General features: G+C 61.9%; 53 protein-coding genes and 2 riboswitches (1 of these 55 running past the window's edge). Of the genes, 31 read left to right on the plus strand and 22 right to left on the minus strand.

Annotated features, from left to right (window positions below; all coding sequences use genetic code 11):
- Positions 1-493 precede the first annotated feature (493 nt).
- Positions 494-2254 carry a bifunctional isocitrate dehydrogenase kinase/phosphatase gene (aceK, locus tag F451_RS0108965; protein ID WP_020681029.1) on the minus strand — a complete coding sequence of 587 codons (1761 nt, stop codon included), beginning with the start codon at positions 2252-2254 and terminating at the stop codon, positions 494-496.
- A gap of 255 nt (positions 2255-2509) precedes the next feature.
- On the opposite strand from aceK, the gene pfkA reads away from it, so the two are divergent.
- From pfkA to F451_RS0108980, 3 genes are all read left to right on the plus strand, one after another.
- The gene (gene pfkA, locus F451_RS0108970) at positions 2510-3511 is read left to right on the plus strand and encodes a 6-phosphofructokinase (RefSeq protein WP_020681030.1); all 1002 of its coding nucleotides are present in this window, start codon (positions 2510-2512) and stop codon (positions 3509-3511) included.
- 47 nt (positions 3512-3558) lie between these two features.
- Complete coding sequence (gene zapE, locus F451_RS0108975; protein WP_020681031.1) at positions 3559-4722, plus strand: cell division protein ZapE; 1164 nt, start codon at positions 3559-3561, stop codon at positions 4720-4722.
- 112 nt (positions 4723-4834) lie between these two features.
- Positions 4835-5437, plus strand: coding sequence for a DUF502 domain-containing protein (locus F451_RS0108980; RefSeq protein WP_020681032.1), 603 nt, complete (start codon positions 4835-4837; stop codon positions 5435-5437).
- An 87-nt stretch (positions 5438-5524) separates the two neighbouring features.
- Here F451_RS0108980 and F451_RS0108985 read toward each other — a convergent pair whose 3' ends face one another.
- Complete coding sequence (locus tag F451_RS0108985) at positions 5525-5998, minus strand: Dps family protein (RefSeq protein ID WP_020681033.1); 474 nt, start codon at positions 5996-5998, stop codon at positions 5525-5527.
- A 108-nt stretch (positions 5999-6106) separates the two neighbouring features.
- A complete protein-coding gene (locus F451_RS0108990; RefSeq protein WP_020681034.1) occupies positions 6107-6751 on the minus strand; it encodes an MBL fold metallo-hydrolase in 645 nt (214 codons plus the stop codon).
- Positions 6752-6970: 219 nt separating this feature from the next.
- Here F451_RS0108990 and F451_RS0108995 point away from each other — a divergent pair, with 219 nt between their 5' ends.
- On the plus strand, positions 6971-7231 hold the full coding sequence (locus F451_RS0108995) for a DUF5062 family protein (protein WP_020681035.1): 261 nt from the start codon (positions 6971-6973) through the stop codon (positions 7229-7231).
- A gap of 54 nt (positions 7232-7285) precedes the next feature.
- On the opposite strand, the gene F451_RS0109000 is transcribed toward F451_RS0108995, so the two are convergent.
- Positions 7286-8020, minus strand: coding sequence for a helix-turn-helix domain-containing protein (locus F451_RS0109000; protein ID WP_020681036.1), 735 nt, complete (start codon positions 8018-8020; stop codon positions 7286-7288).
- Positions 8021-8156: 136 nt separating this feature from the next.
- Between F451_RS0109000 and F451_RS0109005 the strand changes: the two genes are divergently transcribed.
- From F451_RS0109005 to F451_RS0109115, 24 genes are all read left to right on the plus strand, one after another.
- The gene (locus F451_RS0109005; protein WP_020681037.1) at positions 8157-8804 is read left to right on the plus strand and encodes a PspA/IM30 family protein; all 648 of its coding nucleotides are present in this window, start codon (positions 8157-8159) and stop codon (positions 8802-8804) included.
- Positions 8801-10168: a hypothetical protein gene (locus tag F451_RS0109010; RefSeq protein ID WP_020681038.1), complete on the plus strand. Its 1368-nt coding sequence runs from the start codon at positions 8801-8803 to the stop codon at positions 10166-10168. Before F451_RS0109005 ends, F451_RS0109010 begins: the two co-directional genes overlap by 4 nt.
- Positions 10169-10684: 516 nt before the next feature.
- Positions 10685-12223 carry a phage tail sheath family protein gene (locus F451_RS0109015; protein ID WP_020681039.1) on the plus strand — a complete coding sequence of 513 codons (1539 nt, stop codon included), beginning with the start codon at positions 10685-10687 and terminating at the stop codon, positions 12221-12223.
- A gap of 32 nt (positions 12224-12255) precedes the next feature.
- Entirely contained in the window at positions 12256-12765 is a 510-nt protein-coding gene (locus F451_RS0109020) for a phage tail protein (protein WP_020681040.1), read from the plus strand.
- Positions 12762-13577: a hypothetical protein gene (locus F451_RS26680; protein WP_020681041.1), complete on the plus strand. Its 816-nt coding sequence runs from the start codon at positions 12762-12764 to the stop codon at positions 13575-13577. Before F451_RS0109020 ends, F451_RS26680 begins: the two co-directional genes overlap by 4 nt.
- The gene (locus F451_RS0109030; protein ID WP_026291628.1) at positions 13574-14500 is read left to right on the plus strand and encodes a hypothetical protein; all 927 of its coding nucleotides are present in this window, start codon (positions 13574-13576) and stop codon (positions 14498-14500) included. Before F451_RS26680 ends, F451_RS0109030 begins: the two co-directional genes overlap by 4 nt.
- Before the next feature lies 1 nt (position 14501).
- Positions 14502-15527 carry a Pvc16 family protein gene (locus tag F451_RS0109035; protein ID WP_020681043.1) on the plus strand — a complete coding sequence of 342 codons (1026 nt, stop codon included), beginning with the start codon at positions 14502-14504 and terminating at the stop codon, positions 15525-15527.
- A 94-nt stretch (positions 15528-15621) separates the two neighbouring features.
- Positions 15622-16962: an ATP-binding protein gene (locus tag F451_RS0109040; RefSeq protein WP_020681044.1), complete on the plus strand. Its 1341-nt coding sequence runs from the start codon at positions 15622-15624 to the stop codon at positions 16960-16962.
- 5 nt (positions 16963-16967) lie between these two features.
- Positions 16968-17225, plus strand: coding sequence for a hypothetical protein (locus tag F451_RS0109045; RefSeq protein ID WP_020681045.1), 258 nt, complete (start codon positions 16968-16970; stop codon positions 17223-17225).
- Positions 17222-17884, plus strand: coding sequence for a CIS tube protein (locus tag F451_RS0109050; protein ID WP_020681046.1), 663 nt, complete (start codon positions 17222-17224; stop codon positions 17882-17884). The genes F451_RS0109045 and F451_RS0109050 overlap by 4 nt, the downstream gene beginning before the upstream one ends.
- Positions 17885-17899: 15 nt before the next feature.
- The gene (locus F451_RS0109055; protein WP_020681047.1) at positions 17900-18178 is read left to right on the plus strand and encodes a hypothetical protein; all 279 of its coding nucleotides are present in this window, start codon (positions 17900-17902) and stop codon (positions 18176-18178) included.
- A gap of 1 nt (position 18179) precedes the next feature.
- Positions 18180-18344, plus strand: coding sequence for a hypothetical protein (locus F451_RS27685; RefSeq protein ID WP_020681048.1), 165 nt, complete (start codon positions 18180-18182; stop codon positions 18342-18344).
- A 1-nt stretch (position 18345) separates the two neighbouring features.
- Positions 18346-18510 (plus strand): hypothetical protein, encoded by a 165-nt coding sequence (locus F451_RS27690; RefSeq protein WP_156826427.1) that lies wholly within the window; start codon positions 18346-18348, stop codon positions 18508-18510.
- A gap of 1 nt (position 18511) precedes the next feature.
- A complete protein-coding gene (locus F451_RS0109065; protein ID WP_020681049.1) occupies positions 18512-19642 on the plus strand; it encodes a phage late control D family protein in 1131 nt (376 codons plus the stop codon).
- 11 nt (positions 19643-19653) lie between these two features.
- On the plus strand, positions 19654-20472 hold the full coding sequence (locus F451_RS0109070) for a phage baseplate assembly protein V (RefSeq protein WP_020681050.1): 819 nt from the start codon (positions 19654-19656) through the stop codon (positions 20470-20472).
- Between the two features lie 25 nt (positions 20473-20497).
- Positions 20498-20902: a GPW/gp25 family protein gene (locus F451_RS0109075; RefSeq protein WP_020681051.1), complete on the plus strand. Its 405-nt coding sequence runs from the start codon at positions 20498-20500 to the stop codon at positions 20900-20902.
- On the plus strand, positions 20895-22313 hold the full coding sequence (locus F451_RS0109080) for a baseplate J/gp47 family protein (RefSeq protein WP_020681052.1): 1419 nt from the start codon (positions 20895-20897) through the stop codon (positions 22311-22313). Before F451_RS0109075 ends, F451_RS0109080 begins: the two co-directional genes overlap by 8 nt.
- Positions 22310-25144 (plus strand): baseplate J/gp47 family protein, encoded by a 2835-nt coding sequence (locus tag F451_RS0109085; protein ID WP_020681053.1) that lies wholly within the window; start codon positions 22310-22312, stop codon positions 25142-25144. Before F451_RS0109080 ends, F451_RS0109085 begins: the two co-directional genes overlap by 4 nt.
- Positions 25137-26750 carry a hypothetical protein gene (locus F451_RS26685; RefSeq protein ID WP_051103923.1) on the plus strand — a complete coding sequence of 538 codons (1614 nt, stop codon included), beginning with the start codon at positions 25137-25139 and terminating at the stop codon, positions 26748-26750. Before F451_RS0109085 ends, F451_RS26685 begins: the two co-directional genes overlap by 8 nt.
- Positions 26751-26759: 9 nt before the next feature.
- Positions 26760-31166, plus strand: coding sequence for a DUF6519 domain-containing protein (locus tag F451_RS25175; RefSeq protein ID WP_020681054.1), 4407 nt, complete (start codon positions 26760-26762; stop codon positions 31164-31166).
- An 11-nt stretch (positions 31167-31177) separates the two neighbouring features.
- The gene (locus F451_RS0109100) at positions 31178-32524 is read left to right on the plus strand and encodes an eCIS core domain-containing protein (protein WP_020681055.1); all 1347 of its coding nucleotides are present in this window, start codon (positions 31178-31180) and stop codon (positions 32522-32524) included.
- A gap of 12 nt (positions 32525-32536) precedes the next feature.
- Positions 32537-37141 (plus strand): eCIS core domain-containing protein, encoded by a 4605-nt coding sequence (locus F451_RS0109105; protein WP_026291629.1) that lies wholly within the window; start codon positions 32537-32539, stop codon positions 37139-37141.
- A 178-nt stretch (positions 37142-37319) separates the two neighbouring features.
- Positions 37320-37499, plus strand: coding sequence for a hypothetical protein (locus F451_RS0109110; RefSeq protein ID WP_020681056.1), 180 nt, complete (start codon positions 37320-37322; stop codon positions 37497-37499).
- A 106-nt stretch (positions 37500-37605) separates the two neighbouring features.
- A complete protein-coding gene (locus tag F451_RS0109115; RefSeq protein ID WP_020681057.1) occupies positions 37606-38151 on the plus strand; it encodes a nucleoside 2-deoxyribosyltransferase in 546 nt (181 codons plus the stop codon).
- A gap of 12 nt (positions 38152-38163) precedes the next feature.
- Here F451_RS0109115 and F451_RS0109120 read toward each other — a convergent pair whose 3' ends face one another.
- On the minus strand, positions 38164-38355 hold the full coding sequence (locus F451_RS0109120; protein ID WP_020681058.1) for a CPXCG motif-containing cysteine-rich protein: 192 nt from the start codon (positions 38353-38355) through the stop codon (positions 38164-38166).
- 186 nt (positions 38356-38541) lie between these two features.
- On the opposite strand from F451_RS0109120, the gene F451_RS0109125 reads away from it, so the two are divergent.
- Positions 38542-38907: a YacL family protein gene (locus F451_RS0109125; protein WP_020681059.1), complete on the plus strand. Its 366-nt coding sequence runs from the start codon at positions 38542-38544 to the stop codon at positions 38905-38907.
- 15 nt (positions 38908-38922) lie between these two features.
- On the opposite strand, the gene F451_RS26690 is transcribed toward F451_RS0109125, so the two are convergent.
- The 3 genes from F451_RS26690 to F451_RS0109140 form a co-directional block, all read right to left on the minus strand.
- Entirely contained in the window at positions 38923-39387 is a 465-nt protein-coding gene (locus F451_RS26690) for a hypothetical protein (protein WP_020681060.1), read from the minus strand.
- A gap of 81 nt (positions 39388-39468) precedes the next feature.
- Complete coding sequence (locus tag F451_RS0109135; protein ID WP_020681061.1) at positions 39469-40953, minus strand: sensor histidine kinase; 1485 nt, start codon at positions 40951-40953, stop codon at positions 39469-39471.
- Positions 40953-41660: a response regulator transcription factor gene (locus F451_RS0109140; RefSeq protein ID WP_020681062.1), complete on the minus strand. Its 708-nt coding sequence runs from the start codon at positions 41658-41660 to the stop codon at positions 40953-40955. The genes F451_RS0109135 and F451_RS0109140 overlap by 1 nt, the downstream gene beginning before the upstream one ends.
- Positions 41661-41704: 44 nt before the next feature.
- On the opposite strand from F451_RS0109140, the gene F451_RS0109145 reads away from it, so the two are divergent.
- Positions 41705-42928, plus strand: a complete 1224-nt coding sequence (locus F451_RS0109145; RefSeq protein WP_020681063.1) for a PQQ-dependent sugar dehydrogenase — start codon at positions 41705-41707, stop codon at positions 42926-42928.
- Positions 42929-42961: 33 nt separating this feature from the next.
- On the opposite strand, the gene F451_RS0109150 is transcribed toward F451_RS0109145, so the two are convergent.
- Entirely contained in the window at positions 42962-43744 is a 783-nt protein-coding gene (locus tag F451_RS0109150) for a TSUP family transporter (protein ID WP_020681064.1), read from the minus strand.
- Positions 43745-44242: 498 nt separating this feature from the next.
- Positions 44243-44318: riboswitch (cyclic di-GMP riboswitch) on the minus strand.
- A gap of 327 nt (positions 44319-44645) precedes the next feature.
- On the opposite strand from F451_RS0109150, the gene F451_RS0109155 reads away from it, so the two are divergent.
- Positions 44646-45353, plus strand: a complete 708-nt coding sequence (locus F451_RS0109155) for a DUF3108 domain-containing protein (RefSeq protein WP_020681065.1) — start codon at positions 44646-44648, stop codon at positions 45351-45353.
- 10 nt (positions 45354-45363) lie between these two features.
- Here the strand turns inward: F451_RS0109155 and F451_RS0109160 are convergent, their stop codons facing one another.
- From F451_RS0109160 to mutM, 13 genes are all read right to left on the minus strand, one after another.
- Complete coding sequence (locus F451_RS0109160; protein WP_040879632.1) at positions 45364-45843, minus strand: DM13 domain-containing protein; 480 nt, start codon at positions 45841-45843, stop codon at positions 45364-45366.
- 161 nt (positions 45844-46004) lie between these two features.
- A complete protein-coding gene (gene thiC / locus F451_RS0109165) occupies positions 46005-47885 on the minus strand; it encodes a phosphomethylpyrimidine synthase ThiC (protein WP_020681067.1) in 1881 nt (626 codons plus the stop codon).
- A gap of 149 nt (positions 47886-48034) precedes the next feature.
- The gene (gene tenA / locus F451_RS0109170) at positions 48035-48697 is read right to left on the minus strand and encodes a thiaminase II (RefSeq protein ID WP_020681068.1); all 663 of its coding nucleotides are present in this window, start codon (positions 48695-48697) and stop codon (positions 48035-48037) included.
- Between the two features lie 3 nt (positions 48698-48700).
- Complete coding sequence (locus F451_RS25185; protein WP_020681069.1) at positions 48701-49357, minus strand: TenA family protein; 657 nt, start codon at positions 49355-49357, stop codon at positions 48701-48703.
- A 15-nt stretch (positions 49358-49372) separates the two neighbouring features.
- On the minus strand, positions 49373-50317 hold the full coding sequence (locus F451_RS0109180) for an ABC transporter substrate-binding protein (RefSeq protein WP_020681070.1): 945 nt from the start codon (positions 50315-50317) through the stop codon (positions 49373-49375).
- Positions 50317-51084: an ABC transporter permease gene (locus F451_RS0109185; protein ID WP_040879633.1), complete on the minus strand. Its 768-nt coding sequence runs from the start codon at positions 51082-51084 to the stop codon at positions 50317-50319. Before F451_RS0109185 ends, F451_RS0109180 begins: the two co-directional genes overlap by 1 nt.
- Positions 51085-51160: 76 nt before the next feature.
- Positions 51161-51898: an ABC transporter ATP-binding protein gene (locus F451_RS0109190; RefSeq protein ID WP_020681072.1), complete on the minus strand. Its 738-nt coding sequence runs from the start codon at positions 51896-51898 to the stop codon at positions 51161-51163.
- Between the two features lie 8 nt (positions 51899-51906).
- Complete coding sequence (gene thiD / locus F451_RS0109195) at positions 51907-52725, minus strand: bifunctional hydroxymethylpyrimidine kinase/phosphomethylpyrimidine kinase (protein WP_020681073.1); 819 nt, start codon at positions 52723-52725, stop codon at positions 51907-51909.
- A 64-nt stretch (positions 52726-52789) separates the two neighbouring features.
- A riboswitch (TPP riboswitch) is annotated at positions 52790-52930 on the minus strand.
- Between the two features lie 426 nt (positions 52931-53356).
- Positions 53357-54124: a 3-hydroxybutyrate dehydrogenase gene (locus F451_RS0109200; protein WP_020681074.1), complete on the minus strand. Its 768-nt coding sequence runs from the start codon at positions 54122-54124 to the stop codon at positions 53357-53359.
- Positions 54125-54220: 96 nt separating this feature from the next.
- Entirely contained in the window at positions 54221-55273 is a 1053-nt protein-coding gene (locus tag F451_RS0109205) for an MJ1255/VC2487 family glycosyltransferase (protein ID WP_020681075.1), read from the minus strand.
- 6 nt (positions 55274-55279) lie between these two features.
- Positions 55280-55813, minus strand: a complete 534-nt coding sequence (locus F451_RS0109210; RefSeq protein WP_020681076.1) for a phosphatase PAP2 family protein — start codon at positions 55811-55813, stop codon at positions 55280-55282.
- A 107-nt stretch (positions 55814-55920) separates the two neighbouring features.
- Positions 55921-56856, minus strand: a complete 936-nt coding sequence (locus tag F451_RS0109215; protein ID WP_020681077.1) for an alpha/beta hydrolase — start codon at positions 56854-56856, stop codon at positions 55921-55923.
- 19 nt (positions 56857-56875) lie between these two features.
- A protein-coding gene (gene mutM / locus F451_RS0109220; protein ID WP_020681078.1) for a bifunctional DNA-formamidopyrimidine glycosylase/DNA-(apurinic or apyrimidinic site) lyase crosses the window boundary here: on the minus strand, positions 56876-57503 show its 3' portion. The gene runs 185 nt beyond the window's last position; only the last 628 of its 813 coding nucleotides appear in the window; the start codon falls outside the window, past its right edge; it ends in the stop codon at positions 56876-56878.

Here is a 57503-nt window from a genome sequence, read left to right on the forward strand (position 1 = left end):
TTCAATCTGAGCCATGATCAAACTCTTCAGTTTAAAATCAAGATACCGAAGTATCGATAAATCTGCTCAAGCTAAAACAACTTAAATGAATTCACATGAAGGTTGCTTACCTTGATAAAGATTTTATGCCCTATCCTGACAAGCGCCCACACGAATTACCTGATCAATTTGTTAAAGAGCGTTTGGACTCAAGGACCGTTACCGCTGATCCCGTGTCTCAAGTGAGGCGCATATTCTAGCGACTCAGTGTTTTAAGTCAACCCTTTTTTTCAACTTTCGTGACCGAAGCCGCGCGGAAAACAGGGTGACTCACAAGTCGATAACACCGGCTAACTTTGCAATAAAATCAACCACTTACTTCCGGCTTGCCTTTCGCGTTACAGCTGCTGTTGCTGGGCTGTGCCTCGAAAGTGGGGCTATTTTACTCATGCAGACTGCAGTGTCAACAGCCCTGTCACATTTATTTAATTGGACCGTCACAGACGGCCAAAAGCTAACTGTAATCGCAGCCGGGGGAAGTGGATGTGCGAGGAAAGCGCTTGACCTTGCGGTAGGGGAAAACATCGACAATTTCGCCCTTGCGAACCTGGTCCTGCATGCTCTGCCAGAAGGAGGCGTCGAGCAGGTCGCCATGCAGTTCATTGAAGATACGGCGCACCTTCGCATTGCAGGCCGTGAGAATACTGAATTCCTCAGGAAAGACGTCATTAGGTCCAACGGAATACCAGGGCTCTCCGGACATTTCCTGCTCTGGGTACATCGCTTCTGGAATATGACGAAAATTGCAGTCCGTCAGGTACATGATTTCATCGTAATCGTAGAACACCACCCGCCCATGCCGGGTCACTCCAAAGTTTTTGAACAGCATGTCGCCGGCAAAGATGTTCGCGGCCGCCAGTTGCTTGATCGCCTTGCCGAACTCATTAATGGCATGAAACAAGTCAGCCTCATCGTCGCTCGCAAGGGCCCTGTCGATATAGATGTTCAGCGGTGTCATGCGGCGTTCAGCCCACAGGTGGCGGATGGTAATCAGATCACCCTCGATCTCCACGGAAGATTCGGCGACCCTTTGCAACTCATCAATCAGCTCCTGGGTAAAACGGCTGCGTGGAAACAGGAAGTTGGTGAACTCCTGAGTATCGGCCATGCGGCCTACCCGGTCGTGGCGCTTTACCAGCTGGTACTTTTGCTTGACCACCGCCCGGGTGATGTTCTTCGACGATGAGAATCGGTCCTTAATCAACTTGAACACTACTGGGAATGACGGCAGCGTAAACACCGTCATTACCATGCCCTTGATACCCGGCGCGATGACGAACTGATCGTCGGAACTTGCCAGGTGATCCAGGAAGCTGCGGTAAAACTCTGCTTTGCCCTGCTTGTAGAAGCCGATGGAGGAATACAGCTCCGCCTTCGATTTCATGGGTATCAAGCTATGCAGAAAGTCGACGAACTCGGACGGCACACTTACATCCACCATGAAATAAGAGCGGGTAAAGCTGAAAATGACCGATACGTCATTTTCTTCGAGAATCAACGTGTCGACGTAGACAGCGCCGGCACCGTTGTGCAGAACCGGCAGAATGAACGGCATGGCGCCATTCCCATGATTGATGCGCCCGACGATATAGGCCCCCTTGTTACGAAAGAAAACGCTACGCATCACCTCAACGGTCACTTCCTCCCGGGCGATATCGACGAAGGGAATGTGCTTGCGGGCATGACGCGCCAGATTGCAAATATCCCGACGCCTGTTTTCCCAGGGAATATTAAAGGCGTAATCGTCAAGCAGATCCCCAAGCAACGTGACCAGACCCCGCTTTGTTGAGTACATCCGACAAAACTGCTCACCGGACTGAATCGGCTTACCTTCATATTCGGAACGAATGAACATGTGGGCATCATCCAGCTCATGGTGCCTGAAGACCTTGAGATAGATCGAATTGTAAAAGGTCTCGGCCAGCTCAGGATCATTGCGCTGGCCTAGTTTCTGCGCATAGCAGCGCTTGGCGTCGTGCCAGAGATGGGCGTCATACACAACCTCTCCGAGCTGTTCGACAATGGCCTTGGCGGCTTCCTCGGTGTTGCCTTCATAAAGATCAATGCGCGCCGCACCTGCCCTCTGAATTGCGTGCCAGTCGGCTTTTTCAAAGCGTAGCTGGGCCACCGCGGTAATATTCTGGAAACGGGTACGGTAATCGGCGAATTCTTGCAGTACCGAAATGGCGATGCGCTCGGCAAACAAACCAGTCATGTCTTGGACGTCCTCCTTAAATTTAACCGGACATTCAAATGGGCCCGCGCGTCTTAGCGCTACGCTATCGACCTGGCGCTATCCAGTGACATCCACTTGTATTCAAGGGCTGTTACTGGCCGCTTGTACACACCGCCGGAACCACAGCCTTTACCCTGCCTTACTATCAACCCCAGTACAGGCATATACCCTCGACACCTGTATTTCTGCGCCTGGCGTCTTCTATAGTTGAAGCAAACCACCGGGGAATCACTTATGTACAGACTGCCCGACTCACCCACAGTTACATCTTTCAACACCATTGGCATCCTGACCAGCGGAGGCGATGCCCCCGGCATGAATGCAGCCATTCGGGCACTGGTGCGCGCAGCGCTTAATCAGCAGATGAAAGTCTATGGCATACAGCGGGGTTATGCTGGTTTATTGAATGCGGACATGCGCCGCCTGTCGTCGACATCGGTCAGCAATATTATCCAGCGTGGCGGCACCATACTGAAAAGTGGCCGCTGCGAAGCGTTCAAAACGGCTGACGGACGCGCACAGGCCGCTCATGTCTTGCGCGAGAACGGTATCCAGGCACTTATCTGCATCGGTGGCGATGGCTCGCTGACCGGAGCACACCTGCTAACCCAGGAAAGTGGAATTCCGGTGATCGGTTTGCCCTGCACTATTGATAACGATATTTACGGCACCGATGACAGTATTGGCTTCGATACTGCCGTAAACACGGCATTGGGCGCTATCGATCGAATCCGCGATACGGCACTGTCCCATGAGCGACTGTTTCTTGTCGAAGTCATGGGACGTGAGTCAGGCTTTATTGCTACTCAGGTCGGCATTGCCTGCGGCGCCGAAATGATCCTGATTCCGGAGTACCCCATAGAGCTGGAGTCGATCAGCTATACCCTGGCCACCAACCGCAAGGCAGGCCATGGCTCCAGCGGAATTATTGTGGTTGCCGAGGGCACCGAACCCGGCCTGACGGGTCGCCTGGCCGAGCAATTAACCCAGCACGGCGAAGAGCCGCGCGTCTGCATATTGGGCCACATCCAGCGCGGCGGCAGCCCGACAGGGCATGACCGGGTTCTGGCCTCCTGCCTGGGTGTTGCGGCAATCAGCTATCTGATGAGCGGTCTTACCGATGTCATGGTTGGTACGGTGGGGCGCGACCTGACGCCCGCACCGCTGGGAAATATAATCGGGCACCGCAGACATGATCCGCGACTCTATGAAATGGTGACGATGCTGCATAAATAGGCCACCTATGGGTTACCATCGCTTGGCGATCGGCCGCAGAGAACACCATGACACCAAGCCAGCGTTATCAAGCCCATTTTACGACCACGGATTTTGTCGCCGATGCGGCGCAACAAACCGCAGTGGCCCGACTGGATCAACTACACCGGGCACTGCTGCAAAACAGACGGTTGCGCCGCAAACCTGCGCCACAAGGCCTGTACCTCTGGGGACCGGTTGGGCGCGGCAAGACATTGCTGATGGATCTGTTTCACGCCTCCTTGCCAGCGGGGTTTGCACTGCGATTGCATTTTCACCGCTTCATGGCGCGGGTCCACCGGGAGCTGGCGCACGCATCAGGCAAGCCAGACCCACTAAAGCTGATTGCCAAACAGCTGGCCCGGGAACACCGGGTACTCTGCTTCGATGAGCTCCAGGTATCGGATATCGGTGATGCCATGCTGCTCGGGCGACTGTTCGACGAGCTGTTAGGCCAGGGTGTCGTCCTCGTCGCGACCTCCAACCTGCCGCCGTCAGACCTTTACCGTGACGGCCTGCAACGAGAGCGATTCGTGCCGGCAATTCGACTGCTGGAGCAACATACCGAAATCCATTCACTGGACGGCGGCCAGGACCACCGACGCCACGCCCCGGCCCTTGCCGACGTGGTGCTACCCGCCCCGGCAGACCAGCACCTGGCCCAGCATTTTGCTCGCATCAGCCGGCTCGCCCCGGCACAAATCAGCACGCCCGAAGCCTTCACTACCGACAAAGACCACATCCTGTTATGCAACCGCACTATCCCGGTAATCAGGCAGGGTAACGGGACCGTCTGGTTAAGCTTCGCCGCCCTGTGCCTGGGTCCACGCTCTTCACTGGATTACATTGAACTGGCACAGCGCTTTCATACCGTGCTGCTGAGCGATGTGCCGGTGTTTCGCGGTCAGATTCGCGAAGGCATCAAGGCCCGGGGCACCGAAGATGGCAGCTACACCCCCACCAGCACCGGAAACAGGACGGTACTCTGGTCCCCGATGGATGACCCGGCCAGGCGCTTTATCAGCCTGGTTGATGAACTGTATGATCGAAATGTGAAGCTATTCCTGTCGGTGCAGGCACCGCTGGAAGCTCTGTATGAGGGGGGCAAACTCGAATTTGAATTCCGCCGCACGCTGAGCAGGCTTATCGAAATGCAGTCTGGCGGCTACCTCGCACGCCCGCACCAGCCCTGACATCCCTTTAATACGGCGGCGCTAGGCCGACCCAGTAATACGCCATACATGACCGGTTCAGTCGCCCAAGCTTATAGTGTGACAACCAGAACGGACTGCAACGGAATTCCATATGACCTACGTGATGCGCCTGTTTTTCCAGGGACTGCTGCTGTTACTGCCGGCAGTACTGACCGTTTACCTCGTCTTTCTGATATTCACAGCACTGAATGAAACCCTCTTTTATGCCGTCGGGGCGCTCATCGGCCGTCTGTTCCCGGGCGTTGAGTCCGGCTGGCTGGTGACACTGACCGGCATCGGGGTGACCTTCGCCATCATCATCATGACGGGACTTCTGGCATCCAACTACCTGGGGAAATTTCTGCTCGGGCGCATCGATGCGCTACTGGATCGCATTCCAGTGTTCAAGATGCTGTATAGCTCGCTGAAAGACCTGTTTGGGGCCTTTCTGGGTGACAAGAAACGCTTCAATACGCCCGTGCTGGTCAGCGTGACTCAGGATGACACGGTACGACTGATCGGTTTTGTGACCCAGGCGTCGATGGCGGATTTCGGCCTGGAGAATGATGTCGCCGTGTATCTGCCACAATCCTATAACTTTGCCGGCAACCTGATCGTGGTTCCGAAAACGAAAATTCAGCGCCTTGACGTGCCTTCTGCCACCGTTACCGCCTTTCTGCTCAGCGGCGGCGTTTCCAGCGCCACCAAGTCTTGAGAATCTGATTAACCGGACGCTGAAACAGGCCGTCCTGGCCGGTTTCATCGTCGCCCTTGGAAATCAGCCGGAGCGGGCAATCCCGGATCAGGCCATGCTGCGCAGCATCCAGGCCGTTTTTTCGTGAATCCGCATGCGGTCCGATACCAGCGATGCGGTCGACTCATCGTCTGCGGCCTGCGCCACTTTCAGAACTTCGCGACAAGTACGCACCACCTGCTCGTGGCCCTGGGTAAGCAGCTGCAGCATTTCTACAGCGGGCGGCACACCATCGACTTCCTTGATGGAACTCAGGCTGGCATACGCCTTGTACGTGCCTGGCGCCACTGCACCGAGGGTACGAATACGTTCTGCCACATCATCCACCGCCAGTGCCAGTTCGTTGTACTGTTCCTCAAACATAAGATGCAGTTCGCGAAACTGCGGTCCGGTCACATTCCAGTGAAAGTTGTGCGTCTGCAGGTAAAGCGTGTACGAGTCCGCCAGCAGATGGCTCAGGCCGTCGGCGATAGCCTTGCGTTCAGTTTCTGCAATACCGATCTGAATGGGCTGAGTATTCATGCCTTTTCTCCTTGCTTATGCTGTTTAACTGAAACCAGCATAAGCAAGGACAATTCATAGTTAAAATTACAACTATAAATTGCTTTAATTGCCTGAAGCTATCTATGGTTAGCCGTAGCGTGTATCCGACACAAAAGGATTATTTCGCCGCTCATCCCCGAACGTCGACATGGGCCCGTGTCCCGGTATGAAGGCAACATCATCACCCAGTGGCAGCAGCTTGTTGCGAATCGAATCGATCAGTTGCTGATGGTTGCCCTGGGGAAAGTCGGTGCGCCCGATCGAGCCATGAAACAGCACATCCCCCACCAGCGCCAATGCGCTCTGCTGATGATAAAACACCACGTGACCCGGCGTATGACCAGGGCAATGCAGCACCTGCAACGACTGATTGCCCACGGTCACGACATCACCATCGTCCAGCCAGCGATCGGGCGTAAACGACTCCACCTTGGGAAAACCGAACATCTGGCTCTGCTTGTCCAGCCCTTCAATCCAAAACAGATCGCCACGGTGCGGCCCTTCGATGGGAACCCCGAGGCGGGAGGAAAGCGCATGGGTACCACCGGCATGATCGATATGCGCATGGGTCAGCAGAATTTTTTCCACCTCGACACCAAACTCATCAATACGTGCCTGAATCCGATCGAGATCCCCACCAGGATCAACCACCGCGGCCTTGTTGGTTTCTTCGCACCAAATCAGGGTGCAGTTCTGCTGAAAGGGTGTGACCGGGATAATGCTGTACTTCATGTTGAGCCTGCCTGAGGAAAAGTTGCCTCAGTATACCCAACGACAAAGCACCTTTCAGCGCCGCCCTGCACTGTCGCTTTTCAGCCGAATCGACCGTGTACAGTCAGGCAGACCAAGCGATATGATATTCGGGCACGGCGGTCAGCGTACAACAGGGACAGGGTCGCCGAGCCCCGTACGTATAATCAGAACAAACGCACCGAAAAGGCAGGATGAATCATGAGCAAACTGAAACAGGAAGCCGAACTGGTACGTGAAGCCATCCGCGTTGGCGGACTTTACATGCAAAAACGCGGCGCCGGCGAATTCGAAGCCACCGATAGCGCCAGCGAGAAAACCCGGGCACTTTACCGTCTGCTGGTGAAGGATCAGCTGATACAGCCCCTGGCCCGGGACCAGGAAAACGAGCGCAACATGAAACACAAACTGGCACTCTGGATTGAACGCCAGCTGCCGGCCGGCCATCCGCTAAAATCCTGAACACCCAGGCCTGAAACGGCGGGCCTGAAGTGACATCAGGCCCGGTCATATCGTCTACTGCCGCAGAAACGGCTGAGAAGCTGAAAACTCCCACTCCCGCAATGCCAGAAGCACTCCGGTATTGCGCCGCTCGGCCAGGGGCCGGCTGGCGTCCTGACGCTGCAGGTCGGCGATCTCCTGACTCAGCGCCTGCAGGCGTCGAGCGATCAGCAGACGCGAATGTTCGCTCAGCATACCGGTACAAAACAGCCGGGTGCCGCCAGACTTTCGAAAACTGCCGCGCAAAAACTGCTGCTGCACCTCCTGCTCGAAATAACGCTCGATGGGGCCCGCCGGAATCCAGCTAAAATGCTCGTCAATACGCAGCTTGATGCGGTTGTTCGGCAGCAGGTCGATAATATGCAGCCGATCCAGCTTGGCCAGGCAGCGAATACACTCGGCCTCGCTGATACTGTAACGTCCGGTGATATCGGCAAAGCCCAGATGGTTCTGCACGAAAACCGCCACCATGAGTAGTAGCGGATCGGCCACCAGCTCACGCTCCTGATCCTCGGTCAGCCGGGTGATATGGGAGCGCGAAGCCTCGAACAGCTGAAACAGCTCAGACAGATCCATCTGCATCAGCTGGCAGATCTGTTCAATACGCGCCAGCGAAAAGCGCTCACTGGCGAACTGCCGTTTGACATTCGCCTCACTCATGCCAAGACCCCGGGCCACATCGGCATAGGTCAGTCCGCTGGAGCGCAGCGCCCGTTTCAGGGTCGAGATAATCGCTTCAGTCTGCGCCATGGCCGCCTCCAGCTTAAAAAGTATTGTTTAAGTATACCTGCCAGTAACGAAATCAGTGCTTTTGCCAAAACAGTTCATTAATACGTTATTCAGGCAAAGAATGGCTTCGAACCCCTAGTGCCGGAGACCCCGCACCATGTCACTGATCAAACGCTTGTCCACCACGTTTATCGCCCGCCTGGATGGCATCGTCGGCGAAATCGAAGACCACGAGGCCGTTGTTCAAACCAGCATCGATGAGCTGCGTCACAAGGTGGCGCAGTCCAAGGCAAGATTTAATCAGATGCAGCGCGAGGAAACACAACTGGCTCAACGCATCGAAACACTGGAGCAGGATGAAAGTCGCTGGGCTGCGCGGGCAAAAGCCTGCGCCAGCGATGATCCAGCCAAAGCCCTGGCCTGCATTGAACGCCGCCAGCGCTGCAGGAATGAAGCTCAACACCTGACACAGGGCCTGGCCAGCCATCGCCAGGCAACTGAACGGCTGTCACGGGATATCTCGAACAGCGAGGTACGCTTGCAGGAACTGAGCAACCGCCATTCGATTATGCGTGCGCGCCAGAGCGGGACTGCCGCCCGCGCCGCCGCCCCGGACAATGAACAGTCGCTGCGCGCGCTGGAAACCAGTTTCGAGCGCTGGGACGCACGACTCAGCGAACAGGAACTGCGTCTTGGCGATATCGGAGTGCACGACAGCCTCGACGATACTTTCAGCCACGACGAACACCAGGCACAGCTGCGCGCCGAGCTCGACGAATTACTGCAACAGGAGCAGGGAAAATGAACCAGTACTCCGACCCCTGGCGACCCACCACGATGCCGGACGCAAGCACCGCCAGCGACAATGATCACATCAGTACTCACCAGGTGATAACCACCAGCACCCCACTCATGCAACGCCTGCCCCAGTTGCTGCGTATGGCTGGAGCCACGGCCCTGCTGGTTGCGATGTACAGCTTCCTGGTACAGGGCTGGCAGGACAGCAATGATCTGCTGCGTTATGCCATGCTGCTCGGTCATAGTGTGCTGCTCTGTGGTCTTGGGCTTGCCAGCGGTCACTGGCTACGCGAACCGCGGGGGGCTCGCCTGCTGACAAGCCTTGCCCTGGTCTCGGTGCCGGCCAACTTCACCATACTTGGCGCCTTTGTTTATGCCAGTGTCGGCGCGGGTTCTGTGCCCTATCCCGGTGTTGCCCAATGGCAGCTGCATTCCACTGGCCTCACCGCCGCCACAGTGACAGCCGCCAGTCTGATGCTGGTTCCCGTCGTACTGCTGGGCTTTCGCGTTCTCGCCCGGCCACTGAGCGGCCGACTGACACTGCTATTCCTGGCCGGCAATATCGCCCTGCTGCTGCCCGTGCGCGATCCAGCGCTGATCGGTGCAATCGCACTGCCGCTGGCACTGCTGACACTGCTGCAGAATGAGCGCAATCGCGACGAGCACCTGTGCGCCCGTACACCGGACGGTATCACGGCCCGCCTGATGCAGTACCTGCCGCTGGCAGTGCTGCTCGGTCGCAGCCTCTGGCTCTACGAAGCAGACGCTTTCCTGCTCACCGCCGGACTGCTGAGCGTGTTTCTGGCTATGCGTCAGCTAAGCCTGCTGCTGCCAGGCCAGTCTATCCTTCGCGGCCTGCTGGAAGTCAGCAGCGGCGCACTAACCCCGCTGATCGGCATCGGCATCGGCATACTGCTGGACACTTGGGTGGTCAACGAACTGATACTGCCAACCTGCAGCCTGGTGACCGCTGCCCTGCTCTGGGAGCTGTCCCGTCGTGTCGAGATGGCGCCGTCACTGTACCGCTCGCTGGCAATGCTGGCGTTGCTGGCCGGCTTTGTCGGCAACCTCTACCTGTTTGGTGGTGTCGACATCGCACTGTACTGCATCGGCACAGGCGTGGCGCTAGCGGTATTTGGACAACAGCGCCAGCAGCTGGCCCTGTTCGGCACGGGTCTGCTGATCGCAGCATCCGGCCTGCTCTACCTGCTCTTGCGCTTATTGGCGGAGTTTGATCTCGGTGGCTGGCTCAGCCTGGCGCTGATTGGCATGCTGGCCATCGTACTGGGGTCACTGCTGGAAACCCGTGGCGGGCGCCTGCGCCCGGCGCTCGGACGGCTGCATCAGCGCTTTGCAAACTGGGAGGTTTAAGGTCCTGCTGGCACAGCATGCTTAATCGCAGCACACTCAGCCAACCTGCTGCGCATGATGAAATCAATAGTCCCCCGGTGCGCTGGCGCCGGGGGACTCACGCCGAAGGGACGTCGGTAAAAACTCAGCGCCGAGCGCGGCCGAGCATGCCTACGGCAATTGCGTAGATGGTTATGATAGTAATAATTAATAGGTATGACCTGTACGTTTTACGCGACATCAGCTGGCATGACTGACGCCGCATGACAACAGAAACGCACAACAAAAACTCAACAGCTGAGCATATTTTAACCTGAAGTTCACCCTATCAAATCCCATTCACTCATTCCCCGCTTGTGCTTGCACGATTCTCATCTTGGTGCCGGAACAACCTGAACTACGTTAAAACAGGTGTTAGAAACCCGCACGACAGCCGTAGTAAAGGGATTCAGGATTCAGGGGAAACAGGGAAGCCCCGCGGTCGCATGTCCGCGTGCTTGCCAACATCTCCTGGACTTCACATTCAGGAGTCAGAGCATGGCAAGCTATCTACATCCCGGTGTCTATATCGAGGAAATTCCCAGCGGTTCGCGACCGATAGAAGGTGTTTCCACCTCGGTCGCAGCCTTCGTTGGCCGCGCCTTCCGCGGACCCGCCAACCAGCCCGAACTGATCGGCACCTGGGATGAGTTCGTTGCCCAGTTTGGCGACTTTCGCCAGGCCTCGGGCGTCAGCAGCGAGAGCGACGCCATGGCACTCGCCGTGCGCGCGTTCTATCAGAACGGTGGCAAGGCCGCCTATGTCTGCAACATTCGCGGCGCCACGCCGGTGGCGTCCACTGTGACGCTGCAAAGCGGTGGCACCGATATCCTTCATGTCACGGCCAGCAGCGAGGGCACCTGGGGTGACCTGTTGCGCGTGGCGGTCTACGCCAATGGCGCCGAATTCGACCTGCACCTGGGAACCGAGTCCGACGGCGATTTTGTCCCACTGCCAACCGAAGGCTTTGTCGGTCTGAGCATCGACCCTACGGCCGATAATTTTGTCGAGAAGGTCATCAATGGCGGCTCCCGCCTGGTGCAGGTAAGCCTTGAGGAGGGTGCCAGCAGCCTGCCGGACCTCAACGATCCGGACGATGCCGCCAGCTTCAGCACGCTGGGTGGCGGTGCTAACGGCTCAGGCCCCAGTGCCGACGACTACGCCAGCTTTTACAGTACGACACTGCGCAAGTACAGGGACGTATCCATCCTCCTGCTGCCGGGTGAACAGTGGCCCAGTGATGGCAGCAGCAACGATTACATCACCAATACCCTGACCCACTGCGAAAGCACCATGAGTCGAGTATTGATACTCGATCCCCCGGCCGACACTGAACTGGAAAATGCGACGGATGTCAGCGACCTGAGCCTGCCGACCTCGACCTATTCGGTGCTTTACTACCCTTGGGTCAGCGTGAGCAACCCGCTCTACCATCCCGACTCCAACCCCACCGCGAGCAAAACGCTGCATGTCCCCGCCTCGTCGATCGCCGCCGCTATCTGGGCCAAGAACGACACCCGCCGCGGTGTCTGGAAGGCACCCGCAGGCGTCGAAACGCGCGTCAACGTCAGCGGACTGCAGTACACGATTGAGGATCTGGAGCAGGACGGCCTCAACCCCTCCGGCATCAATTGTCTGCGCAAGCGCGCCGGCTACGGCCCGGTCATCTGGGGCAGCCGCACCCTGGCTACCCGCGCCGATCCCGAGTGGCGCTATGTGCCGGTACGGCGTACGGCCATTTATATCGAGCAGAGCATTTACAACGGCATCCAGTGGGCGGTATTCGAGCCCAATGCCCACCCGCTCTGGAGCTCGCTGCGAGCCAATATCGGTTCCTTCATGAATGGCCTCTTCCGCGCCGGCGCCTTCCAGGGCACCACCGCCAACGACGCCTACTTTGTGCGCTGTGGCCTCGGCGACACCATGACCCAGGGCGATATTGACCGGGGCCAGGTGATCGTGGTGGTCGGCTTCGCACCGCTGAAGCCAGCCGAGTTCGTGATCCTGCGAATCCAGCAGAAAGTCGCCCAGCAATAATTCCCCGGTAAACATGCCAAGGAGGCTGCACCATGGCCGCACCGATGTTCAAGGTCAATGCGCACCGCTACGACCCCTACCGCACGTTCATGTTTCAGGTGGTGATCGATGGCAACCCGGTCGCCGGGCTGAAGAAAATGAGCATTCTGAAAAAAAGCACCGAAGCCGTGAAATGGCGCACCGCCGGCGACCCCGCTCACGAGCGGGTGCTGCCAGGGGGCACAAGCTACGAGCCCATTACCCTGGAACAGGGGCTGACCCACGATACGGTGTTCGAGGACTGGGCCAACCTGGTCAACAATATCCAGGGCAACGCGGCAATGTCGCTCAAGGAATACCGCAAGGACATCATCCTCAACGTCCTTAACCTGCAAGGCGAGGTGGCAATCTCCTACCGTGTCTACCGCGCCTGGGTATCGGAGTTCCAGGCACTGCCCGAGTTCGACGCCGGCACCATGAACGCCGTCGGCATCCAGACCATCACCATCCAGCACGAGGGCTGGGAACGTGACGAAGGTGTCTCGGAGCCGACTGAATCATGATGCACCTGCCCGGTGGCCTGCTGATCGATGACCGGCTGGAGCGGGGCTTCGCCCTGACAGCACCGTCGGGCTCGCTCGACATGCGCCTGCATGAGCTCGCCGAAACATCAGTATCGCGACCGCAGTGGCTCACCGACCTGCTGTGCGAACTGCTGCAGCACCTGGGCGGCGAACCGGCCACCCGGGCACGGGTGGAGCGTCTCTGCCTCGCCGACCGCCAGGCGATCGTGCTGGCGTGGCGCGCCCGGCGCGAACCGGACCCGCAGTGGTGGCACCTGCGCTGCCATGCCTGCGAGCACCCCTTCGACGTGCCGCTGTCGCTACAGGCACTGCCCTGCTCTGATGCCGGTGCCAACTTTCCCTTTGCCCGCGCCGAAACCTCGGCCGGCCAGCTGACGTTGCGGATACCCGACGGCCGGGATCTGTGCTGGCTGGCGCAGCAACAGGACAAGCCCGAAACCCGCAAGGCCCTGGTGATGCGCCTGCTGATTGAGCCGACCGACGTGGCGCTGAGCGACGATGATATCGCCGCGATTGAAAACGCCATTGAGGCCGAGGTGCCGGAACTGGCCGAAACGCTGGATGCCGACTGCCCCGAGTGCGGCGCCACCAACCGCCTGACGTTAGACCCCTGCCAGGGACTGGTACCCGCGCTGGACCCGCTGCTCGACGATATTCACCGGCTCGCGGCAGCCTACCACTGGAGCGAAGCCGATATCCTGGCACTGCCGGAACCCCGCCGGCGCCAGTACCTGCAGCGCATCGATGGTGACCGCGGCATGCAGACAGGGTATGCGGGAGGCCTGAGATGAGTGGCTATTTCCAGCGCCTGATACGTGAAGCCCACCGCCCGGCGGTAAAAGCACCCGCTGGCGAGCCTGGTCTCCAGGGGCCGGGCCCCCAGGGACAGGGCCCGGCCTGGCTGGCCGAGGGATCCTTAGTCGCCCAGCGCAGATCCAGTCCAGGGCATGACACCGTCTCGCAGGGCTCCGCGGACATGGAAAAATCCACGCCAGCCCGTCACCGGACACCCCCCCTGCCTGAGCCCCACTCAGGCAATGATCCGGCACCCGTACGATCCGCGAACGTGCGAGCGGGCATGGTCACCCCGCTCAACCCCTTGCATGCAACGGTCGCAGCCGACGACGGAGCGAATGAGACGCCAGCGGCGACGCTCGCCGACAACCGTCCAGATCATGGCGAGCCCCCCGGCAGTGCCGGGTACTCGACAGTGCGCGAAAGCCACGGTGTGGTTTCATCCAGTCCTGCGCAAGCAGCGGCTGTTTCGCCTTCAGTGTTTGACCATCAGCCGGATCCGTTAGCCGCCGCACCTTTTGGCGCGGACACGCAGCGCCAGGCACAGACTGCCATCAAGGCCCGGGAGCACGGTTCGGCAACCGCGACCCAGGCGCCCGATCCGGCCGAGCAACCGTCCGCTGCCACCGCTGATACGGCCAGCAGCGGATTAATCCCCAGCGACGATGCGCCCCCCCTGCCGGAATCCAGCTCGGCTGGCGTTGTCAGTGCAGCCTGGCGATCCCCGGATCAGCCACAACACCTAAGCGGCCACGCGCCTGGCGCTCGCGACGACAGGCCTCGCGCGCTGGAAGCGGTACATATCGGCGAGATCCACATCCGTGTTGTCGACCGCGAACCCGCTGCCCGCGGTAAACCCGGCGTCTCCCGTGGCTCCAGCTCCGGCAACGACAGCCGCAGCCTGATCAGGAGTCTCTGACATGCCGATCCCGAGTTCCTCCTTCTACGAGATCTGTGATGCCATGGCCGAGTATGTCCGTGTCGGCCTGCAGGCCGTCACCCACGACATACATATTTACCTGGGCGCCCCGGCGGAAATCGCCGGCAAGAAGGACGAGCACCGCATCAGCCTGTTCTTCTACCGCTTCGAGCCTTCCGGCTTCCAGGCCGGCGCGCACCCGCAGGACCCCTGGCGCCTGCGACTGTTCTGCATGTTTAGTTGCATGGCGGCCGAGGACAACATCGATAACCCCGGCGCCGACGACCTGCGCCTGCTTGGGCTGGTCATGGCGCTGTTCCACGAACGCCCGGTGCTGCCACTGATCGAGATCGGCGGCGAGCAGCTGCGCCTGCAGGTGGTGTTCAATCCGTCCAGCGATGAGCAGCTCAACCAACTCTGGTCGATCCAGGGCGAAACCGGCTTTCGCCCCTCGCTCGTGTACGAATTCGCACTGGCGCCGGTGATGCCGCAGGAACGCCGCGGCGAGCCGCCCAGGGTCGGCACCTTCGGTCTGGAAACCGGCGCAGCTATCGACGCCCGCTACGCCCCGTTCGACGGCAGCCTGCACGTTCCGCTGGCAACGGCACAGCAGGTCGATACGGCCAATCCGGCCTGGGCACCGCTGGCCTGCTGGGTCGATGCTGACCAGTGCATCGGCAGCCTGTCGCTGGACGTTGACGTCACGGATCCGGCGGTGTTTACGCCAACGCTCTGGGTGGCGGGTCTTGCCGGCGCAAGCGTGACGCTGGAATGGCAAATATGGCAAGGCGACCGCTGGTCCAGCGTGCCCGGCATCAACCTGGTGATCAGTTCCCAAGGCCTGGATCCGGACCTGATCCCGGTAGCGCTGCCGCAGATCGATCTGCCGCCACTGGATATCGATGCCGAACATGACCGCTGGCAACTGCTGCTGCACGCCACCCGGGAGTACCAGCCAATGCCCGGCAGCCCGCCGCTGACACTGCGCAGCAATCCACTGCTGATCAGCCTGTACCGGGGAGCCTGAGCATGATCGCCGCACGATTTGCGAATATCAGTTCCAACGTTTTGCCAGCCTTTACGTTGCAACAGGGGTGTGGACTGCGCCAGGGAGTGCCGGCATGAGTATCGCCCTGCAGCCTGAAATCGGCGCCGATTCCCGGCCGGCACCGCAGCACTGGTGTGAATGGCAGCGAATCGAGCTGCTCTGCCTCTGCCTGCTGCAGGCGAATCAGGGCCCACCGCAGAATCTGCTCGATGACCTCAGGGCTCTGCAGCAGCGGGTCTTGCAGTTTCGTGCTGACGACTGGTGGAGCGCCGGACTGCCGCAACCGCTCGAGGGCATCGCGCAGGATGTTCTGGCCTGCGTACTCGCACCGCAGCTGATTCCGCGCATCGGCTGGCTCTACCAGGATTTGCAGAGCAACCGGGAACCGGCGCCCTGCGAGGCGCTGATCGCAAGCCTTCTCGCCCTTCCCGACGAGGAGCTGCTGCAACTGCGCGAGGCGCTGCAGCAGCTTGAACAACAGGGCCTGGTACAACGGGATCACGACAGTCCCTTCGGCACCATCATCCCGGACCGGCTGGCGCTGGCGCGGCTGATGGGCTGGACCGAGCAGGACTACGCCCCGCCCGGCGCCATCGCTGTGCGCAGTAACGCCACCTGGGACGACCTGGTACTGCCAGACGAAGCCCTGCGCATGCTGCAGGAGTTCATGCTCTGGCTCGCACACCGCAAGACGGTGGTCGATGACTGGGGCGGCCAGCTCACCGGTGGCCCGGTGGCACTGTTCGCCGGCCCCTCCGGCACCGGCAAGACCCTGGCCGCCAGCGTGCTCGCCAATGCCCTGGGCTGGCCGCTTTTTCGCGTCGACCTGGCGGCACTGGTCAGCAAGTACATCGGCGAAACCGAAAAGAATATCGGCCGGCTGTTCGACGCCACCCACGGCCGTCGTGTCGTGCTGCAGTTCGACGAGGTCGATGCCCTGATGGGCAAGCGCGGCGAGTTACGCGAGGCCCGCGACCGCTACGCCAACATGGAGGTCAGCTACCTGCTGGCACGGATCGAGAGCCACGACGGCCCCTGCATCCTGACTACCAACCTGCGCAGCCAGATCGACAAGGCATTCTGTCGCCGCTTCCAGATGGTGGTCGAGTTCCCGCGCCCCGATCAAATACAGCGCCGCCGACTCTGGCAGTGCCTGCTGCCACCCAGGGCGCCACGTACGGCAGACCTCGATCTCGACGAGGTGGCCGCCGCGGTCAACCTCACCGGCGGGCAGATTCGTAATGCCGCGTTGCACGCCGCCTATCTGGCCGCGGCCGAAGACGGGGCCATCGGATACCCCCATATCAGTCTCGCGATCCTGCGCGAACTGGCAAAAGAACAGGCGCAGGTCAGCCCGACCCAGCTGGGTGCGCTGTCGGGCCACCTGGACCACGCACTGACGACAGGGAGATGACAGCGATGCCACTGCAGATCGATCAGTTGAATCTCAGCTTTCCAGCCAGCCTGGGTCACCGCAAGCATGCGATTTCAAGGCTGCTTCGCAGCGAACTTCAGCGCTTTGACTGGCCTGGGCCGCTCAACATTGCACAGCTGGGGCTGCCTGCGCTTGAGCTCTCAAGCCGCCAGAGCAACCTGGCCATCGCCGGCGCCATCGCGCGGCAGATCCACAGTAGCGCGTTGCAGCAGGCATCCGATGTCACTGGAGGTACAGCATGATTCCAAAAGTCAGCCGTGGCGCTTTGGTCGAATACGGTCTCAGTCTTCCCCCACTGATACTGGAGTTTGAATTCAACCCCCAAACCCTGAGCCGCACGCGCTCCGTCTCGATCACCACCGGCAACGCACCGGGCACCCGCGGCGGCTATGACTTCGCCTTCCCCTGGGAAACCAGCCGGGTGGCGCAGGGCGTCAGTGTCGAGCCGGAACAGTTCAGCCTCGACATTCTGCTCGACGCCACCGATCGCATGGCCGACGGCAACCTGCCTGGCCATACGGTGGCCGTGGAATTCGGTATCGAGCCGGAACTCGATACGCTGCGCTCGATGGTGGAGCCCAAGGTGCAGGGTCCCGGCGGTGTGCAGGTGCTGGCAGGCATGGGACTGGGGTCTCCACGCGCCTTTGCCCGCGACGAACATCCCTCCGTGCTGTTGCTGGTCTGGGGCAGTCATGTGCTGCCGATCTTCCTCACCAGCGTTCAGGTCGAGGAGACCGCGCACCTGCCGACACTGCGCCCCTACCGGGCCAATGTCAGCCTCAGCGTCCAGGTCATCGAGGGGAACAATCCCTTCTATCACACTGAAAAAATCCGCCAGACCCTCGGCGCCGGGCTGCATTTCGCCAGCGGCGCCGGCAATGCGCTGGCCAACCTTTTCTGAGTGCAGGAGAGCCTCATGTTATTGAAAAACTCCCGCTACCAGCCTCACCGCCCCTTCGGGCCTGACAGTACCTTTCGCGGTGTCGGCCCCCGGGCGGTCACCACCGCCGAGGGCATGATCGAGCACCGCGTCGTCGAAGGCGAGCGTCTCGATGCCCTGGCCCGGCACTACTTCAATGACGACCGCCTCTGGTGGCGGATCCTCGACGCAAACCCGGAACTGCAGGACGCCGACGAACTGCTCAGTGACGCATGGGTCGGGCGTGCGATTCTGATACCCCAGAGGAAAGGCTGAGATGATACGAACCCGCCTTGATCCTGCTCCAGGCCAAAGGCGTTGCGACCGCCTCGGTGGTCTCCCAGATCTGCGGGATGCCAACCCGGAACTGCAGGACGCCGACGACCTGCTCAGCGACGACTGGGTCGGCCGCGCGATTCTGATACCCCAGAGGAAAGGCTGAAATGACACGAACCCGCCTTGCTCCTGCCCCAGGCCAAAGACGTTGCGACCGCCTCGGTGGTCTGCCACATCTGCGGGATGCAAACCCGGAACTACAAAACGCCGACGACCTGCTCAGCGACGACTGGGTCGGCCGCGCGATTCTGATACCCCAGAGGAAAGGCTGAGATGCTGCCGGACTGGTTAAACCTGCCGATTCGGGATCCCGCCGCCTGCATCGTGCGCATAAACGGCGAGGAGATCGACGATCTCTACCCGCTGCTGGTCGAGCTCAGCGCGGTGCTGGACCGGCGCGAAAGCGCTGAAGCCACACTGCTGCTGGAAACCCGCCGGCTTGAAGATGGCCGCTGGAACGTCCACGACGACGACCGCATTCGCCCCTGGGCCGAAATCGCCATCGCCGCCAGCTTCGGTGACCAGGAAGCGCCGGTATTCGACGGCTATATCCGCCAGGTAAAAGTGGACCTGCCCGAGGACCAGGGCGGTGCAACTGTGACCCTGATATGCCAGGACACCTCACTGCTGCTGGACCGCACCCAGCGCAATTTCCGCTGGGGCGACCGGGTACCGGTCAGCGACGGCGAGATCGTGCGCAGGATCGCCGGCGAAGCCGGTATCGGCCTGATCGAGCCGGTTGGCGAGGGCTTCAGCGACCTGGTGGTGAACCAGAACGAAACCGATATTCGCTTCCTGAAAAAGCGTGCCGAGGAAAACGGCTACGACTTTTTCTTCCGTGAAGGCGAGCTCTACTTCGGCCCTGCGCGGCTCGATCTCGCCGCCCAGCCAACCATCCTCGTCTACGCGGGACCGGCAAGCCACGCGATCCGCTTTGAACTCGACGACGATGGCCATCACCCGACCCAGGTGATCTATGAGATCGCAGGTGAGAGCGACGACCAGACCCGGGAGCAGGCGGTCAGCAGCGACCTGGACACCCTCGGCAGCCGCCCGGCGGACGAAGTCACCGGCGGTCACGGCGACTTCGCCTGGCGATTGAGCCGCGAGGGGCTCGGCAGCGACAGTCAGGCACGCCAGCGTGCCCAGGCACTGGTCAACGAGGAGGCGCTGCGCATCAAGGCCGGCGGTGAACTCGATGGCACGCTCTACGGCCACGTACTGCTGCCCGGCGACCCCGTCAGCCTCGACGGAATCGGCGAACAGTATGGCGGCCGCTGGTTCGTCAGCCATGTCGAACACCGTTTTGATGCCGGCGGCTACCGGCAGAGTTTCGAGCTGTTGCGCAACGGCTACGGCGACGATCTCGACAGCAGTGCCAGCCCGCTGGCAGCCGTGATTTAGGGAGACCATTTATGGGCAATGCCATTCAGAACACCATCAAGCAGGTCCAGCAAAAGTACTACGGCAAGTTTCGTGGCTTCGTCGTCGACAACCAGGACCCGGAACAGCGTGCCCGCGTGCGGGTGCGGGTGCCATCGGTGTTCGGCCAGCAGGACACCTACTGGGCCCTGCCCTGCCTGCCGTTCGGCGGCCTGGCCGACCAAGGGCTGTTCATGGTGCCGGAGGTCGGTGCCCAGGTCTGGGTCGAGTTCGAGGAGGGCAACCAGGACAATCCCATCTGGACCGGCGTCTTTTGGCAGCCACAACAGGCCGTGCCGAATGAGGCCCAGAAGCCCGCTCCCACCACCCGGGTGTTGAAGACCCCGTCCGGGCACGTACTTCAATTCGATGACGAAAGCGGCGCCGAGCGCATCCGTCTGCACCACCCTGCCGGCAGCGAGCTGAATATCGACGAACAGGGCACCGTCGACCTGAGCGACCCCAACGGCAGTCGCCTGACGCTGGATGCCGCGGGTAACAAGGCCACGCTGCAGGACGGCAACGGCAACACGCTGGTCATGGATGCCAGCGGCACCAAGATATCGGATGCCAATGGCAACGAGATCCAGATGAGCGCAGGCCAGATCAAGATCAAGGGCACCATGATCACCATCGATGGCAACCAGGTGGCGGTCGGGGGTGCCGGGGGCGAGCCGCTGATCAAGGGCAGCAGTTTTCTGGCGCTCTTCGCCACCCACATGCACACCTGCACCGCGCCGGGCTCTCCCAGCTCACCACCGATTCCACAGGGAGAGATGTCGACGCTGACAACCAAGACCACAGCCAGCTGACGGACACGGCGGCCAGGAGGGCACAATGAGCAAGCTTAACCAGCCAGACTTCATGGATTTTCCGCTTCGTCTGGGTGCCGAAGGTGCGGCCACCTGCACCCGCATCGACCACATTCGCGATCAGATTGAACAGGTGCTGTTCACCGATCCGGGCGAGCGCTGGTTCCGGCCCGAGTTTGGCGCCGGCATTCGCAGCCTGGTATTTGAGCCGCAGAACACGGCGCTCTGGCAAGTCACCCGCCAGCGCCTGCAAAGCAACCTCGCCGATGCCCTGGCCGGCGAAGTCGATCCGCGGGACCTCAGCATAGAAGTCGGTGCCGATGCCGACTTCCCGGAACGGCTGATGATCCGCATCGGTTACCGGCTGACGGCACTGAACCACAGCGAGAGTGTCGAGTACGAGCTGTCGGGAGGCCGGACACATGGCTGATGCCCCGACCCCCGAACTGCTGTTTGAAGCAGGCTGCCAGGACTGCGCAGTGCGCCAAGTCGAGCTGCCCCGGCCGATACCGCCGGTCGGCGACGACTTTGACTGGCTGATCCGCGACTATGACAGCTTTCGGCTGTTTATGCTGGAAGAGCTGGCCGGCCGCTTTCCTGAACGCCGCCGCTGGACGCCGGCCGACCTCGAGGTCATCCTGGTCGAAGCGCTGTCGGTCATCCTTGACCGGCTGTCGGACCAGCTTGACCGGGCCCACGCCGAAGCCTTCCTCGACAGCGCCCGCCGGCCCGACAGCCTGCGCAGGCTGCTCGCGCTGATCGGCTACGATGCGGTACGCGAGCACTACCAACCCGCCTGGTCCGACCCCCTGCTGATCCGCCACCTGCTGCAATTCCGCGGCCATGACATTGCCAGTATCGAATTTGCCCTGGACCTGCTGGTGCCCGACAACCTGCGCCGTCTGCTCGCCTGGCTCGGTCACCCGGCCGACAGCCTGGGCCCGGTACCGGATCTGCGCGACCGCGCCACCGAGCGTGCTTTTCTGCTGTTGCTGGGTTTTGAGGTACATAACCTGCGCGAAGCGCTGGACCTTGATATCGGCGCGCACCGCCAGTTTGCCATCGCTGCGCTGGAGCGCCGCTGGCGTGACCAGGCTCACCTGATGGATGCCGCCCGCCTCGCGGGGCCACGGGCGGTGCACCGCAACCGGCGCATGGTCTCGCTGGAGGATTACCGCGAACGCCTCGAGGACCACCCGCTGGTGCTGCGCGCCGCAAGCGGCCTGCGCTGGACGGGCTCCTGGCAGACAGTGACCCTCAGCTGCGTGCTCGCCGCCAATCTTCAGTTGGAGCAAACCCCGGCGGACCGGCTTGGCGGTGACGACCTGGCCGCTCTGCAGGATGCCGTAGACCGTTTCCACTGGCGGGAAAACCTGGCCCCGGTGGCCTGGACCGAAGCCCCGAACAGCCGTGCCATTTTGCGCCAGCTGCTGGATCGCCGTCGCATGACAGGGCAGGAAGTCTGGCTGCAGGATGCCACCCCGGTCGGCATCCGCCTCGGCCTGTCGCTACGGGTCGGGGCGAATTACTTCCGGTCGGAAATCCGCCAGGTCGTGTCGCAGCGGCTCGGCACGGGTCCCGAAGGCTTCTTTACCCCCGGCCGGCTGGCCTTTGGCGAAGACCTGCACGCCAGCGACTTGGTCGAGTGGCTGATGGCGCTGGACGGCGTCGAGGCCGTCTGCCTGAACCGCTTCAAGCGCGTCGGCGCCCGCTACGCCGACCAGTCCGGTAGCGGGCTCATTCGACTGGATGACGACCAGATTGCCCGTTGCGACAACGACCTGTCCCGGCCGGCCCTTGGATACTGGACGCTGAAGCTGCACGGAGGCCAACGCGGATGAACAGTTACTTCAACAATAGTGAAGACCTGACCCGCTGGAACCGCGCCGGTCTGAGCCAGCTCGACTACGTGGAGGGCAACGCCGCCACCTACTTCGAGGACCTGCGCGCCACCCTGAGCATGCTGTTCCAGGGGGATGCCGCAATCGAGCGCTGGCTCGGCGACCCCGCCAACGATTCGACCCTGCGCCAATGGCAGCAGCGGCTGCTCGAACAGTACCAGGGCCCGCGGCGTGACTACGCCTGGGAGCTGCTGCGCACCTTCGCCCGGGCGGTGCATGTGCTGGCCCATACCACCAGCACGCTGGCAAACGAACGCTATCTGCGCACGGCCACCCAGTGGGACAGCGTGCGCCGCCTGGTCGCCATGCTCGACTACCATCCGGCGCCGCCGGCCTCGGCCGAGACCTGGCTGGCCCTCTTTGCCCGTAGCGATGACGCGGCCATCGGCGAGGTCGAGACGGGACTCGCGGTGCAGAACGAACCGACCGACGGCTCGGCACCCTTGATCTTCGAGACACTGAACGACATCGACGTCGATTATCGGCTCAATGAATTGCGCGCGCCGGACTTCAACCGTTCGGCGCTACACCTGAGCCTGGGGCCGGCCACCCCGCTGCTGACACTGCAGCTGGACAGCGTGCCGCCGGCGCTCGGCGCTGGTGCCCGCGCCCTGGTAACGACCACGACCACCGCCGCGGCAGTGCAGCTGCAGAGCGTTGCTGCCGGGAGCGTCACCGTGCAATACCAGGATGCTGCCGCCACGGGACTGGACCTGCCACTGGCCGACCTGCGCCTGCACGCGGACCCGGACTGGCAACAGGCCCCGCGCCTCAATGGCCCGAACGTGGTACGCACCGACCGTGCGGCCCGCGTGCGTGCCGGCGATGTGCTGGCGTTCGTCAGCGACAGTTTTCATATCAGCGGACGCGGCACAGTCAATGTCTTCTCGGTAACCAGAGTGCTCGAGGTCGATGGCGACCGGCTGCGGCTCAGCGCCACTGTACCGGCCGGCACAGCCCTCTACCCGGCCCAGGTCGCCGGCCCGCAGCAGGATGGCGGCAGCCGGCTGATCATGCCCGAGAGCCTGGGTTATTCACAGGTCTGGCTGGACGACGCGAGCCTCAGTGCGCGTACACCCAGCGCCCAGGCAGTTGAAGACGGCCCCGGCACGCTGTATCGCTACCTCAGCGCCAGCCTTGCGCCGCGCGCCTGGTACCTTGCCACCGGCACACCGGCCTGCTGCGAAGTCATCGAGACTCAGCCTGCACCGCTGAGTTTTAGCGGTGACCCGGGCGATCTGGCATCGGGCCAGTGGCTGCTGCTGCAGGGCACGACGGGCTGGTACAGCCGGCGCCTGGCCGCTCTGGAACAGGACGACGAGGGGTTCGAACTGCAGTTCGACAGCCTGCCCGCAGGTGAGCGCTGGCACCAGGCCCTTGGGCGCTGGAAACTGGCGCTCGCCGATCGGCGTCACGACCGCAACGAAACCTCGCTGTTTGAAGCACCCGCGCCGGGCAGCGACCTCAGCAGCCGGCTGTCACTGACGCTGGATGACGTACCCCCTGCCCTGGTACCGGGACGCTCGCTCTGGATCGCCGGACCTGATAGGGGTGTGCGGGTCCGCCTGCAGCAGGTCGAAGCGGACCCTGCCGGCGCTGCGATACTGCACTTGACCCTGAGCCCGCCACAGGACCCCGCCCGCTTTCCAAAGGCCGACAGCCGCGTCTATGGCAACCTGGTGCTGGCGGGTCACGGCGAATCAAAGGCACCGGCCGTGCTCGGCAGCGGCAACCGCATCCTCACCAGTCAGGAGTTTCTCTATGCCAAGACCGGTATCGCCTTCGTGCGCGACGCTCAGTACGACAGCGGCGTACGCGCGGCAGTACGGGTCTGGGCGGACGACCGGGAATGGAGCCAGGTCGACAACCTGCGCGACTGTGAATCAACCGATACCGCTTTTCAGCAGCAGCTGACCGGCGATGGCGAAATGTTGCTGCGTTTCGGCGACGGCGAACACGGCCAGCGGCTGCCCAGCGGCAGCAGCAATGTGCGCATACAGGCCCGCATCGGAAACGGCCTCGCCGGTAACCTGCCAGCGGGCAGTCTGAGCAAGCTGAAAAAGCCCCACGACCTGCTGGCAGCAGTGCTGCAACCGGCCGCCGCCACCGGCGGCGGTGAACTTGAAGCCACCGAGGCACTGCGTGACAACGCGCCGGCTTCGGTACTCACGCTGTCCCGTGCTGTCTCGGCGCGGGACTTCCAGGCCCTGGCCGAGCGCCAGAGCCGCGTCTGGCACGCCAGCGCCCGGGCACTGCAAAACCTGCCCGGTGCCAGCGACCGTATCGAGCTGGTGGTGGTACCGGCCGGTGGTGGCAACCTGGGCGATCTGGCCAGCCATCTCGCCAAGACCCTGGAGCAACAGGCATGCCCCGGTATCTCGGTGCAGGTCCTGCGCTACGAGGGGCTCCTGCTGGAACTCGACATTCTGCTGCGCATCGACGAGGCCGCGTACGACCCGGATGAAGTCGCCGCCCGCGTACGCGACACGCTGATCGCAGCGCTGTCGCTCGAAAAGGCCCGCCTCGGCGCGCCGCTCTACCGTTCGCGACTCTATCAGCTGATTGAATCGGTCGAGGGTGTCGAAAACGCCGACTGCAGCCTCAACCCCGGCGGTTTCTTCAACGACCAGGACCTGCCCAGCGCCCCTGGCCACCTGTTCACCGGCAGCGACGGCAGTATCCGCCGCATCTCGCCGCACCCGGGCCAGCTGCTCTACCTGAATCCGGCGCTGGCGCCGCCCAACATCCGCACGGAGGCGCACCATGTCTGACCGCAAGCTGCGGCTCTACGACCTGCTGCCGGAATATGTCCGCCAGAAGGACGAAAACCGCCACACCAAGACCCTGCTCGACGGCTGCGACGCGCTGCTCGATCGCCTTCACGGCAGTCTGCAGCAGTACTACGCCGACAACTTTCCCGACCCGCCCACAGACGCAGGCCGTGCCAGCCAGACCTGGCTATTGCCCTACTTCGCCGATCTGCTCGATGTCCGTCTGGTGTCGCCGCTCATCGAAGGGCGCCGCGAAGAGATTGGTCGAGCGGTCAGCTGGCGACAGCGCAAAGGCACCCTCGAGGTGGTCGACGAGATCGCCGAAGCGATCGGTCAGTGGGAGGTGGTCGTGCAGGAGGGCTGGCAACGCCTGGCCATGACACCGCGACTGTCGGCGCCGCTGCTGCCGGAGTCACACTACGGACTGGCACAGCCTTTCGAGACCGACCTGCCCCAACAGATGGCCCGGCACCCCGGGGTGCCGGCAGTCACGCCGGACTTTCGGTGCGCCAGCCGTGCCGTCGCCGATAGCAGCTACAGCCCGGTGAGCCAGGTCAGCACGGTACACGGCGAGGATATCCGCTGGCGCCAGCACTATCCCCACGGCATTCCCTGCCACCACCAGCGAATCGACGCCGGGGGCGTCTTCCACGGTGCCGCCTTTGACGATGCAAGCCGGCGCACGCCGGACCTGCGCGAGCCCGACTGGCGCGTCGGTCATATCCATCCGCGCCGGGTACTGCTGCATGTGGTACAGCCCGATGGCTTCTTCCAGCCCGGCCGGCCCCGAGTGCGCTGGCGCCAGCACTGGCTCGACGACGGTGTGCTGCCGGACGATGCGTTCCTGCAGCAGGTACAGCTCTATTCCGAGCTCGATCGCACCCTGGTATTTGCCAATCGCGGACTGAATGCATCTCCGCTGCGGATGGTGGAACTGGTCGGGGTGTTCAACCTCGCCCAGGTGCCCGGCAGCGGTGTCGGCCCGTCGGATCCGCAGCGCTTTAGCTTTCGCGGCCTGATTCTCGCCAACCGGCTCGAAACCGACAGCGGCCGACTGGCATTCGATCGCTGCGCGCTGAAAAATGTCGAGATCCACAGCACCGATACCGCAACGCCGGTCGTCGAGGCCCGCGACTGCCTGTTCCAGCGCCTGCGCGCGGCACGCGGCCTGGTGCGGCTGGAGTACTGCACCCTGCTGGAGCGCTGCCTGGTGGAACGGCTGCAGGCGAGCGACTGCATATTCCGCTGCCGGTTGCGCAAGGACGACCCCAACGACCTGCCGCCGGACCCGCGCTGCGTGCGCTACAGCCTCATCCTGCCAGACCAGGCACCGGCCGACCTGCAGCGCCACTACCACAACAGTCGCGAGGCGCCGGTCATGTTGAGCGAAAGCTTTGGCGAGCCCGGCTGTGGCGTATTGCATCCTGCAAGTCCGCCACAGGTGCGCTACCGCGCCGAGGACGGCACCGAGCCCGGCGCCTATCACTGCATGCAGCTCAGCCTTCGATTCGAAGCCGTACTACGCAAACTTCAGGACTATCTCCCGGTCGGCCAGCAGGCGGTGGTCATCCCCGACGCCGCGCTGGCCCTGTTGTCAGGTGAATAAGGACGTACCATGAAAACCCAGATATCCCGCCACAGCTTCGCCCCCGAACAGCGTTACTCCGGCGTCTATCAGCAGATGGGGCGCATGATTACCGATGCTGACTGGAATGAACTCAACGACCTGGTACAGCACCGCCTGGTTGAGGCCCTGACCGACGTGGTCGGCGACGGCAGCCCCCGTGCTCGCGGACTGGTACGCCAGACCGGCGCCGACAGTTATGAACTGCGCTGGGGGCGTGTCTACGTCGACGGCATTCCGGGGCGGGTCGTGCCAGACGACTCGACACTGGGACCGGTGTTCGTATTTGAACGCCAGGCGGACCTTCCCGGCCTGCCGGCGCTGACCGAGGGCAGCCACCGGCTCTACCTCGACGTCTGGGAGCGCACGGTCACCCCGCTGGAAGACCCGACACTGATGGACCCGGGCCTGCACGGTGCCGACACCTGCACCCGCAGCCAGACCATGGCGCAGGTCAAGGCCTGCCCGGTCGGGGTGGACCCAACGGCGGTGGCCCTGAACCCGCCGATCGGCACGATTCCGCTCAGCCTCTGGATCCGCCAGGGCGCAACGCTGCATGACCCCTGCGACCCCTGTGCAGAAGAGCTTTCCCTGCCCGAAGACGTCGGCAACTTTCTGTTCCGCGTCGAGGTGCACGATGTACTCTGGTCCGATGAGCCGATCCCCGAAATCATCGGGCTGACCCTGAAATGGTCGCGGGAAAACGGCGCCGAAGCCTACCACGTCGGCCAGTTCCCTCCGGGCTTCGACAGCGGCCACTGGAGCTACGAGTACTTCTCGGGCCCGAGCGACATGGCGGACGAGCACATGCTCAGCGAGAAGCACCTGGGACGGCACCTGCTGACGGGATTTTCGCCACAGCGCGGCGTCTTGAGCCACGGCTACAGTCCGGAGACTGCACCGGCAATGTCCCTGGTCAGGCGCTGGGACGGCTTCGCCCGTTTCGAGTTTGACGGCGCCGCCTGGACTCTGGCCGAAGGCTACGACCGCAATATCGAACTCAGCACCGGCCTCAGTGACAGCGACCACGGCTATCTGGAGTTCAGCGGTGCCAGCATCGAGATCAACCTCGATCAGCTGCTGCTGCAGTTCAGCCTCGCCGACGAACTGGCGCTGGCCGGGGACTACTGGCTCACCACTGTTCGCCAGGCCATCCACAGCGCCGGCGACATGCTGCTCGACGCCGAGACGCCCCAGGGCATCCTGCACCACTACTGGCTGCTCGGCAGCGTCGATGTTGACGGCGATGGTGTCATCACGACCTTCACGCCGGACCTCGAGAATGCCTGCAAGGCATTCGAATTTCCGCCGCTGACCGACATCGACGCCGGCGACGTCTGCTATAGCAACGAAGCCTGCGAGATGCCGGGGGTGCGCACCGTCGAGGACGCCCTTGACCACCTGTGCCGCGAGCGCGACCTGCGCTGGCACAACAAGCATCTGCACGGCTGGGGCGTGGTGTGCGGCCTGGTTGCCGAGTGCGGCGGCGAGGTACTGCCGGACACAAACGGTGTCCTGCATCACCGCCGGGTGCGCGTCAGCAAGGGCTACGCGCTCAGCTGCGAGGGCGACGACATCGTGCTTGAGCAGCAGCAGTTTTTCGATGTGATCGCCGCACTGGAGCAGCTGGAGAACAACCCGCTCGACGACGGCAGCGGCGAGGTCTGCCTGTACATAGAACTGAATGACAGCGGCGAGCCGGCGCTTCGCATCAGCGCAGAAGAAGCACCGGACGAGGATGCCTACGGCTGGCTTAAGGGCACGCTCTGGCTCGACTTCTACAACGACTGCCTGAAAGGCCTGATCGACGAGATCCGCGCCGAAATCGAGGATCTGGGCGATGACAGCATCGCCGCCGCCGAGAACGATGAGCAGCTGGTGTCCCCGCAGCGCATGCGCGTAACCAGTCTGCTGAACCTGCTCGCGCAGCTGTTCTATCGCCCCCATGGCGAACTGGTGTTCCTGTCGCTGCGCGAGCACGAGCTGCTGCGCGCCTTTTACCTGCGGCTGCGTGAAATACTGGCCAGTACCACGTTCTGCGGCCAGTCCCGTGGCCAGGACTTCCCCGAATACCCCTTCCCGAACACCGGCCTCAACACCTGGTTTGGCAAGAACCACCATGACAAGCTGGCGCCTCAGCCCGCGGGCGATCTGTTGTTGAGCTACGGTGGCGCCGGTACCGAGCTGAACCTCTACAGCATTGCCGAGGGCAAGCTGGTCGCCGTCGACACCGTGCCCTCGGCCGAGGGCGCCGAGATCAGCGCCGCGACATTCAGCAACGACAGCCAGCAGCTGTTCGTCGCCGCCGACATTAACGGCACCGACAGCATTCTCAGCCGCGCCCGCCTCGAGGGCCTGAAGCTGGTGTGGGAGCAGAGTGCCATTCTCTGCGGCCTGCGCATCTCGGACCTGCGCTTCGATCAGGCGCAGTCCCAGACACTCTATGCAACCGGCATCGGCACCGGCCTGTTCGTGCTCAACACCGAGCAGCTGTTCGGCGACGAGAAGCAGATCCCGACCCCGGCGTACCGGTTTAATGCCAGTGGCCACGTCGACGTCGATGCATCCAACGGCCTCTACTACGCGACCGCCCAGAGCAGTGACGTCGAGAGCAACGACGGCCACTACGACCGCGTCGTCCGCCTGGACCTGGCCAAGGCCCGCGGCATTACAGGCTCGCCCCAGACGCCGGATTTCGAATTGCTGCTGCAGCAAAACGGCCAGAGCATGCAAGGCAGCGACGGTCTCGCCGTCGGCGAAGCGCCGAATGACGACACCGGCGCCAACCGCCAGGCCGCGCTCTTCGTCGCCATCGACGGCACGACGACCAAGTCGGTGTGGGAATACGGCGGAGCCCTCAGTCCCACATCACCACCTCAGCGGCAACTGACGGGTCTGGCGATCACCGGCTTGCGGCTGCGCTACCACGTGCAGGAACAGGGCCTGCTGATCAGCCTCGAGGACGAATTCCGGCTGCAGCTGTGGCAGAACGGCAAGCCGCTCGTCGACCGGGTGCCGGTACAGCTGTTTCCCTGCGACTTCTGCATCGATGCCAAGAGCGGCGACGTGCTGGTGCTGAACTTCGCCAGCAACACCATCAGTGCCATACCACGCACCGAGTTGCAGCTGGACGACGGCTTTCTCGACCAGCTGCGCACCTATCGGCTGCAGGTGCTGCTGGCCTTCATTGCGCTGTTCGGCAACCTGCTGCAGAACCTCAAGGACTGCTTCTGTCACCTGCTGCTGACCCGCTGCCCCGAATGCGACGACGATGAGAAGGTCTGGCTGGCCAAGGTCGAGATCCGCGACAACGAGGTGTACAAGATCTGCAACTTCGCCAAGCGCCGCCACGTCAAGACCTTCCCCAAGGTCGAGTACTGGCTGTCGCTAGTTCCCGTATTGCCCGCCATCCGCAAGGCGGTGCAGTCATTCTGCTGCAGCGTGATCCCGAATAAATTCCAGCCCCTGATCGAGCGCTACATGATGCCGGTCGAAAGCACACAGACGCCCATCAAGGGCGCCCAGTACCGCCAGTCTGTCAAGACCGTGCAGCGCACCGACATGCGCCAGCTGCTGCGTACGCCGATGCAGAATCTGCGTCTTTCAGGGCAGCTGGCCGTCGATGGCCTGATGTCCACCAGCCGCGCCCTGGAGCCCGGCGGCGCTGTCAGCAAGCAGGCCTATCGCAACCTGGCCACCGAGGAGGCCGTCACGCAGCTCAAGGCGCAACAGATCGAGGCCGAGGTAAAGCCCTACGACCCGCAGCGCTCCGGCGACTATATCCGCGCCTACACGACGACCCCCAACCTGATCCCCAAAGGCAGCAAGGTGACGGTCTACGAGGAGCAGGGACAGGTCAAGTTCTACACCCTGGAACCTGCCACCACGACGACGATCGCCGTCGACGACAGTCAACTCGACGCCTTTGCGGCGCGCAAGGAAGCACTGGCAGACCTCAGCGCCCTGAACAGCAGCCTGGCCGAAGCCGAGGCACGCAAATCGGCGGTAGAGGAAGTCGGCGAGCTGCAGAAGCAGCTCGATACGCTGGATCAGCGCAAGGTTGAGGCACAGCAGGAAATCGGTGGCCTGCAGGTACAGCTGACGGAACTCAAAACCGAACGCAGCAGCCTGGAAACCGAAATCGGTTCGCTGCAGGAAGGCCTCAAGACAACGATGCTGGAGCTGGACAGGCTCAAGGTCGAAATCGACGGCCAGCGACCGATCAGCGCCGCCGGTGTCGATGCCGACACCAGCAAGGTGCTGCTTGAGGCGGGCATCATGACACTGTCGGACCTGGCGGTGGCCGATGCGACGAAATTGACCAGCGGCACCAGCCTGACCCGCACCCAGGCCAACAAACTGATCAGGGACACCCAGTCACGCTTGAAACTGCCGTAGGGAGGCGTGAAATGTTGCACAGCTATCGTCGCCGTCGAAACCGTACTGCACCGATTGCCCGGCACAGTCCGGCCCCCGCGGGCCACCGCCAGGGCGCCCGGGTACGCGGTATCCTTCAGCCGGCGCTCAAGGTCGGCCAGCCGAACGACCGCTATGAACAGCAGGCTGACCGGGTCGCCAGCCAGGTCATGGCAGGCGGCCGTCAGGAATCGATTCTGCCGGTTGAGCCCTCGGTACAGCGCCTGTGTGCTGAATGCGAAGAGGAAGAGATGCTGCAGACCAAGCAGGCAGCGGGCACGGCACCCGCGTCCGGCGCCGTCACCGGACCGCCCGCCGGCGGCAGCAACCTTCCCCCCAGGCTGCGACACCGCATGGAGCAGGGCTTTGGCGCATCCTTTGCCGACGTGCGCATTCATACCGGCAATGCGGCGGACCAATCCGCCGCAGCCATCGGCGCCAGGGCCTATACCGTCGGCCGCCATATCGTCTTTGCCGGCGACGAATACCGGCCAGCGCATACCGACAGCCAGCAGCTGCTGGCCCATGAGCTGACCCACGTGCTGCAGCAGCGCCAGGCCGGCCTTCTGGTGCAGCGGGATCTGGCGCGTGAGCACCGGCGGGGTCCCGAAGCCACCCAGGCGCTGAGCGATGCCCAGGTGGCGGACGCCGTCGCTTTCAACAGCGCCCGCTTCGACGACCGCTACATGATCGGCCTGATGCGCGACGTGCTCGGCCTGAGTCGCCTGCCGATGGATACGGACGATGCCTTTGCCCGTGCCGTCGGCGAATTCCAGGCCTTCTGGCGGCTGCCGCAGGACGGCAAGCTCGGTCACCGCACCACCCACCGGCTGTTCCAGGAATTCGTCGCCGAGGGGCTGTTCCGGGATGCGGTGCTGTTGCTGATCGAGTCCTACGGATTGCGCGTCGACCGCGCCCTCAATGACATCAGCACCACCCGGGCGGCCGCCGTCTGCGGCCCCACCTTCGCGCACGTCGAAGGCGGTCCCCATTGCGGCGGCGGGCCCGTAGAACTGGTGGTTTGTCGCAACGACCTGAGAACCCCGAGCTTGGGTGCCTACAACCTGCTGATCCGCATTATCAACCACGAACTGGTCCATGTACCCCAGTGCGCGCGGGGTACCGGCAACGCCGATGTCGACGAGTTTGAGGCCTTCTTCTCCGAGGTCTGCGCACGGGGCCGAATGCCCCAGCTGGACGCCGCCCAGCGGATCACGTCGGCCAACAGCGCCCTGGCACACTTCGCAGCGATCCCGGTGCCGCTGCGCACCGCCGCCCGAATCACCATGCGTGACCAGCTGCGTGCCATTATCGCTGCCGGTGGCGCTGGTCGCTGCTGATCACCTGCGCCGATGGGCAGCCTCTCTGGCCCGCTGCAGGTTCCCGCGGATGCCCGGCGCAAGGCGACCGGACGTAAAAGCCGCGCAACGCTGCACCGGCATGGGCGGCAGGGCTCGGCTGATACGATCCGCCAGGTACTGCATGGCACCACAGACAGCGGTCCGGGTCCGGCAGCCCCGGCGTTAAGCGGCATTCAGTGCAAAGCGCAGGGCAATCCGTTACCGCTGGGCGCGGCGCGGGACCCGCTGGAACGCCAGGCCGACGCCGTGGCCGATCAAATCGCCGGCACCCGCAGCGCCGAGCCGCAACCGGCACCGGTTAGCGCGTCCGGTAGTCATACGGCGCCCGAAAACCTGCACAGCAGCCCGGACGTCACGGCCGATACTGAAGAGCTGCAGGCCCGGGCAGAGCCGGAAGGTGACGGCGAGCAACGCGCCGGACTCTGGCAGCGCATTCGTGGCCTGTTCAGCGGTGGCCGGCCGTTGCCGGCCAGCAGCCGCGCATTTTTCCAGCAGCACCTGGGTCACGACTTCTCCCGAGTACGCATCCATACAGACCCCGCTGCGGCCCAGACCGCCCATGACCTCGGCGCCCAGGCCTATGCCTACCGTCAGCACCTGGTGTTCGCCCCGGGCCAGTGGCAGCCCGAGTCGTCCCGTGGCCGCCATCTGCTGGCCCACGAGCTGACCCATGTGGTGCAGCAGGGTGCCGCCACCGCGCTGCCCGATAGTCCGGGGCCAGACATCGGCCCTGCAACACCGCGCATCCAGGGCGCCTGGTACCACGATGTTGCCGATGTTGCCGGCGATGTGGTCGATGCAGGCAGCGACCTGGCCAGCGGTGCCTACGATGCTGGCGCAGACCTGGTTGAGGGCGCGGTCGAGCTCGGCGCCGACGCAGCCTGGGCCATTGTGCGCAGGGTGGCTCCCGCCCGCTTGCTGGAAATTCTGGATGCAGTGCGTGAACGGGGGTTCCTCGGCTTTATTCGCGACAAGATCTCCGCTGTCACCTCCTCGCTGTTTGGCGGCCTCGCGGACCGCTCCGACACCCTTGGCACCCTGTTCACGACCTTTGGCCGGCTGGCCACCGCCGCCGGCGAAATCGTCGCGGGGCTGGCCCAGGGCGACTGCGAACCGCTGTTCGCGGCGCTCGGCCAGCTGCGCGACCTGGTCGGCGAGCTGGCGCGGGACGCCTTTGACGCCATTGCCGAGTTTTTCCGCCCGGTCGGCGACTTCTTCAGCGATATCTGGAACCGCTACGGCGCGCCGCTGTTCGACTGGCTCGGCGAGGTAGCCAGCGATACCTGGGACTACATTCGCAACCTCGGCCAGCAAATCTGGGACTGGACCCGACCGGTGGTCGATGCCATCCGCTCGGTGATCTCCGATGCCTGGGACTGGATCAAGCAGCAGCTGGGGCTGTCGAGCAGCGAGGGCAACAGCTCCGGCGGCCTGATCCAGTGGGTCAAGGACCAGGCCGCCTCCGCCTGGTCCGCGATCAAGACCGAGCTGCAGCCGGTGATCGGCCCCATCCAGCGCCTGGTCGACAAGGTGCGCGAGATCCTTCCGCTCGAAGCCATCGTCAATTTCCGCGATACCCTCAACGGCTGGCTCGAGCAGGCCGGCAGCATGGCGCAGAACCTGGACCCCAACGCCGGCGGCGATGCCGCCGAGAACCAGGTCAGCCTGCGCGACGAGATTCTGCCGGCGATTCTGACCCGCATCGAGGCCTTTCAGGGCAGCCTGGTCAGCACCGGGCTCTGGGTCGCAACCCATATCGGCGCCGCGGTCACCCAGGGCCGGGACTTTATCGCCGGCATCGCCGCGCAGCCGCTGCTGAGCCCGGTGCGCAGTGCCTTCGACTGGCTCAGTAGCGGCCTTGCAAGCCTCGGCAGCTGGGCCGCGCAGACCGTGCAGGGGCTTTTCATCAGCCTGGGCAGCGGCCTGGTCAAGCTGTCGACCTTCATTCGTCCGGTGCTGGACGCACTGCAGCGGGTACTGCAGATCCTCGGCAACATCCTCGCCTTTCTGCCGGACTTTCTGCTCGGCCCGGTCTGGTGGGTGCTGCCGACCTGCATCAAGGACAGCCTGAAGCAGTTCTTTATCGAGCAGATTCTGAGCCGCATTCCGCTGTTCCAGCAACTGATGGCGGTCGGCGACATCTGGGCCCGCGTGCAGCAGGCGGCACTGCGCATTCTGCAGCAGGTCTTCGTCGACGGCGACCTCGGTGGCGCCCTCTGGACCTTTTTCAGCAGCATGCTCAACCTGATCGGCATTCCGGCGCAGCTGGTACTCCAGATCATTGCCAACGCCGCGCAGGCGTTCAGTGACATCCTGATGGACCCGATCGGTTTTTTCGGCAACTTTCTGCGTTCCATCTGGCAGGGCGCCAGCAACTTCTTCAGCAACATCCTCACGCACCTGTTCAACGGCGTGACAGGCTGGCTGTTCGGCCAGGTTGAAGAAGCCGGCATCACGCCGCCGGACCTGACCAGCTTTCGTTCGATCGTCGATTTCGTGTTTCAGCTGATGGGGTTGACGCTAGACCGCATCTGGCTGAAGCTCGGCGAACACATCGGCCGGCCGCTGATGGAGCGGCTGCGTGGCGCCGTGGAACTGGCCAGCGGCGCCTTTGAATGGGTCCGGGTGGCCGTAACCGAAGGCCCCGCAGGGCTCTGGAACCTGCTGCAGGAACGCCTCAGTGATCTTTGGAACCTGGTGCTCGGCAGCGTCGCCAACTGGGTCAATACCGCGATCATCGCCACCGCGTCGCGCTGGCTGCTGTCCCTGCTCGATGTCTCCGGCATCACCCCGATCATCAATGCGCTGATCGCCGTCTACCGTGCGATCGAGTCCTTCGTGCAGTACGTCAACGAACTGCTGCAAATTCTCAACTCGGTGATTATGGGCATTGGCGAGATCGCCCGCGGCGTCATCGACCGCGCCGCCGAACTGCTCGAGAACAGTCTGGCCAGCGGCGTACCGGTGGTGGTGGGCTTCCTGGCCAACCAGTTCAACCTCGGGCGCCTGGGCACCCGCATCCGCGAACTCGTCGAGGGCCTGCGTGAGCGGGTCGACGGCGCCCTGGACTGGATCATTGAGCGGGCGGTACGACTTGGACGCGGCTTTCTCGACATGCTGCGCTCCGGTGCCGCGGCCGTGCGCAACTGGTGGGAAAGCCGCAAGACCTTCAGCGACAGCGACGGCGGCGACCACGCACTCTATTTTCAGGGCCGCGGCGGTGACCTGATCGTCGAGAGCACACCGACGCCGGTGGGCCAGTTTCTGGAGCACCTTGCCATAGCGCAAGAGGATCCCCAGCACGCCTCGAAAACCCGTCACCGCACCGATGCGCTGCGCATTCACGCTGAAATCACGCAACTCAAGCGGCGCCTGGAAACGGCGTCCGACGACGAGCGCGGCACCCTGCAGGCAGAGTTGAGCCAGCAGCTGGATCAGCTGGCCGTACACCTGACACCTCTGCTGGTCGGCCAGGATGCCAGTGCCGGCGGCCGCATTCCCGATCCGCTGACGCTGGCGGCGCTCGAGCAGCCGCCGGCTGCCCTGCCCCGCACGCCCGAGGAGGAACAGGCCGACCTCAACGGCGCCCGACAGCTGGTGATGCTGGCGAAAGAAGGGGCAGAGGGTACCGCGGCGCTGGGCGAATACTTTGGCCGCATCCGCACCCGCTTCGCGCTCGACGAGGTCGCCTACCATCGGGAGGGCGACCGCATCCGCATTCGCCTGCGCGCCGCCCGCCAGCAGGAGGTTGACGTCGACGAGCCGGTCACCACGGGTACGCCGGGCGTCGATCTGCGCAGCCAGGTCACGCACAGCACCGGCAGCGCCGCCGGCGACTCCGTCGGCGTGGGTATGTTGGCGGATCCGGTCGGAGAGGACCATATTCCCAACGGCAGCACGCCACGGGACAGCGCCTTGAGAGGCGTGATGGGCAAGCTGATCACAGACCCGGAACAGCGCAATCCCTCGAAGTACATCAAAGGACACCTGCTTAACCACCATATCGGCGGCCCTGGCACGGCGGAAAACCTCTATCCGATCACCGGCGAAGCCAATGAGCGCCACAAGACGCTGGTCGAGACCCGCATCAAGAACTGGGTGACGCAGAGCCACTACTGGGTCTACTACTCGGTGCAGGTCGCCGGCATCAGCGAACATATCGAACACCCGGACCAAAAGCATCCGGAAAACTGGATAAACGCCAGTTTCCAGTGCCATGCCTACGTCAAGTACGCCGACGGCTCGCAGCATGACCCGATTCGCGAGACCATCACCTCGCGCTATGTTCAGGGCAATGCCGGCGCCAGCGAGGCCGGTATCGGGCCGCGCCTCGATGCCGGCATCAAGGGCGCGCTCGACGGCCTGCCGAGTGCCCGACGCAGTACCGCCGCCATTCTGAAGCGGATCAGGGACTACAATGCCGACAATTCACCCGGCATCCCCTTCGGCGACGCCCGTGCCAGCACCCTGATGGCAGCCTACAACCGTTACGATGAAGGCGACCTAAACGACCTTGGCGAGCAAAGCCGTAGCGACCTCACCTATATCAACAACCGCGCCGACAGTATCAGGGCCATTCTCGCCAACGCAGGCTGAAGCACCCGGCCTTTCAGACGTATTTCAGCTACCGGCGCTATACATGACTCCCATGCACCGGCTATTTCCATCCAGCAGTGATCCCATAAGGGTTCGGCCACGTATATAACCAGACAAGGGACTGAACAAACGCCCCAAAGCAGGCCCCGTTCGATGATACCGACTGAGGGACAGGGACATGATGAATACCGCATACAAACAGCTACGCAATTTGATACACCGCTTGAGTCTCGTACGCACGTCTCGCCTGAGCGAGGCCCGGTCGCAGGAACACAACGCAGACAGCGGCGCCCTGAGCGGAGTACAAAACGATATGGCGCGCGCCGCACGCAAGAACCCGTGGATACTGGCCGGCTGAAAGCGATGTCAGCCCGGCCTGTGCTCACAGCCACGGCCAAAAATTCCATGCACGCAGGCAAGCGGTACGGCATCATGGCAGCTGCACCGCCTCGAAAGGACATCTCATGCCTTCCCGCAAGATCTATATCGCCGGTCCCGACGTATTCTGGCCCAACGCGCTTGAAGCCGGCGCCGCCAAGGTAGAACTCTGTGCCCGCTACGGCTTCGACGGCCTGTTCCCGCTGGATACGGCGCTGCAGCTGGACGGTCTCTCACCGCACGCCGCAGGCATGGCCATTTACCGCGCCAACATCGACCTGATGCAGCAGGCGGATCTGCTCATTGCCAACATGACGCCCTTCAGAGGACCGAGTCTGGATGCCGGAACGGCATTTGAGCTGGGATTCATGACAGGGCTTGGCAAGCCGGTGTGGGGCTACAGTCTGGAGGGTCGCCTTTATGCAGACCGGGTTGCCGAAAGCGATCGAAACGCAGCAACAGACATCGACGGCATGACCATCGAGCGCTTCGACATGGCCGATAACCTGATGCTGATTGGCGCCATTGAGAGCAGTGGTGCCCAGCTGCTTGCCCGGCAGGCCGAACCTGACCTGGAACAGCATCTGGGCCTCTTTGAACAGGTGCTGCAGCGGGTCAGAAAGACCCGCTGAGGACGAAGCCCTCTATTCATTCTCCCGCACTGCGTCGAGTACCGGCAGGCCGGATTCATCCACCCGGATACGCAGCAGCATAGGACTGCAGCACACCTGACAGTCCTCCACGTACTGCTGTTCTGCTTCACTGCAATCCACCAGCACGCTTATTCGTTCTCCACAGTAAGGGCAGTAGAACTCCACCTCTTCCTGCGTATTCATTGGTTTGCCTCCCCCGCATCAGACGTCTCGGTCAGCCTTTTCATTCATCCCTGCATTCAAATATTAGTGCAGATTCCGCTGCAGACTGCCGGGTCCGGCAAAAGGGTGTAACCCAGATTTTGCCGTTACCGTCCCACCATCCAAACGGAGTAACATGTCGCCTTTCGATCAGCACAGAGAACGCTTGTGGAATATACCTTTGGCCGCGACGATATCGGTCGCTACTTTGCGGAATTTTCAATGGGCCATGAAGCTTTTGGCCGCTGGCTGAGCGAGGAACTCGGACAGGAGCGCCAGCGGCTGGAACAGCTGCTCGACGCCATTGAGCAACTGCGAAATCGCCAGATACGGGAATACCGCCTCGATGGCAGCGAATTCAGCCTGGAACTTGATAGAGAAGAAGTACGGGTACGGGCCCACAGCCTGGATGACAACGCCGACAGTACCGACCTCGAGGACCTCCATTTATATGACGACGAACTCGAGGCCGGTTGCGGGCTGGACGATTTCAGGGACGTGCTTGTGGCTTGGCGCGAGCTGATTGGCGGCTGATACCCTGGCCCCCTGTCAGGGCTTCACGGGCAATAGCGGACACTGGAAATACACCGGCGGCCCGTCTGGGAAAGAGCCGGGGGTAACCACCAGGTGTCCCAGGTCCTCGTGCAGCATGACATCCGCCTCCGACTTCAGTACCGGCACGATGCCATGGGCGAGGAAACCGGCCTCGGTCCACTCCACCGAATGGGTAAACCAGCGACCGCCATTGTAATCGCGGTTGCCTGGCGCGGCTTCCGCCACCGCCAGCTGGCCGGCCGGATTGTTGGAGTTGGTGAACGCGTAGAGGACATCGAAGGACTGCAGATTGGCATCGGTCGGCGCCGGCAGCCCGGTCGTGCCCTTGGTCCCCCAGGCCTCACCGTCGGCATAGACGCCGGGCATAAAGTTTGGCGCACCGGGAGCCGCCTGCACCAGGGGTGTCGACAGCAGCGCGGCAAGTGCGATCGTAGCGGGTATTGAAGCTGTGAGTTTCATCGGATAAACCTCCGTTTATTGACCAATGCCAGCATGTACCCTCGCTGCTAACACAGTCCTCACGGGCAGATCACGATTTGGTCACGACGCTTTCCCCCCGGTTTCAGCACAGAGGTCAAAGGCAAAGGCAGTGCCTTCGCCCGGCTGACTCTGCGCGCGAATCACGCTGCCGTGTAACCTCATGATCCGCTGCGCAATCGCCAGGCCGAGCCCGGCACCACTGTCGCTGCGTGCACCGGACGGGCGGTAGAAGCGGTCAAAGATGTGGGGCAGATCTTCAGCCGCGATGCCGCAACCGGTATCGGTCACTTCAACCGTCACCTGGGCACCCGTACTGAGCACCGCAAGACAGATCTGCCCGCCCCGCGGTGTATGACGCAGCGCATTGGCCAGCAGGTTATCAAATACCCGCTCGATCAGCGCAATGTCCCCGCGCACAAAGGGTACCTGCTCTGCACAGCGAAAGTGGATATGCACCCCTTGCTGCTGTGCCCGCAGCTCGAACTTCTGCGCCACATCCTGGACCAGTTCCGGCAGTGAAAACGACTCCAGCAGCGGGCGGAATTCATTGGCCTCCAGCTTGGCCAGTTCCAGCAACTCCCTGACCAGTCGCGACAAATGCCGGCACTGCCTCAAGGCGATCCTGAGATAGCGTTGCTGCTGCTCGTCATCGAGACTCTGCTGCTTGAGTTGCAGTGTTTCCAGATACCCCTGCAGCGACGCCAGCGGGGTGCGCAGGTCATGGGACACATTGGCAATCAGCGCGCGCCGCTGCGCATCGGTTTCCTCCAGCCGGCTGACCTGATCACGGATACGCTCGGCCATCGCCTGACAGGTGCGTGACAACTGGCCGATCTCGTCGCTGCCAGGCACGGCCGGACCCGGCAAAGGCTGGCGAAAATCGGACTGTTCCAGCGCCGCCACCTGGCGGGTCAGCAGGCGCAGCGGTCGGGTTATCCAGCGAAACAGCAGCAACGCCGCGAGCAGCGCGAAAAGCATCCCGACACCCAGCGCCAGCCCACTCAGACGCAACACGTCGCTGACCATCAACGGCCGTATCATGCCGGTATCAGCTTCGCCGGCAAGGATCACATAGAGGTAGCCACGCATGTGCTCCTGCTCAAACACCGGCGCCACCGAAAAGATCTTCTGGCCGTCAGGGTTGCGGGGATCGTCGCCGAGCAGTGGCAGTTCGCGGGGCTGCGCCAGCAGCCGTTCGATCGGTGCCAGGCTTACCTGTGTGCGCTGCACCCGCCCCGGGGGTGCCGAGAAAGCCAGAATGCGCCCGGCGGGATCCAGCAGGTACAGCTCGATCCGGGGGTTGATCACCATCAGCATGTGGAAGATATGCTCCAGCGCGTCGCGATCCATCAGACCGGCCTGAAACAGCTGCCGTTCCTGCGCAATCTGGCGCGCCAGATCCAGGTTCATGCGCTGATCCGTCTCCTGCCGATACCCCTCGGTCGCCCGGGCAATCAGCAGCAAGGCCCCCGCCGCCAGCAGCATGAACAGCAGCGCCAGCACCAGTGCCAGCCGGCCATAGAGGGAACGCCCGACACCTGGCATCAGGCATCCCCTGCAGTGTCGGTGAAACGATAGCCGACACCCCATACCGTGAGGATGAACTGCGGCTCGGCCGGATTGCGCTCGATCTTGGCCCGCAGCCGGTTGATATGGGAGTTAACGGTATGCTCGTACCCCTCGTAACTGGCACCCCAGACTTCGTTCAGCAGTTGCTCGCGGCGGTAAACCCGGCCGGGGTGGCGGGCGAAGTGGAGCAGCAGCTCGAACTCCCGCGCGGTCAGCTGAACCAAATGACCATCCAGGCTGACACTGCGGCTGTCGCAATCGATCAGCAGGCCGCCATGCTCGATGCGCAGTGCCGCCGCCCCGGTGTCGCCCAGGGCGGCGACGCGCCTAAAAATGGCTTTGACGCGGGCCACCAGCTCGCGAATGCTGAACGGCTTGGTAAGATAGTCATCGGCACCCAGCTCCAGTCCCAGCACGCGATCCATTTCGGTTGAGCGGGCGGTAAGCATCAGGATTGGCAGGTAATGATCATCGCTGCGCAACTGCCGGCAGATCTCAAGTCCGTCCAGCCCCGGCAGCATCAAATCGAGAATCAGCAGGTCGTACACCCCGGCGCGCGCCATTGCCAGGCCGCGCAGACCATCACCCGCTGTATCGACTCGCAGAGACAGGTCCTGCAGATGCAGTCTGACCAGTTCGGCAATATCCTGATTGTCCTCGATTACCAACACGCGTCCGGCCATTGCGGCCTCCTCTACCGGGCACCTGCCTTAAGGGTAGGCCAGCAATGATCACAAAAGCCTCACGCTGCGCCAGCGATGCAACTGTCTACACTGAACTTCGCACCCTGCTGAATCAAAAAGGAGCCGACCTCTTGTTACGCATATTGCTGTATCCACTGTATTGCCTCTGGTTTCTCGCCGTCACACCGGTGCTGGCCGACATTACCGATGCGCCGGCAGCTACCATCAGCACCGTACGTGCCATCACCCTGACTGACCGGCTGGCACATCCCTGGGGAATGGCGTTTCTGCCGAATGGTTCAATGCTGGTGAGCGAAAGACCCGGCCGGCTTCGCCTTGTCGCGCCCAACGGTACCCTCTCGCCACCGCTTGATGGGCTACCCGACATCACCGCCACCGGCCAGGGTGGGCTGCTGGATGTAGTGCTGCACCCGCAATTTGCACAGAACCGGTGGGTCTATTTCAGCTACTCCGCCGGCTCACGGCTAACGCGACAGCTGGGCACCGAGGTTGCGCGGGGCCAGCTTGGCGACGGCCGCCTGGACAACGTCGAAGTCATCTTCCGTGCCAGCCCCAAGGCCGGTGGCGGACGCCATTTCGGCGGGCGCTTGCTGTTCGATCGCAACGGCCTGCTTTATATCAGCCTGGGCGAGCGCGGCGACAAGGACCGGGCCCAGGATCTTGGCGATCATAACGGCTCAATGATCCGTCTGAGGGACGACGGCAGCGTACCCGACGACAACCCCTTCGTCGGCCACGCCGGCGCCCGGCCGGAGATCTACAGCTATGGCCACCGCAACGTGCAGGGCCTGGCGCTGGCCGAGGACGGGGAAACAGTCTGGGTCCTCGAGCATGGGCCGCAGGGCGGCGACGAGGTCAACCGCCTCGCCCCCGGTCGCAACTATGGCTGGCCGGTGATCACCTATGGCGTCAATTACGGTATCGGCACCCAGATCGGCGAAGGCACCGAGAAAACCGGCATGGAACAGCCGGTCTACTACTGGAACCCGTCCATCGCTCCGTCCGGCATGACCTTTTACCAGGGTGACAAGTTTCCCGAGTGGCGAGGCAACCTGCTGGTCGGGGCGCTGAAGTACCAGCTGCTGTCCCGGCTGGTGCTGCGCGATGGCGAGGTGGTGGAGGAAGAACAGCTGTTGCGCAGCGAACTCGGTCGCATCCGTGACGTCCAGGTGGGCCCGGACGGCTACGTCTATCTGCTGACGGACGAAGACCCGGGCCGGCTGGTGCGGCTGGAGCCGCAGCCCTGACGGCCCGCTAACGAGACTGGCGTTGGGTGCGCGTTACAGCAGGCCGAAGTTTCGGGCCATGCCCAGCAGGCTGACCAGAATCAGCACCGCACCCAGCACGCGAAAGAACAGCGGCGTTTCGGCCCTCAGCAGGGTGCGGTGAAAGCGCTCGCCAAGCAGATGGCCGACAAAGGCGCAGGGCAGCAGCCAGAGATGGTGAATCAGCTGCAGGTCGACCCCGGCGATCAGGAAAGAGGTCATCTTGATCACCACCAGGATGAACCAGAGCACAAAGAGCGTATCGCGCAGCTGCTGTTTGGCCACATGAGTGCCATAGACCGCCACGATCAGCGGGGCACCGATAAGGGACGTCCCGCTGACGTAGCCGCCAAGCATCAGGAACAGTTTATCCACGTAGGGATTGTTGCTGCGAAAGGGCCGATCCAGCACGTAGCCGATCGCATAGACAATGACGATGCAAAAAATAATGCTGGTCATGATATTGCCCGGCAGTGTCAGCAGTCCGAAAACACCGATCAGCTTGGGAATGATCATGACCTTGAGAGAGCTTTTCAGATAGGCCCAGTCGATATTGCCTTGCGGGCTGTCGTCACGTTCCCCTTGCACGCGCCTGTAACCCTGCCAGGCAATAAGGCTGGAAAACACCAGCAGATGCACCGCGATCAGTGGCAGAAAGACCAGGGGTTTGTCCAGAATCAGCAGCAGAAACGGTAGCGACAGCACCGCACCACCAAAGCCCAGACCGGAGCGCACGAAGCCGCTCCAGACAAAAATCAGCCCGATCAGGGCATACTGCCAACCGAGTAAATCCGCCATGGGAAATCGACATCCGTATCAGCCAGAAAGCGCGCAGCCTATCACTGAGATGACCTTGCTGCCCAGCCTTCTTCGGGCAGATCGTGTTCTGTCATGGGGGGGCAGACCTGTGGATTAGATGCTTCGCACAATAACGGGAGTGGCGGGATCAAAGTGCGTACGGTCAGACTCGGTGTAAAGAAAGAAAGGGCATCATGTGGCCGCTTGTGAAAGTGCTGCACAGAAGGCAGTAAGCACGGTCAGAGTATCAGGCACAAACCGCGACATCCCTGTCGCCATCACGCAGACAATTATCGGCTTCTCCAGCAAAGCCGCCGTCTTTCCCTGCGTCTTTCTCCAGCGTTTGTAATCGGTCTTGTGCAGGCGCACTTCATCAGCAAATGCACAGTTACCGCGGTATCAGGCAATAATCGCATAAAGCACGAAGCCCGCGTCCGGAAACCCCTCAAACAATGTTCGAAAGCCCCCCGAGCCCGGGCTCGTGATTTATCACTCTCTTTCGGCAGTCCGGCCATCCACTTTTGAATCCGTAACTTTGCGTCACCTGATTGCTCAGGCTTTGCCATTATCGAGTAGAGGATATTTTTCACCTCAACGTTGAGCACCAAAATATCTAACGGCACTCAGGAAAAAATATAGCAGTGCCTCAGGACTATCTATAGACAAATTTGGCATATAAACCGCCCCTTTGCTGCATAGCAACGCAGGGAATCGGTTTAACCTTGCACGATCAGCCGTTAGTCGGTTTCAGCGGGCATGAATACAGGTACTCGCCAGCCGTCAACGCAAGTTCATTATCCAAGCGAACCCTTTTAAAGCAGACTGAAAGCGCGCTGACATTCATTTGCCGTACACTGGCAACGGGTTATAGCTGATACAAACTGCCTGGAGGACGAATCGGATGTTCAAACGCCTTGCCCCCGTATTGTCGCTCGGCCTCTTCTGCGCCGGGCATGCCCTGGCCGCCGATCCGCTGCTATCCGCCCACTACGGTGCCCGCTACAAGGGCTTTGACCTTGCGCTGGTACGGACACTCAGGCCGCTGGGCAACAATCGCTTTGTGTTTGAGTCCCGCGCCGAGAGTGCCATTGCCAGCATTGAGGAAAGCAGCACCTTCAGCCGCGATGCCAGCGGCCACTGGACGCCGGAACGCTATCACTACAAGCGATCAGTGCTGGGAATACCGAAAGAATACGAGCTGCATTTTAATGCCCGCGGCGACAAGGTGACCTATAGCGACAAGAAGGGCCAGCGCGCCATCAGCACCTCGCCGGGCACACTCGACCCCTTGCTGTATCAGCTTAAGCTGCAACAGGACCTGGCGCGCAAGAGCGGCGACTACCGCTACCGCTTTGTGAGTCGCAGTAAACTCAAGGACTATCGTTTTACCATAACCGGCAACGAGAAGCTGACGCTGAACGGGCGCAAGTTCGACACCCTGCGCCTGCGCAAGCAGGACAACAATGACAGCCAGGAAACCGTTATGTGGTTCAGTCCCGACAACGGCTACCAGCTCATGCGCCTGCGACATACCGAGGACGACGACAGTTACAGTATCAGTCTCAAGACGCTGCAGCAGAGCCCGGACTTCAGCACCTGGCTGGAGTGATTCCTGCTGCCTATCGGCTCTGTAGCGTAGCGAGCGAGATAAGTACACCAAACTGTTCACACCAGATCACCACCGTCTGATAGCCGGCCAGGTCCACACCGGCCGGAACCGGATAGTTTTGACTGCCCGAGAACGCTTTCAGGCGCCCTAGATCCACGAACATAGTCTGCTCAACCGCCGTATCGGCGTTGACCTCGCCTGGTACCAGATAAACATGGTACTTGGGCCCCGGGCCTACTTCGAAATCGGCCTCCAAATGCAGCCATGCTGCGTAAACACTGACCCCACCCCGACCATAATGAACCGGATCCGACGGGTTCGCATGAATAAAGCGGCCGCTAGCGACTTGCTCGCCCGTCATCAGCCCTGCCAGGCTTTCGTTCACCGGAGCGGGGGGAAACAGGTACGGAAAAGCAAAAATACCCAGCGCAAAGCCCCCGACTCCTCCGACAATAACCCCGAGCAGAATCCCAATAATAATATTCTTCATGGCCTGATCCACCGACAACAAACCGATGCCACCAGTGTAGTCGCGGTTAACACGCGACCATCGCCTGTCCGACGGCGGTCTACAATTGCACACCACCAAACGCAAAAGGCCGGCAATCTTTGCAGACTGCCGGCCTTTATTTGCCACCCAAGCCTAACCGATCAAATCTTGTGGTAAATCTCCGCGCCGGTGTCGCGGAATTCTTCAGACTTCTGTTGCATGCCCGACTCCGCTTCCAGGTTGATGGCGGCAATCTGGCTGTCATCCAGCTGGCGCACTTCCTGGCTGATCTTCATGGAGCAGAACTTGGGTCCGCACATGGAGCAGAAGTGCGCGACCTTGGCCGATTCCTTGGGCAGGGTCTCGTCGTGGTAGGCACGGGCCGTGTCCGGGTCCAGGCCGATGTTGAACTGGTCTTCCCAGCGGAACTCGAAGCGCGCCTTGGACATGGCATTGTCGCGGATCTGCGCACCCGGATGCCCTTTCGCGAGATCTGCAGCATGCGCGGCGATCTTGTAGGTGATGATGCCGGTCTTGACGTCATCCTTGTTCGGCAGTCCCAGATGCTCCTTGGGCGTGACGTAGCAGAGCATGGCGCAGCCGTACCAGCCGATCATCGCCGCACCGATGCCGGAGGTGATGTGGTCGTAGCCCGGTGCGATGTCGGTGGTCAACGGCCCCAGCGTGTAGAAGGGGGCTTCGTGGCACTCCTCCAGCTGCTTGTCCATGTTCTCCTTGATCATGTGCATCGGCACGTGGCCCGGCCCTTCGATCATGACCTGCACATCGTGCTTCCAGGCGATCTTGGTCAGCTCGCCCAGGGTTTCCAGCTCGGCGAACTGGGCTTCGTCGTTGGCATCGTAGACGGAGCCCGGACGCAGACCGTCACCCAGCGAGAAGGACACGTCGTAGTCCTTACAGATTTTGCAGATGTCCTCGAAGTGGGTATAGAGGAAGTTTTCCTTGTGATGCGCCAGGCACCACTTGGCCATGATGGAACCGCCACGGGAGACGATACCGGTCATGCGCTTGGCGGTCATGGGCACGTAGCGCAGCAGCACGCCGGCGTGGATGGTGAAGTAGTCCACGCCCTGCTCGGCCTGTTCGATCAGGGTATCGCGGAACACTTCCCAGTTCAGGTCTTCGGCGATGCCGTTGACCTTCTCCAGCGCCTGGTAGATCGGCACGGTACCGATGGGCACCGGCGAGTTGCGCAGGATCCATTCACGGGTTTCATGGATGTTCTTGCCGGTCGACAGGTCCATGATGGTGTCGGCGCCCCAGCGGGTGCCCCAGGTCATCTTGTCGACTTCCTCTTCAATCGACGAGGTGACAGCGGAGTTGCCGATGTTGCCGTTAATCTTCACCAGGAAGTTGCGGCCGATGATCATCGGCTCCAGTTCCGGGTGGTTGATATTGCACGGAATGATGGCGCGGCCTTCCGCGACTTCCGTGCGCACGAATTCCGGCGTGATCTCTTCCGGCAGGCGGGCGCCAAAGCTGTGGCCCGGGTGCTGCTGGGCAACGATGTTGCCTTCAGCCTTTGACTTGGCCAGCTTCATGTTTTCGCGGATGGCGATGTATTCCATCTCCGGCGTGATGATGCCCTGGCGTGCGTAGTGCAGCTGGGTCACGTTCTGCCCCGGCTTGGCGCGACGCGGCTTGCGGGTCAGCTCGAAACGCAGTTCATCAAGGCTGGCATCAGCCTCGCGCATGCGGCCGTAGTCGCTGGTCATGCCCTCCAGCCGTTCAGTGTCGTTGCGCTCTTCGATCCAGCCATCACGCAGTGGATTCAGACCCTTGCGCACGTCGATGGCGCTATTCGGATCGGTGTAGGGGCCGGACGTGTCATAGACATAGAGCGGATCGTTCTTTTCGCCACCCAGACCCGTGGGGGTATCGTCCAGCGTGATTTCACGCATGGGGACGCGAATGTCCGGACGGCTGCCCTCGATGTATACCTTGCGGGACTTGGGGAACGGCTGCACGGAGGCGGCATCGGCCACTACACCGCGGCTGAAAGGCTTGTTTTGCTCGGCCATATTATTCTCATCCTCTTGGGTCGGATTGTCGCCGGCATCCTGCCAGCATGATTGGAAACCGTGTTGTCGATCTTCATTTGGGCATAGGCCCCCCAACCCCGCGGCAAAAGAGCGGGCTCAGGTCAGTCAAATACTGTGGGTAGAAGGCTTCAGGTGCTCAGATCGAGCCCCATCTGCCAGAAGGCCACTTCCATCCGGGTCGCGGTATGGAAGGTCCTTGTCAGCTCGTCGAACCGACGGGCCGGCATGTCGGCACAGAGTTCATCCAGCAGACGCATTTCGGCCGCGGCGATGTCCTGGTACTCGTCGCTGGCGTACATCTCGATCCAGGCCCGGTAGGGATTTCCTTCCAGCTGCGTAAAGGGCTGATCCATCAGCCAGCGGGCCACTTCGGCATAACCGACGATGCAGGGCGCCAGGGCCGCATGCAGATCCGCGAGGTCGCCGCACAGGCCCGAGTCCAGCACGTAACGGGTATAGGCCACAGTAGCCGCCGCTTCCGGCAGGTGCTGCAGTTCTGCCTCGCTGATACCCCAGTCGGCGCAATACTGCACATGCAGGCCAATCTCGATATCGAGCATGGCGTTGATGCCCTGCTGGGCATAGCGCATCTGCTCCAGGGTGCGGCTCTTGTATACCGCCAGGCCCCAGGCCCGGCTGAACTGCAGCAGGAACAGGTAGTCCTGTTTCAGGTAATGGGCAAAGGATTCCCGCGCCAGGGTACCGTCCCCCAGGCCACGCACAAATGCATGCTGGATATAGGCATCCCAGTCGGGCTGGGCCGCGCGCTTGAGCTGTTCATACACGGACATATGTCACTCCTGCTCGGTCAACAAAACATCAAAGAACGCCTGTTCCAGCCAGGCCATGCGGCTAAAACGCTGCTCCAGGCGCTCCCGATCCGCCGCGTTGAGGTCGCCAAAACTGTCGAGCTGCGCCCGCAGCCAGGCGACAAAGGCCTCGAACTCGGGCAGCACGTGGAGTTCGATCCATTCGTGCAACCAGAAGCGCGTCGGCGGCGCCTTTTGCGCCTCGCGCTGTGCCCAGCTCAGATACACCCATTCGGCACAGGCCAGCACCACAATCATGTCGGCGTAGCCACAGGCCTGGGCATCACGCATCTCCCGCGCCAGCAACTGGGCCACCGGATTCAGCGCCGGCGCCCGGTACTGCGCAGGCTCCAGGCCCAGTGCGGCAAAAGAACGTTCAAAGTAGTCATTTTCGGCCGACGTCAGCGCCGCCAGGAATCCCGCCAGCACGCCCTTGGACGCCATGTCCGGTGCCGCCGCAATGCTGAGCGCGGCATGATCGGCTAGGGTGCCGATGAAGGCGTAATCCTGCAGCAGGTAGCGAAGATAGACCGCATTCGGCAGGCTGTCGTCACCCAGTTGCACGGTGAACGGATGCTCAACGGCACCACTCCACCAGGGCTCGGCATTGCGGCGCAGCTGTTCGGAAAATGACATGCTCATCGAAGCTCCAGCGTCTTACTTGGGTTCTATTGCGTAGGTCGATACAGCAGGATTCGACTTGGTCAGCCCCTGGGCCTGCATAAAGGCGCCCACGCGCTCGTAACGGCCAGTGTCCAGCGCCGCCGGGCGCAGGGCGAAGCGGGTCAGGGTATCGGCCCAGGCGCGCTTGTTCAGCTCGTTGTCCAGGTCCGCCTTATAGCTCTTGAAGCTATTCCAGGCTGCGTCCGGATGATTGACGATAAACTGGGTCGCCTTTTCCAGCGCACGCATGAACCGGCCGTACTTGGGATCCTTGCGATCCTTGTTGTTGACCACCAGCACCAGCTCGTCGTAGGCCGGCACACCCAGCTCTTCAACGTAAAACGCCCGTCCAGGATGACCCTCGATATCCATCTGGTTCAGCTCGAAATTGCGGTAGGCACCGATCACGGCATCTACGTTGCCGGTGATCAGCGACGGCGACAGCGACCAGTTGACGTTTACCATTTCGATATCCGACAGTTCCAGACCTTCACGGGCCAGCATGGCTTTCAGCAGTGCATCCTCAAAACCGCCCACCGAGTAGCCGACTTTCTTGCCCTTAAGGTCCTCGATCGACTTGATCTCGCTGCTTTCCAGCACCACCAGGGAATTCAGCGGCGTGGCCACCAGGGTACCGACGCGGCTCAGCGGCAGGCCTTCATCCACCTGTACATGCAGCTGCGGCTGGTACGACACGGCCATGTCAGCCTTGCCGGCGGCAACCAGCTTGGGCGGCATGGACGGGTCCGCCGGCTCCTGCATGACGACCTCGAGTCCCTGCTCCTTGAAGTAGCCTTGCTGCTGCGCCACGATCAGCGGACCGTGGTCCGGGTTGATAAACCAGTCCAGCAGCAGCGTAACCTTGTCCGCCGCCATGGCATTCGCACTCAGCAGCGCACCGGCCAGTATGGCGGCAACCTTTTGTTTTGTTATTTTCATCAATCTGCCTCCCGGGCATCATCAAACAGGGTTTCCGACTGCCAGGGCATCAAGCGTCTGAGCAACCGATCTATCAGGAAATACAGGCTCACCGCCATCACTGACAGCACCAGCAGGGCGGCGAACATCAGGTCCACCTGCATGCGCGCATTGGCATGCAGCATCAGGTAGCCAAGGCCCGTGGATGAACCAACCCACTCCCCCACCACCGCGCCAATGGGTGCCACCGAGGCCGCCACCCGCAGACCCGAGCCCAGCGCCGGCAGCGCCGACGGCAAGCGGATCTGCAGCAGCTGGGTACGCCTGTCCGCACCCAGGATACGGGCCAGTTCCAGCCAGGCCGCCGGAGCATGACGCAAACCGTCGTAACAGGCCGCCGTCACCGGGAAATAGATGATCAGCGTGGCCATTGCCACCTTGGAGGCCATGCCATATCCCAGCCAGAGCATCAGTACCGGCGCCAGCGCGAATACCGGTATGGACTGGCTGATCACCAGGACCGGCAGCATCCAGGCCCGCAGGCGGCGAAACCAGATCAGTGACAGGGCGCTGCAAAGGCCCAGTAACACCCCCAGCATCAGGCCCAGCAGTATTTCCGCCAGGGTCACACCGGCATGCTGCACTAACAGGCCGGCATTGGCGTACAGCGCTTCCAGCACCCGCAGTGGCCCGGGCAGAATAAAGTGCGGCGCATCGGTCAGCCATACCAGCAACTGCCAGATGCCACAGAGGCCTGCGGCAATGCCCAGACTGCGCAGTGCGTTCACCGGTACACCGCCATCGGCAAACAACGATGCCGCACAGATCCGGACTCACAACCCCAGCCCGCAATCCGCTGCGCCCTCATTCAGACACCTCCATCAGCTGACGCAGCAGGCGCCCCTGCAGCTCAAGTACCTGCGGCTGATCGACTGCCCGGGGCGGTGCGTCCTGTGGGCGCAGCGGCTCAGTCAGCCGGGCCGGGCTGCCCTGCAGCACCAGCACCTGATCGCCCAGGCGCAGCGCCTCAAGCGGGTCGTGGGTGATCAGCAACACCGTGCGATCGGCCAGCAGATGAGCCGCCAGATCCTGCAGTTTCAGTCGCGTTACGGCATCCAGCGCCGAAAAGGGTTCATCCATCAGCACCAGTGGCCGGTCTTCCATCAGCATGCGTGCCAGTGCCACTCGCTGTCGCTGGCCGCCTGAAAGCGCCGCCGGATAGCGACTGTCCAGCCCCGTCAAACCCACCTGGCTGAGCAGATAACGCGCTTGTTCACGCTGGGCATGCGTGACTCTGCTGTGACGCAAGCGGGGCCCCAGCAACACGTTGTCCAGCACGCTCAACCAGGGCAGCAGCAAATCCTGCTGTGCCATCCACGCCACGCGCCCGGCCAGTGCCTTGCCATCACTGGCGATAATCTCTGCCCGCACCTGCATCTGCTCGGTGAGGCCCGCCAGCAGGCGCAGCAGCGAACTCTTTCCCACACCGGACTGACCCAGCAGACAGGTCCATTCGCCGGCCGGCAAATGGAAACTCAGATCGCTGAAAACGCTGTGGCCCTGCCAGGCCAGACTTGCGTTGCGTACGTCAATTCCGAGCATGGGTCAGCTCACCACCAGCGGTGAAAATGGTGCACCGGGCCGTGGCCGGAACCGATCTCAAGCCGGTCCGCCGCCTCGATGGCTGCGCTGATATAGGCCTTGGCGTTCTCGACGGCAGCCCGCACGGACTCTCCACGTGCCAGCTGCGCGGCGATGGCGGAAGACAGCGTGCAGCCGGTACCGTGGGTATTGCGCGTATCGATCCTGCGCGCTGGCAGCCAAAGCAGCTGCTCGGGGGTGCACAACAGATCCGCGCTGTCCTCACCTTGCAGGTGGCCACCTTTGAGCAGCACCGCCTGCGGGCCCAGCGCCAGCAGCGCCTGGGCAGCGCGAATCATCTCGTCGCGGCAGGACGGTTCCGGGCAATCGAGCAGTACGGCCGCTTCCGGCAAGTTGGGGGTCAGAATAGTCGCCAGTGGCAGCAACTCGGTACGCAGACTTTCAACGGCGGCCTCGGCCAGCAACTTGTCACCGCTTTTGGCGACCATGACAGGATCGAGCACAATATTGCGGGCGTCATAGCGCTTCAGCTCTTCGGCCACCACCGCGATAACGGCCGGCTGACTGAGCATGCCTATTTTCACGGCACCGACGGCAAGATCATCAAACACGGTCTGGATCTGGCTGCGGACAAATTCCGGCGGCACATCCTGAATGGCACGAACTTCACGGGTATTCTGGGCCGTCAGTGCGGCGATAACCGTCGCACCATAAACGCCGAGCGCTGAAAATGCCTTGAGATCGGCCTGAATCCCGGCACCCCCGCCGGAATCGGACCCGGCAATGGTCAGTGCAATGGGACAGGCATGCGGGGAACGCTGCTGCATGATCGACTCCTGTATAGATTTGGCTGTCGGCCAGAAATACACCAGGAGAACGAAGAAATGGGGATATACGACATATCTCGATTCCTACACCGGTACTAACCGGATCAGGTTCAACGGGTTTGATCTCAGCCCCTCAAATGACCAGACACGATAGCGGCAAACCGGTATCAGCCTGATGCTTTTTAAGGCACCCCGACAAGAAGGCGTCTAGTCTATGCGTTTGACGGGGACAATGTCCACGGCCAAATTGATATCATCGCTGGATCCACCGAAACGAAAAACATCCGCCGGCCGCCTTACTGCAAACTGTAAATTCTTGGTAACAGTACAGATGCCTTTTGCGTCAAACACGCGACGCAAGGCCAAATGTGTAACTAAAACGAAACAACTTTTAGGACTTTTTCCTATATCAAAAAATTCCGCAGCGACCATAATCAATCACATGGATCTCCTGTTCATGGAACGAATGACAAGGATGGCCTCGGTTAGCGCAAAGGACGAATCGGACGCACGCAGGACGCAATTCTAGCGCATGGAAAATGGAAGCCAGACTAAGAGGGCGTGATGACGGATCATCACGCCCTTTTATTTTATCCATGTTTTACAGCATATTAGCTGAGCTACAGGCACTCTAGCGTGCAGTCCAGCCGCCATCCACGGCAATGGCCTGGGCGGTAATGTTACGTGCCGCAGATCCCATCAGAAACAACGTTAGCTCCGCCAGCTCCTCGACACTGATAAACACCCCTTTGGGCATGGGCTTGAGCATGATTTCGCTCACCACATCCGCTTCGCTGATACCGCTTTCGCGCGCCTGAGCCTTAATCTGCTTGTCGACCAGAGGTGTACGGACATAGGACGGGCAGATCGTATTGATGGTGATATCCGTGTCAGCCGTTTCCAGCGCAACCACCTTGGAAAAACCCAGCAGACCATGTTTTGCCGCTACATAGGCACTTTTATAGGGTGATGCCACCAAGGCATGAATGGAGCCGATATTTACAATACGCCCGTAGCCCGACGCCCGCATCGCGGGGAGCAGCGCCCGCGTAAGCATGGCGGCGCCATTGAGCATCACCTGTACCAGCAGGTCAAAACGCTCCGGTGGAAAAGACTCCAGCGCCGCCACATGCTGCAGGCCGGCATTATTGATCAGCACATCCACGGCTTCACCGTGCAGCACCACGGGCAGCTGATCGATATTGGCCTGAGCACTGACATCCAGCCCTAGCGCCCGCGCCTCACCGCCGGCAGCCAGAATCAGATCATCGGTCTGCTGTGCCGTCGTAATGTCCAGATCGGTGGCGATGATGCGATGCCCGCGCTGGGCCAGTATCAGCGACATCTGCTGACCAATGCCGCTGCCCGCCCCCGTAACCAGTACCGTTCGCTTTTGCATGACAAGTTCCGCAGGAATAATGACTGACAATAGTCCAGCAAGCGCAGCTGGGCAAAATCCGCCCTGCAATTATTCCGCGACAGCTAGAAGCACTGATCAGGCGCCGGTCGCCGCCAGCTGCATTGCATGACCGTTCCACAGACGCCGCGCCAGCGACGCCGCAGGCTCTGTGTGGCCCGCCACGATCCAGCGTGCCAGGGCGCCAGCGACATCCGGATAGGGGGCCGGTGCCGGATTGGGCTGTTGCAGCCAGGCTTTGAGCTGCATCAGGTCACAGTCGCCGTGCATCACCGTAGCCAACCCCAGTTGCTGCATGATCTCGGCGTTGGACAACTGCTCCACCTGACCCCGGTAGGGCTTGCTCAGCAACTTTTTGCCGTACTGCACCGTTTCACTGGCAAGGCCAAAACCACTGTTGCTGATTACCCCCGCGCAACTGGCCAGATCCCGCTCGAATCCATCACGACAGAACGGCTGGAACTCCATATTCCCCTGCACTTCCCGCTGCACACAATCGCAATACACGACGAAGCGGTAGTCCGCAAAGCGGCCGAACCAGTCGGTCAGCTGCGCGCGGGCTTCATAGGGCAGGTACACCAGGATCTTGTCGGCTTCCAGTGTCACCGGGTAACGCGGCGGTGAAATCAGCGGCGGCAAGATGGGCTGGTCGAAGTGATGCCAGTGCAGACCAATGGCTTTATCTACCGGCGCCATCAGGCGAATGGCGCTGCGCGTCAGGCGCCCCTGGTGCCGTCCCGGCAGCGCGTAATTGAATACGTACTGGTGGGCGATGCCGATACTGGGCACTCCCTGGCGTCGTGCGGCCCAGGCAGTGACCGGCTCGAAATCGCTGATCACCAGGTCATAACCCGTCAAATCAAGTGAGCGAATTTCGTTCCACAGCTGCCACAGACTGTTATCACACAAGGTCCCCAGCGGCTTCACCCGTCCGCCGGCGCCATAATGAAACGTCAGACCCCGACGGCAGCGATAGTCGCCAAAGGGCGCCATATCAAACAACTGCTCGGCCGGGCGGCCACTGAACAGATAATCCACTTCAAGCCCCTGGGCCGCCAGAGCACCGGCCATGACCCGCGCTCGAGTGATATGCCCGTTGCCCGTCGCCTGCACACCGTAGAGAATTTTCATAACGGGCTATGCCAGGTCGAACAGCAGTATGCCCAGCTGGGCACAACAGATACCCAGCAAGGCCCCGGCGAGGATATCCGTGGGAAAGTGCACGCCCAGCAGTACCCGGGACGCCCCGATCAGAGCCGCCAGCCCGTACAGCGGCATCAGCAGGCTGGGGTAGTAGGCAACCATAACGGCGGCAAAGGTGAAGGCCGCCGCCGCATGACCGGACGGAAAGCTGAAGCGGTCCGACGGCTTGATATAGGCCGAAAAGTGGTCAAACCGGTCGCAGGGCCTGTCTCGGCGGATCAGGTTTTTGAGCGCCAGGTAGGCCGGCAGTTCGATGCCGAACGCCAGCAGCCCTGCCTGCAGAAAACGATCGCCGTCCTCGGGTTCGAACAGCGCCAGCAGAACGCCCAGCAGGATATAACAGAGGCCGTCGCCGAGCCTCGATACCCAGCGGCTGACAGATGCCAGCTGCGGTGCCCGGGCATGGCCCTGGCACCAGTAGAACGCAAGCGTATCAAGCTGAGTGATTTTCGTTTGCAGCGCATTCATCGGCATCACCTGACAACATTGCAGTCAGGTGTATTGTCCGATAGCGCCGGTGACAGCCACATGAACAGAAGATGACACGGGGATGACGACGGGCTTAGACAGGCTGCTTAGACGGAGTCGGGAGACGGTGCTTGCAGCTGCTGCACAAACCACTGCGCAGCCCGCTCCGCCAGTGCACCGGCATTGTCCCAGGGCAGCATATGTCCTTCGGACGGAATCAGCACCAGTTCGATCGGGTGCACCGACTCCTCCACCACCCGACGCGCATAGTCCACACCCAGTATTTCGTCCCGTGTACCCTGAATAATCGCCAGTTCAAACGAATAGTGCTGCTTCAGGATACCGGCGCGGCGGCTGAACAGGCTGGCCAGGGTGCGTAGCGGGTATTCGAATACCAGTCGGGGGTCCTCGTTGATCAGCGGCCCGGCCGGGTGCCCGGCCAGCAGCGTCTCGAAGTCGATATAGCCTTTCAGCGGCACCCGCATGCGCGGAAACATCCAGGCAGATGCCGTGGTCCATTGCCAACCCAGGCCGTGCATCATGTCGGGCGCCAGTTCACTCAGCAGCAGCGTGCCACATAGCAGGGATGTCACCCGGCTGTCCTGTTCGGCCAGGGCCAGCCCCGACACAGCGCCACCGGAATAACCAAACACAACCACAGGCCCGCTGAAGCGTTCCTGCAAGGTATCCAGCACCCGCTGCAGATCCGTTACCGTTTCCTCGATACTGTAAAAACCGCGCTCACCACCGGAATAGCCATGCCCGCGCGGATCGACACCTACCACATTAAATCCCTGATCACAGATCCCGGCGAGCAATTCGGCATAGAGTTCCGAATAGGTGCCCAGTCCGGGCAGGAACAGCAGGATGGGCGCATCGCTGCTGCACTCGTACAACTCACAGTGAATTGGCGGATCGGTGTCAATCTGCAGCACTTCCCGGCGTTGCAGGATCTCCTGAATGCCCAGGCCGTCGCGCAGCAGTTCACGAAAGCTGTCGCCCTGCAGCATTTCGCCAGTCAACGCAGTGTGCGCTGCGGTCATAGATTTACTCCTGTATTCACTAACGCTGACAGCGCGGGCAAAACACGGTACTGCGCTGCCCCAGACGAATTTCTTTCAGTACAGTACCACAGGAGACACATCTATCACCGCCCCGACCATAGACGCATAGTTCCTGCTTGAAATAACCAGGCTTGCCGTCGCCACCCACGAAGTCACGCAGTGTGGTGCCCCCCTGGGCAATGGCGCGCCCCAGCACCTGCTTGATTTCAGTCACCAGGCGCGCAAGACGCGCCTGCGATATGCGCCCAGCGGCGCGCTGCGGATCAATGCCAGCGGCAAATAGCGCTTCGTTGGCGTAGATATTCCCCACCCCCACGACCACCTTGCTGTCCATGATGCGTAATTTTATTGCGGTGCGCCGTCCCTTGCACGCCTGCTGCAGCAGCAGCGCATCAAACGCTTCGGACAGGGGCTCGGGACCCAGCGATGCCAGCAGTGCGTGCTCGGTGCCGGCCGCCTGCCAAAGCACGGCACCAAAGCGCCGTGGATCCGTCAGCCGCAGGGCCAGCCCCGAATCCAGCACCAGATCGACATGGTCGTGCTTGCCAGGCGCCTGCTCGCCTGGTACCAGCCGCAGGCTGCCGGACATGCCCAGGTGTATCAGTACCGTGCCGGCATCAAAATCG

Origin of the sequence: Marinobacterium rhizophilum DSM 18822 (assembly GCF_000378045.1) — a bacterium.
GTDB lineage: Bacteria > Pseudomonadota > Gammaproteobacteria > Pseudomonadales > Balneatricaceae > Marinobacterium_A > Marinobacterium_A rhizophilum.

Excerpts from the sequence above, each read along its gene's own strand:
- aceK (WP_020681029.1), bottom strand. The coding sequence starts at position 2,254 with ATGACTGGTTTGTTTGCCGAGCGCATCGCCATTTCGGTACTGCAAGAA.
- pfkA (WP_020681030.1), top strand. The coding sequence starts at position 2,510 with ATGTACAGACTGCCCGACTCACCCACAGTTACATCTTTCAACACCATT.
- zapE (WP_020681031.1), top strand. The coding sequence starts at position 3,559 with ATGACACCAAGCCAGCGTTATCAAGCCCATTTTACGACCACGGATTTT.
- F451_RS0108980 (WP_020681032.1), top strand. The coding sequence starts at position 4,835 with ATGACCTACGTGATGCGCCTGTTTTTCCAGGGACTGCTGCTGTTACTG.
- F451_RS0108985 (WP_020681033.1), bottom strand. The coding sequence starts at position 5,998 with ATGAATACTCAGCCCATTCAGATCGGTATTGCAGAAACTGAACGCAAG.
- F451_RS0108990 (WP_020681034.1), bottom strand. The coding sequence starts at position 6,751 with ATGAAGTACAGCATTATCCCGGTCACACCCTTTCAGCAGAACTGCACC.
- F451_RS0108995 (WP_020681035.1), top strand. The coding sequence starts at position 6,971 with ATGAGCAAACTGAAACAGGAAGCCGAACTGGTACGTGAAGCCATCCGC.
- F451_RS0109000 (WP_020681036.1), bottom strand. The coding sequence starts at position 8,020 with ATGGCGCAGACTGAAGCGATTATCTCGACCCTGAAACGGGCGCTGCGC.
- F451_RS0109005 (WP_020681037.1), top strand. The coding sequence starts at position 8,157 with ATGTCACTGATCAAACGCTTGTCCACCACGTTTATCGCCCGCCTGGAT.
- F451_RS0109010 (WP_020681038.1), top strand. The coding sequence starts at position 8,801 with ATGAACCAGTACTCCGACCCCTGGCGACCCACCACGATGCCGGACGCA.
- F451_RS0109015 (WP_020681039.1), top strand. The coding sequence starts at position 10,685 with ATGGCAAGCTATCTACATCCCGGTGTCTATATCGAGGAAATTCCCAGC.
- F451_RS0109020 (WP_020681040.1), top strand. The coding sequence starts at position 12,256 with ATGGCCGCACCGATGTTCAAGGTCAATGCGCACCGCTACGACCCCTAC.
- F451_RS26680 (WP_020681041.1), top strand. The coding sequence starts at position 12,762 with ATGATGCACCTGCCCGGTGGCCTGCTGATCGATGACCGGCTGGAGCGG.
- F451_RS0109030 (WP_026291628.1), top strand. The coding sequence starts at position 13,574 with ATGAGTGGCTATTTCCAGCGCCTGATACGTGAAGCCCACCGCCCGGCG.
- F451_RS0109035 (WP_020681043.1), top strand. The coding sequence starts at position 14,502 with ATGCCGATCCCGAGTTCCTCCTTCTACGAGATCTGTGATGCCATGGCC.
- F451_RS0109040 (WP_020681044.1), top strand. The coding sequence starts at position 15,622 with ATGAGTATCGCCCTGCAGCCTGAAATCGGCGCCGATTCCCGGCCGGCA.
- F451_RS0109045 (WP_020681045.1), top strand. The coding sequence starts at position 16,968 with ATGCCACTGCAGATCGATCAGTTGAATCTCAGCTTTCCAGCCAGCCTG.
- F451_RS0109050 (WP_020681046.1), top strand. The coding sequence starts at position 17,222 with ATGATTCCAAAAGTCAGCCGTGGCGCTTTGGTCGAATACGGTCTCAGT.
- F451_RS0109055 (WP_020681047.1), top strand. The coding sequence starts at position 17,900 with ATGTTATTGAAAAACTCCCGCTACCAGCCTCACCGCCCCTTCGGGCCT.
- F451_RS27685 (WP_020681048.1), top strand. The coding sequence starts at position 18,180 with ATGATACGAACCCGCCTTGATCCTGCTCCAGGCCAAAGGCGTTGCGAC.
- F451_RS27690 (WP_156826427.1), top strand. The coding sequence starts at position 18,346 with ATGACACGAACCCGCCTTGCTCCTGCCCCAGGCCAAAGACGTTGCGAC.
- F451_RS0109065 (WP_020681049.1), top strand. The coding sequence starts at position 18,512 with ATGCTGCCGGACTGGTTAAACCTGCCGATTCGGGATCCCGCCGCCTGC.
- F451_RS0109070 (WP_020681050.1), top strand. The coding sequence starts at position 19,654 with ATGGGCAATGCCATTCAGAACACCATCAAGCAGGTCCAGCAAAAGTAC.
- F451_RS0109075 (WP_020681051.1), top strand. The coding sequence starts at position 20,498 with ATGAGCAAGCTTAACCAGCCAGACTTCATGGATTTTCCGCTTCGTCTG.
- F451_RS0109080 (WP_020681052.1), top strand. The coding sequence starts at position 20,895 with ATGGCTGATGCCCCGACCCCCGAACTGCTGTTTGAAGCAGGCTGCCAG.
- F451_RS0109085 (WP_020681053.1), top strand. The coding sequence starts at position 22,310 with ATGAACAGTTACTTCAACAATAGTGAAGACCTGACCCGCTGGAACCGC.
- F451_RS26685 (WP_051103923.1), top strand. The coding sequence starts at position 25,137 with ATGTCTGACCGCAAGCTGCGGCTCTACGACCTGCTGCCGGAATATGTC.
- F451_RS25175 (WP_020681054.1), top strand. The coding sequence starts at position 26,760 with ATGAAAACCCAGATATCCCGCCACAGCTTCGCCCCCGAACAGCGTTAC.
- F451_RS0109100 (WP_020681055.1), top strand. The coding sequence starts at position 31,178 with ATGTTGCACAGCTATCGTCGCCGTCGAAACCGTACTGCACCGATTGCC.
- F451_RS0109105 (WP_026291629.1), top strand. The coding sequence starts at position 32,537 with ATGGGCAGCCTCTCTGGCCCGCTGCAGGTTCCCGCGGATGCCCGGCGC.
- F451_RS0109110 (WP_020681056.1), top strand. The coding sequence starts at position 37,320 with ATGATGAATACCGCATACAAACAGCTACGCAATTTGATACACCGCTTG.
- F451_RS0109115 (WP_020681057.1), top strand. The coding sequence starts at position 37,606 with ATGCCTTCCCGCAAGATCTATATCGCCGGTCCCGACGTATTCTGGCCC.
- F451_RS0109120 (WP_020681058.1), bottom strand. The coding sequence starts at position 38,355 with ATGAATACGCAGGAAGAGGTGGAGTTCTACTGCCCTTACTGTGGAGAA.
- F451_RS26690 (WP_020681060.1), bottom strand. The coding sequence starts at position 39,387 with ATGAAACTCACAGCTTCAATACCCGCTACGATCGCACTTGCCGCGCTG.
- F451_RS0109135 (WP_020681061.1), bottom strand. The coding sequence starts at position 40,953 with ATGCCAGGTGTCGGGCGTTCCCTCTATGGCCGGCTGGCACTGGTGCTG.
- F451_RS0109140 (WP_020681062.1), bottom strand. The coding sequence starts at position 41,660 with ATGGCCGGACGCGTGTTGGTAATCGAGGACAATCAGGATATTGCCGAA.
- F451_RS0109145 (WP_020681063.1), top strand. The coding sequence starts at position 41,705 with ATGATCACAAAAGCCTCACGCTGCGCCAGCGATGCAACTGTCTACACT.
- F451_RS0109150 (WP_020681064.1), bottom strand. The coding sequence starts at position 43,744 with ATGGCGGATTTACTCGGTTGGCAGTATGCCCTGATCGGGCTGATTTTT.
- F451_RS0109155 (WP_020681065.1), top strand. The coding sequence starts at position 44,646 with ATGTTCAAACGCCTTGCCCCCGTATTGTCGCTCGGCCTCTTCTGCGCC.
- F451_RS0109160 (WP_040879632.1), bottom strand. The coding sequence starts at position 45,843 with ATGAAGAATATTATTATTGGGATTCTGCTCGGGGTTATTGTCGGAGGA.
- thiC (WP_020681067.1), bottom strand. The coding sequence starts at position 47,885 with ATGGCCGAGCAAAACAAGCCTTTCAGCCGCGGTGTAGTGGCCGATGCC.
- tenA (WP_020681068.1), bottom strand. The coding sequence starts at position 48,697 with ATGTCCGTGTATGAACAGCTCAAGCGCGCGGCCCAGCCCGACTGGGAT.
- F451_RS25185 (WP_020681069.1), bottom strand. The coding sequence starts at position 49,357 with ATGAGCATGTCATTTTCCGAACAGCTGCGCCGCAATGCCGAGCCCTGG.
- F451_RS0109180 (WP_020681070.1), bottom strand. The coding sequence starts at position 50,317 with ATGAAAATAACAAAACAAAAGGTTGCCGCCATACTGGCCGGTGCGCTG.
- F451_RS0109190 (WP_020681072.1), bottom strand. The coding sequence starts at position 51,898 with ATGCTCGGAATTGACGTACGCAACGCAAGTCTGGCCTGGCAGGGCCAC.
- thiD (WP_020681073.1), bottom strand. The coding sequence starts at position 52,725 with ATGCAGCAGCGTTCCCCGCATGCCTGTCCCATTGCACTGACCATTGCC.
- F451_RS0109200 (WP_020681074.1), bottom strand. The coding sequence starts at position 54,124 with ATGCAAAAGCGAACGGTACTGGTTACGGGGGCGGGCAGCGGCATTGGT.
- F451_RS0109205 (WP_020681075.1), bottom strand. The coding sequence starts at position 55,273 with ATGAAAATTCTCTACGGTGTGCAGGCGACGGGCAACGGGCATATCACT.
- F451_RS0109210 (WP_020681076.1), bottom strand. The coding sequence starts at position 55,813 with ATGAATGCGCTGCAAACGAAAATCACTCAGCTTGATACGCTTGCGTTC.
- F451_RS0109215 (WP_020681077.1), bottom strand. The coding sequence starts at position 56,856 with ATGACCGCAGCGCACACTGCGTTGACTGGCGAAATGCTGCAGGGCGAC.